The organism is Methylomonas sp. LW13 (assembly GCF_016865255.1).
Lineage (GTDB): Bacteria > Pseudomonadota > Gammaproteobacteria > Methylococcales > Methylomonadaceae > Methylomonas.
On sequence record NZ_CP033381.1, the window covers coordinates 1,902,406 to 1,960,076 of the forward strand.

Consider the following 57,671-nt stretch of genomic DNA (forward strand, 5'->3'; position numbering starts at 1 on the left):
CGCAACGGCGAAGGCAAATCCACTTTAATGAAAATTATCGCCGGCGATATTCATGCCGATCATGGCGAAATCTGGAAACAGCCGGAATTGCGTTTAGCCTGGCTGGAGCAATCGCCCAATCTGGACGAAAACGACACAATCTACGAAGCCGTCGCTGGTGGACTTGGCGAATTGGGCCGGGTGATCGCCCGTTACCATGAATTATTGAGCCATATGGATGGCAGCGAGCAATCCCTGCAAGCCCTGGGCGATGTGCAACATAAGCTGGAAGCCGACAATGGCTGGGAGTTTCAAACCCGCGTCGAAGCGGTATTGAGCAAACTGCAATTGCCGGCGGACGTGCTGGTCGGCAGTTTGTCCGGCGGCTGGAAACGTCGAGTCGCACTAGCGCGCGCTTTGGTCATCGAGCCGGAAGTGTTGTTGCTGGACGAGCCGACCAACCATTTGGATTTTGAAAGTATCACCTGGCTGGAAGAGCAAATCCTGGCCTTCCAGGGTGCGGTGATGTTTGTCACCCATGACCGGGCATTTTTACAAAAACTGGCGACGCGGATTATCGATCTGGATCGCGGGCAATTGACTTCCTGGGCCGGTAATTATCAAGACTATTTGACTCGCAAGGCGGCTGCTTTGGAAGACGAAGCCAATCAAAACGCCGAGTTCGACAAGAAGTTGGCCAAGGAAGAAGTCTGGATTCGCCAGGGCGTCAAAGCCAGACGGACACGTAACGAAGGGCGAGTCCGAGCGTTGAAGAAATTGCGCGCCGAGCGTTCCGAACGGCGCAATACTCAAGGCACCGCCAAGCTTAGTTTGAATAAAGGCGAAGCCTCCGGCAAGAAAGTGGTCGAAGCCATCGATGTCAATTTTCAATATCAGGACAAACCCATCATCAAGGATTTTTCGCTGCGCATCGAACGCGGCGACAAGATCGGTTTGATCGGCAACAACGGCGCCGGCAAATCCACTTTGCTGAAGTTGCTGCTCGGCCAATTACAACCGACCACCGGTAGCATCGAGCTGGGCACCAATCTGCAAATCGCTTACTTCGACCAATTGCGCGAACAGCTTGATCCGGAAATCTCGGTGGCTGACAGCGTGCTGGACGGCGGCGAGTTTGTCGATACGCCGGACGGCAAACGCCACGTCATGTCTTACCTGGCCGACTTTTTATTCGCGCCGGCCCGCGCCCGTTCGCCGGTGAAAAGCCTGTCCGGCGGCGAGAAAAATCGGTTGCTGCTGGCGCGCCTGTTTACCAAGACCGCCAATCTGATCGTGATGGACGAACCCACCAATGATTTGGATTTGGAAACCCTGGAGATTCTGGAAGAAAAACTGGTCGAGTACCAAGGCACTTTATTGCTGGTCAGTCATGACCGGGAGTTCTTGGATAATGTCGTCACCAGCGTACTGGTGTTCGAAGGCGAGGGCAGGGTGGAAGAATACATCGGCGGGTATGCCGATTGGTTTGCCCTGATGGAGCAGAACAAAAAAGCCGAAGCGGTAAAGATTGCCGAACAAGCGGTGAAAAAAGAGAAGCCCAAAACCGCGCCGGCCAAGAAACTTAGCTTTAAAGAACAGCGGGAACTCGAGCAACTGCCGGCGCTGATCGAACAACTGGAAACATTGCAAACCCAGCTGACAGCGGAAATGAACGAAGCCGGTTTTTATAAACAAAGTCCCGATGCGGTGGCGGCCAAACTGGCGCAATTGCAAACCGCCGAGGCCGATCTAAGTCAGGCCTATCAGCGTTGGGACGAATTGGAAGCCCTGCAGGGTTGAGCAGGTTGCTGTTTAGGGCAACAGTTCGCTATTCAGCAGCGCCACCAGCGTATTGGGCTGGCCTTGTAAAAATTTGATAATCTCCATGCGGGCCACGTCTGCGGGAATGTTTCGGGCTTGCATGGCCCGCAGTATCGTCTCAAAAGCCAGACGACGCTGCAGGCCATCCTCGTTTTGGTCGCGCCGACAGCCGAATTCATCCATCAGCGTAGAGCCGCAGCGGCAGTTTCTGAATACTTCCACTAGAATTAAGCCATCGTCCTCAATAGCCGACCGTAACGATGAACGGCCATGGGGCATGTCTTGGGTTTCGATGAAAAACTGCTCGGCCGAGATATACACGTAACCGCAACTGCGACAGGTTTTCGGAAACGTTGAATCCAGCAAGGCTTGTAAACCGTCGAAATCTTGAATATCCATAGCAATAAACCTGAGCCTTGAAATAACCGACAGCGTAAATGCATTGTGCCATAATGCCAACGGTCGGTAATCAGACTTGACCCTCCTGAGAATGGATCGCGGATGAGTATTTTAACGTGGAACGACCAACTATTGGTTGGTATAGAGAGTGTGGATAATCAGCATCGGCACCTGGTCGCGCTGATTAATCGCCTGGATGAACTAAACGCTTTGGGCGCGGACCTGCAAACCGTGCTGGAAACCGTCAAGCAGTTGGTCGAGTATACCGTCGAGCACTTCCAACACGAAGAGCAACTGATGATGGAGGCAGGCTTCAATCCGCGGATGCAGGACCAGCATTGCCAGCAACATCAAGAATTTATCGATAAAATGCAGCAAGTGCATGTCGAGGCGCAATCCGATGTTTCGGTCATTTCCAAGGATCTGTTGGATTTTTTGGTGGATTGGCTTTGCCACCATATTTTAAAAACCGACAAGTTGATGGCGATCAGCCTTAATCAGGGCATCGACGCCGAGCAAGTCAGTATCGATAAGGATGAACATGTCGATATTTTGCACAGCAATTTGTATTCGGCCTTGCGGGAAAGCGAAGAGCGTTTCAAGGAACTTGCCGACCATCTCCCGGCCCTGATCTGGATCACCAACGCCAAAAACCTGCCGATTTTCTGCAATCGTTTCTGGTTTAAAACCTTTCGCATCGAACGCGGTTTCGTCGACCGCCGGCAATGGCTGAACACGATACACCCCGACGATAGGGACAAGGTGGTGCAGACCTATCAGCAAGCCGCGCAGGAATTAACCAAGTTCAAGATTCAGTACCGGCTGTGTACCGAGGATGCCAAGGAAACCTGGATTCTGGAAACCGCCGTGCCCAGGATGCGCAAGAACGGTAAATTTGCCGGCTTGATGGGCTGCGGGATGGACATCAGCACCCAAAAGCAGGCGGAAACCGCTTTGCTGAAACTGAACCAACAACTGGAAGAACGGGTTCGCGAGCGCACCCAAGCGCTGACAGAAGCGAATCAGACGCTGCAGATGGAAAAAAACCAGCAAACCCTGCTCAATCAGAAACTCCAGGAAACTCAGGCCCATCTGGTGCAATCGGAAAAAATGGCCTCGATCGGCCAATTGGCCGCCGGGGTGGCGCACGAGATCAATAATCCGCTCGGTTATATTTATTCCAACCTCAACAGCCTGAAACAATACATACAAGAACTCATCAAGGCCGCCGAATTGGCTGAGCGTCTGGCCGGGCAACTGGCGGATAATCACCCGGACGTGCAAGCTTTTAAACAGTTTAAAAATACGGTCGATCTGGATTTTCTGAAAGATGACGCCGCCGACCTGGTGGAAGAGTCTCTGGAAGGTGCGACTCGCGCGAAGAAAATCGTCCAGGATTTACGCGATTTTTCCCGGATCGATAAGCAGGGCCGGGAGATGTTCGATTTGGAAGCCGGGATTGATGCCACCTTGAATATCGTCAACAACGAACTGAAATACAAGGCCGAAGTGGTGAAGGAATACGGCGGTATCAAACCTTTCGAATGCGTTGGCGCGCAGTTGAATCAGGTATTCATGAATCTATTGGTCAACGCCGCGCAAGCCATTGAAGATTTCGGCAAAATCACGGTGCGTACCGGTTATCAGGATGCCGATTGGGTTTGGGTGGACGTGGAGGATAACGGCCAAGGTATGAGCGAGGCAACCCGAATGCGGATATTCGATCCGTTTTTTACCACCAAGCCGGTCGGTAAAGGTACCGGCCTGGGCTTGTCGCTATCTTACAAAATCATCCAGGACCATCATGGTCGTATCGAGATAGATTCGGAAATAGGCCGAGGAACTCGGTTCCGGATTTATTTGCCGACTCGTACCCCTGTCAGTTAACGATTATCGCAGCCGCGCCATGACCGAGCTATCCCCAGACCCCAAAACCGTTGCCAATTTATTATTCGTCGATGACGAACCCAATGTCTTAAAGGCCCTGCGACGCCTGTTTCGCGGTGCGGAATATCAAGTCTATATGGCGGAGAGCGGCGCCGACGGCCTGGAGATTTTGGCGCAACAGCCTATCGATCTGATTATCTCCGACATGCGTATGCCGCAGATGGATGGGGCCGAGTTTCTCACCCGGGCGGCTGAACGTTGGCCGAATATCGTGAGAATTTTACTGACCGGCTATGCCGACATTGAATCGACCATCGCCGCCGTCAACAAAGGCAAGATCTACAGTTATTGCAGCAAGCCTTGGGAAGACAACGAACTGAAAATTCTGGTGAACAACGCGCTGGAACAAAAGCGCCTGCGCGACGAACGTCGGCAGCTGTTCGATATTATCAACCGGCAAAATCAGGAGCTGAAAGAGCTGAACGCCGGTTTGGAAGACAAGGTCGAAAAACGCACCGAGCAGTTGAGAAAGTCCTTGCAGATGATCGATCAAGCCCACGATGCCTTGAAAAAACAGTATGCCGATTCGGTTAAGGTGTTCGCCAAAACCATTGAAATGCGGCCGGGTATCAAAAGCGGACATGCCAAATATGTGGCGGAAAATGCCAGGGAAGTCGGGCGGCGGCTGGGCATGGACGCCGCGGAGCTGAAGGATTTGGTTTATGCCGGCCTGTTGCTGCAAATCGGCAAAATGAGTTTGCCGGACAGTTTGCTGACCCAGGCTTTGTTAAGCATGAACAGCCAGCAACGCAAGCGCTACTTAAATCACGCTTTGGAAGGGCAAACGCTATTAAAAGGCCTGGAACCCTTGCATAACGCCGCCGAGCTCATCGCCGCCCAATACGAGCATTTCGACGGTTCCGGCCAACCTTTGGGTTGGGCGGGCGCGGAGATACCCTTGGGTACCAGGATATTGACTCTGGTGCGTGACTATATCAATTATCTGGACGGCTCGATCACCGGCACCGCGATGACAACCGAGCAAGTGAAAGAGCGGCTGCTGAGCAAAAAAGCCAAGGACTACGACCCACGGGTGGTTGATACCTTTCTGGCGCTGCTCGCCGAATCGGAAACTGTCGACGAACGGCCGATTATCGAAATTTCCTGGACCCAGTTGCAAGCAGGCATGGAAGCCGCCGAGATTATTTGTAACGACGTGTTGTATTTAAAGAATCAGATTCTCAACGAAAAAAACGTCGAAGACATTTTGGAACTCAGGAAGCAAAAGAAAAATCTGATTTTGCGGGTGAGAATGGGCAGTGAGCGACAACGCGGTTGAATAAGCCGGAACGGTGGAAACCCTTTTAGACAGGCAGGTAAATATGAGTAAAAAGCACCCACCAAAGTCCGACAAACAGGTCTACAAAGATACCTTGCAGCAATTGCAGGTGGAACTGGTCAAGTTGCAGAACCATATCATCAAGCATGGCGACAAAATTCTGATCATCCTGGAAGGCCGCGATGCCGGCGGTAAAGACGGCACCATCAAGCGCATCATTCAACATCTTAGTCCTCGGGAAATCCGGGTGGTGGCACTGGGTAAACCGTCCGACCGCGATCTCAGCACCTGGTATTTTCAACGCTACACCCACCATTTGCCGGCCGCCCAGGAAATGGTGTTATTCAATCGCAGTTGGTACAACCGGGCCGGCGTGGAGCGGGTGATGGGATTTTGCAACGATGACGAATACCACGAGTTCATCGAGATCGTCTCGCATTACGAACAGTTGCTGGTGCGCTCCGGCATCAAACTGCTGAAATACTATCTGGACATCAGCAAAGCCGAACAAAAAGAACGCTTAAAACAACGCCAAAAAGATCCGCTGAAACAATGGAAAATCAGCCCCATCGACAAGGAAGCCCAAAAACACTGGCAGCAATACAGCGAAGCCCGCAATATCATGTTTGCCAGAACCCACCATTTATCCGCGCCCTGGACTGTCGTTAGATCCGACGATAAACAAGCCGCACGGATCAATATCATCAAGGATTTATTGTTTCGTTTGGACTACAAAGGCAAGGACGAATCGCTGGTCTTGCCGGACGCGAACATCGTGTTTAATTACGAGGAAAGTTATTTGCATAATGGGATGATTGCGCCGTGATGCGCTTGATGGTCGGGATTTGGGTGAGGTAATGAAAAGCAGGGTGGGTACGGTTTTTGTGCCCACGTGGAATTAAAACAATCGCGTGATAATGGTGGGCAGAAAAGCGTTGCCCACCCTTGTATGATGAATTTTAACAACCGATAGCCCAGAAAAACCGATTAAGCTGTGATTGTTCATTGGGAGGCCGTCCCACCCTGAGGACTGGTGGTTTACCAGAGCCTGTCGTGTAGATTGGCCCCCGCCCTATTCACCCATACCGTGGAGTATCCGAGGCTTAGAGCCTGCATACACAAGGAAGGTAGGTGCATGTGCAGGGTCGGGAACCGGTGAATAGTGTACTTCCCTTTAACTGTATTCAAAAACGATTATGACGAACCACCCGCTCAACACCACCGCTGAATCTATCCCTCGCCTGTTTGCCGGCGTGGATGTGGGCGCCGATGAATTGGTGCTGGTGATCCGCAAGAACGGCAAGCCGTTCGATCCGCAAAAATATGCTAATACTCGTAGCGACCGTGCGCGTCTGGTGAATAAGTTGATCAAATTACCCGGCATCAAGGTCTGTCTGGAAGCCACCGGTATTTACCATTTCGATCTTGCTATTGCGCTACACGACGTCGGTGTACCTGTGATGGTGGTCAATCCCAAGGCTTCGCATCACTTCGCTAAGGTATTGATGAAAAACAGTAAAACCGACGCCGTCGATGCCAACACCTTGGCCGAATATGTCGAGCGCATGGATTTCGTCGCCTGGACTCGTCCTTCGAATCAAGCGCTGGCTTTGCGCGGCTATGCTCGCCGTATCGACGCGCTAACCGGTCAGAAGGCCGCCGCGAAAAATCATCTACATGCGCTGAGTGCGACCGAGGAAACGCCGAAGGCCCTACTACGCGATGCCAAATTGGCGATTAGTCAGCTGGAAAAACGCATCGATACGTTGGCTGGCGAGGCGCTGGCGTTGATCGACCAGCATCCGGAACTGCAACGAATATTCGACCTGTTGACCGGCATCAAAGGCATTGCCCAAACCAGCGCCATTGCCTTGATGGGCGAACTACTGCTATTGCCGCCCAACCTGTCGCATCGCGAATGGGTCAAGTTTGCCGGACTCGATCCCAAGGCCTTTGAGTCGGGCAAAAGCGTACACAAGAAAATGCGGTTATCCAAGGCCGGTAACCGGCATATTCGTTCGGCGTTGTATATGCCGGCCTTGAGTGCCAAACAGCACGATCCGCATGTGCGAGCGTATTTCCAGCATTTGATCGACAACGGCAAGAAACCTTTGCAAGCCGTCTGCGCCGTCATGCGTAAATTACTGCATGCGATCCATGGCATGTTGAAGCACGATCAGCCGTTCGATAACACGCGGTTTTATGCCATCCCTGAATCCATCATCGCCGAGTAAAAGATGATGAAATTTGTTGCTTTTGAACAGAGTATCTACGTTACTGATTTTAAAAATGGGAAACATTACATGTCATCAATTGTAGGGCATGCTTTGATCAATTCAGCCATTTTTGGCAGAAAGCACGAAATTAAATCTGGCGGCGCTGCATTTATGTGTATGTTTTTTATCGGACTGGGTATAAGTCCAGATATGGATTACTTGGTTTATTGGGTATTTGACTATCAAATAGAGCCAAGAGTAACGCATTCAATATTATTTTTTTTCGTCATTGGTTTGATTGCCTCATGTGCCAAGAAATTTGTATTAAAAAATACTTTTATCTCGGTTTCTCATGGGTTGTTTTATATGGCGAGCTTTTCTCACTTGATATTGGATTTACTGGTGGGCGTTCATCCTATGCCGCTGTTTTGGCCAATAAATTCAAATTTAATAAAGTTACCTTTTGGTATTTTGCCAAGCGCAGGGCATATCGATATAAAAAACATTTATCTTTGGCGTAATATCCTCATTGAGTTAGTGATTTTAATGCCTGTTTCTATGTTAATTTCATGTAAATTGAAAGCGATATTGTTTCAAAGATATAAAGCGATGCGTTATGTGTTTTATATTACCCTGGTTGTCGGTATGTTCGTTGGGTTTAGTCTTAAACGATAAACACAAGTTATTTATATGTTTTGAACCCGATAAGGTGCGCTAATAGCCCGCACAGGGTGTATTAGCGTAAGCGCAATGCACCGAATGATTTATGACCAACATACGGCGCAATACGGCTATGCCTATTGATGACTTATTGTCGTAATTCCTCGTGAGCACAAAAACTGTGTTCATCCTGACTTATTTCATAAGTTTTTTAGTTTAAAGGAGATAATAAGTGCCATTCAACTTTCGAAAAAATTACGCTGAGAAATTGCAGGTTTCTTCAAATATTTTCAATAAAAGAGGGGTTTATGAATTATTTCAATAATATTTTATTATCGACAACTATATTAATTATGTCTACATTAGTAAGCTTTCAAGCAAGCGCAGCTTTAGCTCAATATAGCTATACTGGGAATTTATTCGACAGTTTTTCTGTTGAGGGTGTGTCAGCTCCCTATAATGTTGATCGATCTCGCCTTTCCCGTGTAAGGATCGACTTTGCAATCGAAGATTCCCTCGTGCCTAAGAATACTAGTTTTTACTCGGAAATTGACCTGACAAAAAAAGACTCTTCACCATTTGCGAGTTTTTATATTAGTGACGGATATACCAATATCGATCATTATCAGATAGATCCTTACCGTATGATTAAATCTGTAAGTATTATGTTTGATACCGATTCTGAAGGAAATGTAGATGGACGTTGGCGTATAGTTGCCAGGTCTGGTTATTACACTTTTTATGATCAGGTATATTCAAGCATACAGAGTGCTTTCAATAACCCCTCCAGCCCTGACTATGAAGGTGTAATTTATACGGACGACTTCTATGGTTTCCCCCCTGGGTCTGAATATATACATGCAAGTTTGTCAGCGCTTGTCTCAAATGGGCCGGGTTCTTGGACGCGCACGCTAATGCCAGTTAGCAATGTGCCGCTCCCTAATGGGATGTTGCTATTTTTGTCCGCGCTATGTTGCCTATGTTTTCGGTTTTCACAAAGCTTGGTTCACCCTCTACCAAATTGAGAGAGGCAACGATACTTGCTTCGTCGCTTCTGCGGCATCAAAAAGCGATAATAATCAAGCTAACAAGGCGCAATAACCAATGGGCTTGCGCCTTATGATTTAGCGGCGCAATACGGCTAAGCCTATTGATACCCTAGACTTCCAACATTTGACGTGACCGGAGCAACAGCTGATAAGCGCTGCCGCTCCGGTGGTTTGCAAAGAAAGGTTTACTTAGCCGGTTCCCCCCCGCGTTTCGCTACGGTTGTCATTACTGGCTCCGGTTATCACTTTTCAGATAACTAGTTTTAGCCCATGCCGGGCACACAACGATGCGCCTCCTTAAGTCGGCAGCATCCTATCGGCGCACCTTATCGGGTTGAGATTGATATGAATTTGAATAGTTTGAAAATACGGCGCAATGCCTGATGGTTATTGCGCCTTGCCCACCCTACGTTATTAAAAAAATGGCAAAAAGAGCGAGGAAAAAATTTTAAACATATTAAGTTTTTAGGTTAGCGCCCAAAACCATATTTCTTTGCAGTTAAAGTAACAGTGAGAATTGCATAGCTGGATATTATTGCTTGTTTCAATCAGGTCAATGTGCCCCCATCATATCCGGTAATTTTCCAAAAAAATATGAGGCCTCGTTTATTTGTAAGTAACGTTTTAGTTTTTGCAGGATCAATAACTTCTGGTCTGCCGAAAATGTGAGATAACATTAACTGATCCGCTAATAACTTTGCACCTGGTTCAATCTTTTTGCCTTTTAAAGATCCTGCTTTTATCGGTAATCGTCCCGTGAAGGAAACGGCAGAATGAAGAAGTGCAATACTCATTCGAGTAGCGCAAGTGTTAGCATAACCAGCATTCTGGGCTAATAACCGCGTACGGCGCATTAGCGTAAGCGCAATGCGCCGAATGATTTAATACCAACATGCGCTACGCCTATTGACGTACCGCATTGAGTAAAAAATCACAGGGGGTTGTTGACTTGGAACAGAGTACTACGGGGTTGAGAGATATACAGGAGATTCCTCGAAAATATAGGAAAGCGGGATAAATGGTAAGCCTGTAGCTGCGCCACACGCCATAGCAGGTAATAAGTAGCTGTTATTGATAGCGGAACGGTACGTTTCAGTTCGTTTCCCAAGTTTACCTATGTACACGGCGTCAAACGTAGCCCGCGTAGGGCGCAATAACCAACGGGCATTGCGCCGCATTGAAGGCACATAATCGATAATAAACAAATGGATTACCTGCGAACCTGGCACCCAGTCGGAGCCTATTTTTTTACTATCAATTTGTTACAAAGAAAAGATAACGATTTGTTGATACGACATATTCAATCTTTACGGGAATCGGTCAAAACGGTGAAAGCTCATCACTCGTTCAAAATTCACGGTTGGGTGGTATTACCTGAGCACATGCATTGCTTGATAGAACTGCCGGAAAACGATATTGACTATGCTACTCGAATACGTTTGATAAAAATTGGATTTTCCAAAGCCATACCGAAAACCGAGCGCAGATCGAGCGTGAGAATCAAGCGGGGAGAACGTGGTATTTGGCAAAGGCGTTATTGGGAGCATCTGATACGGGATGAAGCAGATTTTCAAGCGCACATGAATTATATTCATTACAACCCGGTGAAACATGGATGGGTAAAGCACGTAAAAGATTGGCCATACTCGACCTTTCACCGATGGGTTGAGCAGTGCGCTTATCCTTTGAATTGGGCAGGAATTGACGGAGATTTATATGAGTTTGAGTGATCGAAAAATAATACGGCGCAATGCCCGTTGGTTATTGCGCCTTACGGCCTTGCTAGGTTCAGATGAGTAATGATTACTTTTAAGTGTCTGAAAAGTTGGCTTCATGGCTTTTCTCTACAAGGAAATGATTTTTTTAGTGATTCTTCAATTACCACGGATGCTCGACGTTCCAATTGAGTGGGTTCAAGTTTTTTCATATGTTCAAATATAAATTCATTTAATGTGGCAGTTTTTAGCGTCTTGAAGCCACACCACACCCTTCCTTCCGTGGCGTCCAAAACGCCAAGCAAATAAAGCCTAGCCGCTTTTCGAGTATTGCTATCTGAGCTTACAAACTCATCAAGAAATATTTTTGCCTGTAAATCTACGCTGTCTTCGTTTATTTTAGGGGTATTAGCATTCGCATATGCGCATTCACATAGGACGATTGTACTCATGATAAGTGCGCAGCTGATTTTTGTTAGTTTGGTTAAAAATTTCATCATAAAATTTCAATAATTTTGATTATGTCTGACACACAAAAGACCGTAAGGCGCAATAACCAACGAGCATTACGCCGATTTGATCAACCTGCCACTGATATTAAACGAATAGATTACCAGTCCGCGTAGATTTAAGGCCAACATGCGGCGCAATACGGCTACGCCTATTGACGCCCTACATTTCCAACACTAGATAGGGCCGAAGCAACAGCTGATAAGGGCCGCCGCTCCGGTGGTTTGCAACGACAGGTTTACTTAGCAGGTTCCGCAGGTTTAGCCGGGGCTGCTGCCGGAGCAGGCGCATCAACTTTAGCTGGCGCCGCTTTTTCCTCAATCTGGGCCGCTTGTTCCGTTTCTTGCTTGGGTCCGATATAGCCTTTATGCCAGGCGTAGGCCGCGCCGGCCAACCCAATAAGGTGCGCACATAGGATGCTGCCGACGTTAGGAGGCGCATTGATCGAGTAGCCAAAAGTCATGACCGAATATCGACGTTTTTATATACCCAAAGCCTTGTGGTTTTTCACCGTCAATCTTGCGGAACGCAAGAACAATTGATTATTGATTGAGCAAATTGACGTATTAAGCCAAGCCTTTCGGTATGTAAAAACCCGAAAACCATTTTATATGAATGCCGTGGTGATCATGCCCGATCATTTGCATTGCATTTGGACATTGCCGGCAGATGATGGCGATTATTCAATGCGCTGGAATTTATTGAAAGGGTGTTTTTCCAGAAAAATATCAACCGGTGAGCGGGTTTCAAAAAGTCGTCAAAAACGGCGTGAACGCGGTATTCGGCAGCGACGGTTTTGGGCGCATTTAATCGAAGACCAAGATGCTTTAAATCGGCATATCGATTATATCCATTGGAATCCGGTGAAGCATGGATATGTGAAACGGGTGATGGATTTACCCATAGGGCATAACGGCCGTATTCCAGTTTTCATCAATTTGTGAAACGTGGAGTTTATTCAAATAATTGGGGAAGTAATGAGCAATATGAAATTCAAGGTGTCGAGTAACGCGAGCGATGCGCCTCCTGACGTCGGCAGCATCCTATGGGCTATCTTCGCACCGATTAGCGTAAGCACAATGCACCGAATGATTTAATACCAACATGCGCTACGCCTATTGACGTACCGCATTGAGTAAAAAATCACAGGGGGTTGTTGACTTGGAGCAGAGTACTACGGGGTTGAGAGATATACAGGAGATTCCTCGAAAATATAGGAAAGCGGGATAAATGGTAAGCCTGTAGCTGCGCCACACGCCATAGCAGGTAATAAGTAGCTGTTATTGATAGCGGAACGGTACGTTTCAGTTCGTTTCCCAAGTTTACCTATGTACACGGCGTCAAACGTAGTAGCCAGCAAAATAAACGGTGTGCCACAAATAGCGTTTCCAACGAAAGTGGGAGCTGCAACGATGCCGTTTCTATTGTACAAATTCGATATGTCTTTTATCGGGTTGTCGTCATGAATTCCTGATCGCGAAGCGCAGCCTATAAGAGCAAAGTTCAAACAAAATAGGATTAGCTGAGTTTTCATGACGGCCCAACAAATGATTTTAAGCCCGCGTACGGGGGATTATCGTTAGCGCAATGCGCCGAATGATTTAAGGTCAATATGCGGCGCAATACGGCTACGCCTATTGACGCCCTACATTTCCAACATTAGACGGGACCGGAGCAACAGCTGATAAGCGCAGCCGCTCCGGTGGTTTGCAACGACAGGTTTACTTAGCCGGCTCCGCAGGCTTGGCTGGAGCTCCGGCCGGTGCCTCCGCTTTAGCCTGCGCCGCTTTTTCCTCAACCTGGGCCGCTTGTTCCGGTTCTTGCTTCGGCCCTATATAGCCTTTATGCCAGGCGTAGGCCGCGCCGGCCAGCAGGATCAGCAAAAACATGTAGCTTTTCCAATGGCTTTGCTTTTCGCCGAATGGATCGACCATTTGCATTTCCGCGTCTTTCGGTAATTTGGCGACACCGGTCAACAAGCGGCCGAACGGGATGTTGATAAAGGCTTTCGCATTCACCGCCCAGCCGCAGGCGTCCAGAACCGGTGCCAGATTGCGTTGGCGTAGTTTCAAATAAGCGATAAACATGGATGGGCCGGAAATCGCCAGCATCACGCCGATGATGGCCAGCGGCATTTGCCACCAAACCAAGCCCATGAAGCTGCTCATCACCGTGGCCAGCGCAGTACCGATCGCGCCGATTGCCAAGCCGATGGCGGCGAAAATCCCGGCGAATTTGCCGACGTCGAACGGGGCCGGCGGTTCCTTGCCTTGTCCGGCATTCGCGCCGGCTTCGGAAATGCCTTTAAACGTATTTTCGTGGGCCGCTTTGTCGCGGGCCGACGCGCTTTTTTCCAATTGCTCGTTAATCATCCGCGCGACACGTTTATAAGGCGCCCAGAATGCTTCTTTGATGCTGATCGGGTTTTCGATGATTTTGACGATGGTCGCATCCCAGTCCAAGCCATTGCGGTCGTAAAACACGCCGTTGCGGCCGACGCGCAAATTGTCGCTGTCGCCGCCGGTAAAGGCCGCGGCAATGGTCAGGGTTTCGTTGCTGCCTTGGCGGCGGCAGACGCAATAGGCTAGAAAGATTTTGCTCAGTTCCGCCAACTTGCTATGGCTGTCCACGTCATCCACTTTCACGCACAATTGGCAGCTTCTGCCGTCCAGATATAAGGTACCGGCTTGGAAAATAGCGTGCGGTTCCGGGCTGTAAAAATCGCGAAACGACACGAAGTTGTTTAATAAGGTGTACAGATCGCGGTAGTAATGCAGCAAGCGCACGACAGAATCGATGGCTTTGGCGTGCGGTTCCAAAGCCAAATCCTGTTCGACCAAGCCGGTCAATTTGGCTTGCGTATCGCTTTGCAACAGCGTTTTGATGCGCTCCAGCCCCAAGCCTTCCACGGCATTGGCAGGTTTTTTCTGCAACCAAGCCTGGTAATCGGCAAATTGGCCGACCACGCTTTGCCATTGTGCGTCGGACAAGCTATCTAAAGTGCCCAGCAGCGGTGTCAGCACCTGGGTTTTTAACTGGTCTATCGCCGCCCGCCAGGCCGGATTCAAACCGGTGGTCAATGGCAAATTGCCGCCAGCGACGATGGCAGCCAGCGGCAATTTAGCCAGCTCTTCGCTGCCGGCGGATAAATCGATGCCGGCCAGTTGCTCGTAGCGGCTGTCGGCTGGGTTCAACAACTCGGTCGCGCCGGTGTCGAATTCCGCCAATTGGCAGCGGGTAAAAAAGTCGTCGATTTTGGGTTTTACTTGCGCCAGCAAGGCCGCCGCCGCTTCGGTGTCGGCGATTTGATTGCGAATCCGCACGGCTTCGGCGTCGCTCTGTTGCCACCAATCGAAGTATGCGCCGGCGTCTTTAAAAAACTGTTCGATTTTTTCCAGATTAATGCCCGGCTCGCCGCTGCGGTCCTGAATTTCGCCCAAGCAGGCGATGATGTCGGTGATGGCTTGCTGGCCGGCCTCATCGCCGGCGGCTTTAACCGGAATAATGCCGTCGCCGTTAAATTGGGTGTTGGCGAAAATCTTGGTCATATCGGCCAGATCATCGGCGGTGATTTCGGTCGCATCCGCCTTGCCCAGATTTTTTAAGATCTCGACGGCGGAAGCCAGTAGCTGTTGACCTTCTTCATCTTGATCGTTAATCGCCGCCAGCGGCAGTGTGGTGTTTTGTTGGATCAAATCGGCCGGGTTTTTCAGTACCTTGCTCACCCAACGCACCGCTTCGATGACCTCGTTCGCTCTGATGCGGCCGTCGTTATCGGTATCCAGCAACGCCAATGTTTGGTTGTCGAAGAACAAGCCGTGGGTCGGGCAACTCAGCGCCGCCCATAATTTCTGATCCAGTTCCGGTAGTCCGATTAAATCGCTACCGCGCTGCAATTCAACCTGATCGAAACCGCCGAGTCGGGCAAACCGCCATTTTTCGGCAACATTGCGGCTGGATATGGGCGTCATGGTGTGTCTCCTGTGTTGAGTAGTTTTTGTTATGTCTATCACGAAATTTCGTTAGTTTTACAGACTTGGGTCGCCTGACGCAACTTGCTTTATTGGGTTGCAGGCCGGGCAGGAGACTTGCAATAACTCGCCGCTATGTCTATGCCTTAAAGGCCGGGCGCGGCCGTCCAATTGATTCATGTCTTGGTAAAGCCGGTTTTCGTGATGAATCACTTCGCGTTCGTGCTCGAAAGGGTAAAGGGTTTGGGTCATGCCGCCGCCGTCTATGAAATGCTGGCTGTCCAGCAACATCAATTTGGCATGCAGCAACTCGTGCAGTAAGGCGTCGGCGGGCGAGATGCTACAGGCGGGTGTACTGTCGCAGCCCGGTTCGTTCAGCAATTGCGCACCCAAGCGGGTGTCGAAATAAATCGTCACGCTATCCACACCAAATTCGTTGCCAAAAGCCTGGGTTTGCCAGGTATTTTGCCGGTATTTGAGTACGAGTTTTTGACCACGCAGTTCGTTAAGCAAATTCACTGCTTGCGGGTAGTGTGAAAAGTAGTCGGCCATCACCGCCAGATCCGCGCGGATACTAGAGGGATCGGCGGACTCGGCCTGGTAGATGGTGCTTAGAAAATTGGCAATTTCCGTTTTCGCCAGCGCATCGCTGTTCAGCGTGGCCTGCTTTTGACTGTAGGCCGCCATCACTTCCGCTGCGTTGGGCGGTTTACGCAGACGCAAGCGTACCGTCGCGGCGCCGTCTGGATCTACCGATAGCTTGGCCTGCATGCTGTTGACCGGTTCGGCTAGTTGGCTGGCGACGGCCTGCACGGCATTGACCGGCTGCAAATCGTTGGCGCTTACGATGCGCGAAGAGCCCAGCATGCCTATGCAAAAACTCAACACCAGACTGACTTCGCGGCGGCGGTTATGCAAGATAGCGCTATCGTCGCGCTGCCGGCTGTCTTCTTTAAGATAGATGTCGTAGCGCCGGGCGATGGCTGCCAATTCGGCATAAGCTGAGGCGGCGTCGCGGCTCAGGCCGGCTTGGCACACCAAGGCCGGTTTGCCGCCGATTAAGCAGGGATGCAGAAAGTTGCGATCCGCCGGCTGTTGCAAATACCAGCGATTTAAATCGCCGGCTAATTTGTCGATTCCCTCGATGCGGCTCGCCTCGCCGCCAAAGGCCTGTGCCAGGGTTGATAATCCATTCATGTGCTTAGTTGATATGGTTGGGTTCGGTTTTCCGACCGACTTTATCAGCGCTTTGGGGCCGTCGGCAAGTCAACCGCCGGCGCGGATGGGGCGCTATTGGCCGGGTCGGCTTTGTCATAAAACAGTCATGTTTTCCCAGCATAATTCATCCATGATGAAATTTGCGGGATATTCAAGATTTGCTTTCGCTTGGAAATCAGCGGCGTGTGGATTGGGCGGCGGCGCTTCTTTGCCATGGCTTGCCACAGCGCTGGCTACGGTTTATTTGCTTGCGGTGTTGTATGCCAATCTGCCCGATGCGTTGGCCGATGTCGACCAGATGCCGGCAGAGTCCGCAGCGCCCATCTCACCCGAAATGGTCACGCAAAATCCGCCCATGGATTTGTCGGAAATCGGCACTTGGCATTTGTTCGGGCAAAGCCCGAATAGCGTGTCTGGTGATGGCGCCGTTGCGGAGACGCAATCGCAACTCAAACTGCTGGGTATCCTGTTTTTATCCAAGAATCCGGAAAATGCCAGCGGCATCATCCAAACCGACGACGGCCAGCAAAAGAAATATAGGCTGGGCGATGAACTGCCCGGCGGCGCGGTGTTGCATTCTGTCGAAGCCGACCGGGTGTTGCTGAAGCGTGGCGAACGCCGGGAATCCCTGTTATTAAAAAAAGATAGCGTCCACGCGCCAACCGCCGCCGAATAATCCCTCCCTTGTAAACTGCAAATGAAAACACGCTTGTTGATCGGCTTGCTGCTGGCCATATTCTGCCCGATGGTACTGGCGGAAAAAGACGAATTCTCGCTGAATCTGAAAGATGTCGATATTCGCGCGCTGATCGAAACGGTTGCCGATGTCACCGGTAAAAACTTTATTATCGACCCGCGCATTACCGGCAATATATCGGTGGTGACTTCCACGCCCATGAAGTCCGCGCAAGTCTACGATGTATTCCTGTCCATACTAAAGGTGCACGGCTACTCGGCGATTCCGAACGGCAATGTGGTTAAGATTATTCCCAACGTCACCGCCAAGCAGGACGGCGAGGAAAGCGAGTTGCGCGGTAATCCGCAAAACGGCGACGAGCAACTGACCCGGGTGTTGCAGGTGCATCACGTCGATGCGGCGCAACTGGTGCAAACCTTGTTACCCTTGATGCCGCAATACGCCTTTATCGGTGCGGTGCCGGAAAGTAACACCGTCATCCTGTCCGATACCGCCGCGAATGTTAAGCGCTTGGCGGCGATGATCAAGCAAATCGATAAAAGCGATTTACAAAACATTGAAATTATCAATCTGCGCCATGCCAACGCCGCCGATTTGATACTGCCGCTGAATACGCTGATTACCAGCAATAATGCCGGAAAAACCACGGCTGTCCCGCCGCCCATGGTGGCCGACGAACGCTCCAATTCCATTATTCTGGGCGGCGACCCGGAGATGCGCTTGCAGATGCGGGCCTTGATCGCCAATCTGGATACGCCGATGGAAAAAGCCGGCAATACCGAAGTAATTTATATGCGTTACGCGGTAGCCAAGGAATTGGTGGAAACGCTGACCGGGGTGGGATCTTTAAAAGACGAAAAAGCCGATCAAGCCAAAACCAAAGCCACCACCGCCAAGGACTTTGATATTCGCGCGGACGAAGCCGCCAATGCGCTGATTATCACAGCGCCGCACGATTTAATGTTGACCTTGAAATCGGTGGTCCGGCAGCTGGATGTGCGCCGCGCGCAAGTGCATATCGAAGCGATCATCGCTGAAGTCAGCTACGACAAATCGCAAAATATCGGCGTCGAATGGCAAACCAAGGACGATGGCAGCGTGTTTGCAGCCAGCAGAAAAGGCGAAGGCAACTCTTTGAATCTTTCGCAATTCATTACCTCCGCCGGCAAGGGCCTAAGCATCGGTTACTTGGCCGGCAGCGAACTAAAAGCCTTGCTGACCGCCTTTGCCAGCGATACCGATGTCAATGTGTTATCCACACCATCGTTGGTGACGATGGATAATGAAGAAGCCAGCATGATAGTCGGCCGCAACATCCCATTAACCACAGGCCAATACACGCCGTCGGTCGGAGGCAGCCTGAGCACCCCGTTTCAGACTATCCAGCGCGAAGACATCGGTATCAAACTCAAAGTCTTGCCGCAGATCAACGAAGGTAACGCGGTTAAATTGAAAGTCGCGCAAGAGGTTTCCAGCGTCGTGCAAGGCACGACCGGGGCCGACTTACAAACCAATAAACGCAAGATCGAAACCAGCGTATTGGTTGATGACGGTAAGGTATTGGTATTGGGCGGCTTGATCGAAGACGACATCACCGAAACCGTGGATAAGGTGCCGCTGTTGGGCGATATTCCTTACCTGGGCTATTTGTTCCAAACCAATTCCACGACCATCACCAAAAAGAATCTGATGGTGTTTTTGCGCCCGCAAATCATCCGGGACGCGGGTAAATCCAGCGGTTTGACCCACGACAAATACAACTACATTCGCGACAAGCAGCAAGAGTTTAACGAGGACGGCGTGCTGTTGATGCCGGAGCAGAAACAGCCTCTGCTGGATAACTTAGCGGACGACAATGCGGCTGCGCAAGATAACGGGGAGGCCAGTCGCAATGGCAGCCGCTGAACCAACAGCGCCAGCCCCGACAGATAACAGGCTGCCGTCTTACGGTTTTGCCAAACGTCACGGCGTGCTCGTTGCCGAATATTCGGCGCAGCAGGCGCGTATCGTCTATCAACCAAAAGCTACGGTAACGGCTTTGCTGGAAACCCGGCGCTTCGTGGCTAGACCGGCCAGTTTCGAAGCGGTCGGCGCGGAAGAGTTCGAGCGCTTGCTGCAAGCGGTTTACGAACACAAAACCGGCCATGCGCAACAGATGGTCGACGATATGCAGGACAACCTGGATTTGTCCGAGATGGCCCAACATCTGCCAAAGCCGGAAGACTTACTGGAAAGTGAGGACGAAGCGCCGATCATTCGTTTGATCAACGCGCTGCTCACCGAAGCCATCAAGGAAAACGCCTCGGACATTCATATCGAATCCTACGAAAAACGCATGGTAGTGCGGTTTCGGGTGGACGGCACCTTGCGGGAAATTATCGAGCCGCAGCGCGAGTTCGCGCCCATGGTGATTTCCCGGCTTAAAGTCATGGCCAAGCTGGACATCGCCGAAAAACGCTTGCCGCAGGATGGCCGTATCTCCTTGAATATCGGCGGCCGCACTGTGGATGTGCGAGTCTCGACTTTGCCTTCCGGCCACGGCGAACGGGTGGTGCTGCGCTTGCTGGACAAGCAGGCCAACCAATTAAGCCTGAAGCAAGTCGGCATGTCGGATTACGAGCTGAACAGCATTCAGCAGATGATTGCCAGGCCGCACGGCATCATTCTGGTGACCGGGCCTACCGGATCCGGGAAAACTACCAGTTTGTACGCGGTGGTCAATCAATTGAATCAACGCAGTCGTAACATTCTCACCGTCGAAGACCCCATCGAATATTACCTGGACGGTGTCGGCCAGACCCAGGTGAATGCCAAGGTGGACATGACCTTTGCCAAGGGCTTGCGGGCGATTTTGCGGCAGGATCCGGATATTGTGATGGTCGGCGAGATTCGCGACCGGGAAACCGCCGAGATTGCGGTGCAGGCCAGCTTGACCGGCCACTTGGTGCTATCGACACTGCATACCAACACCGCCGTCGGCGCAATTACCCGGCTGCGCGATATGGGTATAGAGCCATTCTTGTTGGCCTCCAGTTTGGTCGGCGTGATAGCCCAGCGGTTGGTGCGCAAACTGTGTCCGCATTGTAAAAAACCGGAACAGGTGCCGGTACAGGATTTAGCCAAGCTGGGTTATCGCAGCGAAACCGGCGGGCATGTTACTGTTTATCAAGCCCAAGGCTGCCCGCAGTGCCATAACCACGGTTACAAGGGCCGGGCTGGTATTTTTGAAATGATCATGCTGGATAGCACGATGCAACAACTGATCCATGATGGCGCTGGCGACCTGGAACTGGAACGCCATGCCCGACTGACCTCACGCAGTATTCAACAAAGCGCGCTGGAAAAAGTGCTGAACGGCGACACCAGCATCGACGAAGCCATTCGCATTACCTTAAAGGATTAACAGGGCATGGCGGTCTTCGAATATCAAGCGCTGAATGGCAAGGGCAAGTCGGTTAAAGGCACACTTGAGAGCGACACGATCAAAACCGCGCGCCAACAATTGAAGGCCAATGAGTTAACGCTGCTGGACATTCAGGAAATTCATAAAAAAGAACGCAGCGGTCAGTCGCCCTTATTGGCGCAAAACATCGGCATGCGCGCGCTGGCGCACATCACCCGGCAGTTAGCCGCGCTATTGAAGTCCGGCTTGGCGATAGACGAAGCGCTGGGCATTATTGCCCGGCAACTAGAATCGGCGCGGGCCAGACGGATATTGCTGGCGATCAGAAGCCGAATTCTAGAGGGGCAAAGTCTGGCCGTGGCTTGCCAGGCCTTTCCCAGTACCTTTCCACCTTTGTACCGCGCCACTATTGAAGCGGGTGAATCCTCGGGCAAGCTGGATCAAGTCCTGGAAAAGCTGGCTGATTATCTTAGCGATAAAGGCCAACTGCATCGCAAGTTACAGATGGCGATGATTTATCCGGTGTTGTTGTCGTCGGTGTCCGTATTGGTGGTCATCGGCCTGTTGGCGTATGTGGTGCCGGAAATCACCGGCGTGTTCGACAAAATGGGCCACGAGCTGCCGGCTATTACCCAGGCCTTAATTAGTTGCAGCGATTTTTTGCAGAGCAACGGCTTGCTGTTGCTGGTCATCGCGGTGGGCTTGTCTGTGGCGGCGAAGCTGATTTTGCGCCGGGAGCGGCCGCGCATGCTGTTTCACCGTTGGCTATTAACCATGCCGATTACCGCCCGCTTTTCCAAGGGCTTAAACACTGCCCGCTTTACCCGTACGTTGGCGATTTTGACCAATAGCGGCGTGGAGTTGCTGGAAGCCTTGAAAATCTCCAGCCAGGTGTTGGCGAACGAGGCGATGCGGCAGGCGGTGGCGCATACCGCGATTCGCGTGCGGGAAGGGCAGAGTTTGAACAAGGCGCTGGAAGCCAGCGGTTTCTTCCCGCCGGTGACGATACATCTGGTGGCCAGTGGCGAGGCCAGCGGCCAATTACCGCGCATGCTGGAAAGCGCCGCCGACGATCAGGAACGTGATATTCAGGCGCTCACCGAACTGACCATGGGCTTGTTCGAGCCGGCCTTGATTTTGTTCATGGGTCTGGTGGTGCTAACCATCGTGCTGGCCATTCTGTTACCGATATTTGAAATGAACCAATTGATTAGATAGCGGTTTTGTCATACGCCTGTCACGTTGGCTTTCTAATCTTCTCCCCGTTGTCCCGCAGGCCGGGACCTGTTTAAACCAATCCGACTTTAAACCCTTATGAGCAATAAAAAACAGCAAGGCTTTACCCTGATCGAAGTGATGATCGTGGTGGTGATTTTGGGCATCTTGGCGTCCATCGTCGTCCCAAAAATCATGGGCAGACCAGACGAAGCCCGTGCCACGCGCACCTTGCAAGACATCAGAGCCATCAGCGCCGCGCTGGATTTATACAGACTGGATAACTTCAGCTACCCCACCACCGACCAAGGCCTGGAAGCTTTGGTACATAAACCCGCTAATCTGCCGGCCGGCGCGCATTGGAAGCAGGGCGGCTATCTGGATCAACTGCCGGTCGACGCATGGGGCAAAGCGTATTTTTATATGCAGCCCGGCGCGCACGGCGAATTTGATTTGTATTCCTTCGGCGCCGACGGCGTGGAAGGCGGCAGCGAAGCCGGCGCGGACATCACCAATTGGGCGCAAAAATAAGGCCAAATTCCGGCTTGAGCGCGCGTGGTTTTACGCTGATAGAACTGTTAATTGCGATGGTTTTAATCGGCTTGATGAGCAGCATGGCGATGCTGGCGATGGGCAATGCCGATCATAGTAAGCAGCAACAATTGGAAGTTGATCGGCTGGCAAAATTGCTGGCGCTGGCCGAGCAGGAAGCGATGATACGCGGCGAAAGCATAGGTCTGGAGTTGGTCGGCCAAGGGTATAGGTTTCTCTCGCCTACCCAAAGCAAGTGGCAGCCGGAGAATAATGATGCGCTATTCAGACAGAGGAATTTGCCAACAGGCATGACCTTGGCTTTAAGCTTGGACGAAAAGCCGGTGTATCTGAATCAACGGTTCGGCGGCAAAGTTCATCCGGAACCGCAGATTGTCTTTACCCCGGACGGGGCCTCTGCGGTGTTTCAAATTGCGTTGGATTTAGCAAAAAGCGATCTCCGGTTTTGGCTGAGTAATACGGCGGATGGGGGCTTGGCAATTTCCAGCGTCGCCATTAAGCCATGAAATACCCCGGCAACGGCGGTTTCACTCTATTGGAAGTGCTGATTGCGCTGGCGCTGTTAGCCATTCTGATGGCCGGCTTGATCAAAATTACCGCCGACAATACCAAGAACCTTTGGTATCTGGAAAACAAAACTATAGCCGCGACGATAGCCGCTAATCGTGCGGTGCAATTGCGCCTGGATACCGAAAAGCCGGAGAACCAGGACGGGTGGGAAACCATGGCCGGGCGGCGCTGGTATTGGCAGGCCAAGCGCGGTGTGACGCCGAGTCTCGGCGGCACGCTTTGGGATTACCGGATAGAAGTGTTTTTGGAAGGGGATAAATCGCCGTACGCCGGTTTGCTTAGTTATGTTCCGGCCAGCCATGAACAATAGCGCCAGTCGCGGTTTTACCTTGCTGGAAGTCCTGATCGCGATGGCCGTGTTCGCGATCATGGCGGCCATGGCCTACGCCGGCTTGAGCGCGGTGTTGGATGCCAGAGCGGGCACGGAAAAACGCTCGGACAGCATCGCCGCGTTGCAGCAAACCCTGTATTTGCTTAACGAAGATTTAGCCCAGGCTTTGCCACGCTCGATTCGGGACGAATTGGGTAGCGAACAGCCGGCTTTTTCCGGTGGGAATGGTGAAGAATTATTGACTTTAACCCGCAGCGTGCCGGAATGGTCGGCGTTGTCGATGCGAAGTGATCTGCAGCGTGTCAGTTATCGACTGGAAAACGGCAGTTTGTACAGGCAGGTCTGGATCGTGTTGGACCGTACCCAGCAGACGCAATTTCGTCGGAAAAAATTGCTGAATGTTAGTGCGCTTGAACTGCGCTTTTACGGCAGCGAATGGACGACGCATTGGCCGGCGGAAGGCACCGGCTTACCCAAAGCGGTGGAAGCTAATTTTAACCTGGCCGGCTTGGGCGACATGCGCCGGCTGTTTCTGGTGCGGTAATGAAGATGCTAGATCAGGCGCAGCGCGGCATAGCGTTGATCACGGTGATGCTGATACTGGCTATCGCTACGGTCGCGGTCGTGTCCATGTCCAGCGCGCGGCAGCTGGATATACGCCGCACCGAAAATCAGTTGCGTAGCATGCAAGCCTGGGAATATGCGTATGGCCTGGAAAGCTGGGCTGTTGGCCGGCTGGCGGCCGATGCCAAAGTGGGTGATGTCGATGGTTTGGATGACACCTGGTCCGAACCGCTGGCAAGGACAACTGTGGCCGGCGGTACGATGCAAGCGAAGCTTGATGACTTGCAAGGCCGGATCAATCTGAACAACTTATTGGTCGAGGGCAAAGTATCCGCGCCCGATGTGAAACGTCTGGAGCGCTTACTGGCGGTACTGAAACTGAAAACCGAATTGGCGCAGGCAATCGTGGATTGGATAGACGCGGATATGGACGCTAGCTATCCGCACGGTGCGGAAGACGAAACCTATACTCGATCCAAGCCGGCCTACCGCGCCGCGAACCGGCAATTTGCAGATGTTAGCGAGTTGCTGTTGGTAAAAGGCATGACGCGCGAGATTTATTCGAAATTATTGCCGTATGTGTATGTGGTGGAAGGCTACGCGCCGCTGAATATCAATACCGCCAGCGCCATGGTGCTGCGCTGTTTGGCGGACGACATCAGCGCCGATCGGGCCGCGTCCATGTTCAGGGCCAGAGGCAAGCCTTTCGCAAAAGTCGCCGAATTTTTAAAGGACGAAGCGGTTGCCGATGCCGGCATCGGTAAATACGGCTTGGGTGTCAGTTCGCAAAATTTTTTATTACAAGGGCAAATTGATATGGGCAAAACCCATTTGCAGTTTCAGTCGCAATTGCAACGCGATAGTGGTGGCGCGCAAGTGGTGAAGCGCCAGCGCCAGGGCTTGGCGCATGGCTGAGAAACTGCTGGTCAGATTCGGCGCCGAATCGGCCGATAAACTGGAATGGTTGAATCTTGCCGAGCCTGATAGCCAGCCGGCATCCGGCACGATGGCCGAGTTAACAGCGGCTGCGCAGGGTAAGTCTGTGCTGCTGTTATTGCCGGCTGCCTCGGTGTTGTTATTGCAAATCGAGCTGGCGGTTAAAACCACCGCGCAACTGAAAAAAGCCTTGCCGTTTGCCTTGGAAGATTTACTGGCCGAGGACGTGGAAAATTATCATCTGGTTTGGTTAAAGCAGGACCGGGATAAACTCGCCGTGGCGGCGATTACGCACGAAACATTAGCGGCGCTGCTTACACCGTTTCAGGAAGCCGGTTTGCAGCTGGATGGTGCGTATCCGGAAACCTTATGTCTGCCGTATCAGCCCGGACCAGCGACTTTGTTGCTCGACGACAGCAACGCCATTCTGCGCAGCGCTGCCTATTTGGGCGGTGGTGTGGATGCGCTGTTTCTGCCGCAGCTGTTGGAAAAAGTCCGTGCCGAAGGTGCTGATTTTCAGACTTTGCTGCTATGCAAAGGCAGCGAAGACAGCAAGCTGCCGGACGGTTTGGCTATTACCGGTATGGACACGGTCATCAAAGCACCTTTGTCATTCATGGCGAGTGCCGTCGAATTATTGCCTGTAGAGCTGAATTTGTTGAGCGGTGCCTATGCTGTCAGCAGCCGAAAGGTAGGCCGCTGGCAACAGTGGCTGCCGGCGGCCATTATTCTGGCGGTGGCCTTGGCGGTGCAGAGCTACGCCTTATTGCACACCTACTGGCAACAGCAAGCCGAGCTGAGCGAGTTGGAAGCAAAAACCCAAGCGCTGTTCAAACAAAGCTTTCCCGAAGTGAAACGTATCGTTAATGTCAAAGCCCAAGCCGAGCAACAACTGGCGCTGCTCAGAAAACAACACGACGTCGTCGGTAGCGGTTTCATGCGCTTGCTTTACCGGTCTGGCTTGGTATTGAAAGACACGCCCGCCGTGCACCTGAAAAAGCTCAATTTCCTGAACGGCGGTTTGCAGTTGCATGTGGTTGCCGATGACATCGGCCAGCTGGAGCAATTCAAACAACAACTGCAAAGCAGCATGCTGGTGAAACTTCAATCCGCCGATAGCGGCGCAAACGGCGTGGAGGCGCAACTTGAGATTCGCGAAAAATGACTTAACCCAGCGTTTTGCTGAACTATCACCCAGAGAGCGAGTGCTGGGGCTGGGCGGTTTATTGGTCGTACTGGTGTATGGCGCATACCTGCTGTTTTACCAACCGATGGCGGAGCAGAGCCGCTTGCTGACGCTAAAAATCCAGGCGCAACAGCAAATCTATAGCTATTTACAACAAGTCGGCAACGAAGCGGCGGCTTTGCGGCAACAAGCCGCGGTTGATACGCCGGCAGTGGATGGCGGTAATCAATCGCCGCTGGCGTTAGTCGATTTCAGCAGCCAACAGCTGGATATAAAACCGGCGATCAAACATCTGTCACCGGAAGGCGAGGACAAAGTCAGCGTCTGGCTGGAAAATCTGGCCTTCGACCGACTGATGTCATGGCTGACAATTTTGGAAACCAAACACCGCTTGCAAGTGCTGCAAATCGATGTGGAAAAACCGGCCGATGCGGACGGTATCGTTAACGCCAAAGTCTTGTTGGGCGTTGTTTAGCCCGCCTTCATATTAGCCTGGCCTTTAACGTCCGTCGCTCCCGCGCAGGCGGGAGCCCAGTGTTCCCAATCGATTGGTGAAGCGGTCGCAAGGCGTTTGCTTGTCGGGGAATGCCGTGTTCAGCGCACGCAGAGTTCGAAGCTTGCCATCCATGGCACCGGACGCCCTTAACCCGGCGGCATGACGGACTTTTTGGATTTAACTAACTTGCTCAATAGCCAGCAAGGCCCTTGCCGTCGAGAGCTAGCGGCCACTAATACCTAGGCTACACCGAAAATAGCTTTATTTGATTCCCGCATCCCAAGCTTCTCCCGGAGGGAGAAGGGGTTTCTTCCTTAACTGAATCGCACTGATGCGACCCCCGCAAATAGAATCTTAGATTTTATCGCGCCCTACCGCGCCCGGGCATCCGCTGAATTTTCGTGTTAGCGGCCGGTTTTGTAATACAGGTGTATTACATGTCACGTTAATTTAACAATGCTGTAACCGAAACGCCGCTATTGCTCTGGAATAATTCGCGCCAAGTTGAGGGGTTGAGGAACGGCCGTTCAGCAAAGATTCGGGAGCAACTAGGGAACACGGACGGCACGAACAAGGAGCGGCGAAGGAAGAGGATAGGGAGGAGGCTAGGCGGAACATGGTCGCGGGGGCAACAAAGCGGCGCTGTCAGGATGTTAGATGGTGTCGAGTGCAATCTAAAGCGTGTAAAAGCCAAACTCGTTGTGAAGCGGGGACGGAAAGTCACGGGTCTTGCAGGTCAAGACGGCTGGGCTGTCACCTTATGTCATTAATCGAAATTTAAACATGAGGTTTTAAAAATGAAATTGTCTAAAAAATTGTTGGCAGTTGCAGTATTGGCAGCGGCCGCTTCAGGCGCCGCGGAAGCGCGTATCCAAGCTATCGGCGATGCAACAGCAGACGGTAGTGAGTTTTTGTTTAACCTGGTTAACTACACAGCACAAAACTCTTACACGCTGGATTTGGGCATCACTGTTGAACAATTTTTGGCTAACCCCAGCCAACCATTGTCATTCACACTGAGCGACAACAACTTCCAATCGTTCGCTGCTGCTTACACTGCCGGCAACAACGTTACTTGGGGTGTTTCGGGTGGACATGGATTACTGAACGACCCTTCAGATACTGCTAAGTATGGTTTCTATACAACTTCAGTAGTTCCTGCACCTGCTGCTTTCGATACCAACGCAGCAGACATTAGCAACAGCATGAGTAAATGGAATGATTTGGTCAGCTATATCCAAACTCAAGATGCTAATGCCAACAACCTGAGCACCTTCAAAACAGTCGGCCAACAAGGCTACACTGCTGTTTACGGTAATGATTTGCAAACCGCATTGCCATTTACCGGGCAAGGCCAATTGGGCACCGCTTTGGCCTTTGTTCATGAAAAAGTCAATGATAGCGACTTCGACACTGGCGAATTAGTCACTTTTCCAGGTACATGGAATTTTGCAATCAACGGCAATGTCGGTTCATTGACCTACACCGCTGCACCTGCTGCTGTGCCGCTGCCAGCCGCAGTTTGGATGTTCGGCGCCGGTCTGATGGGTGTACTGCGCGCCACTCGCCGTAAATCGCTGGCGGTTTAATCCCGCAAACGTCTTGAGCCGGCCGGATTCTGTTTTGCTGGTTCCCCCTTCAGGAACGGGTCGGCTCAAACTTTAAATTCAATCAATTGAGAGATATACAATGAAAAAGCAATTATTGTCTGCTGCTATCGCAGTGGCTTCTCTGGCAGGTTTCTCGCAAGGTGCATCCGCACATGCGCCTAGCGTCACGCCGGATATCGAAATCTTCATGTCCGGCGCTAGCGCGCAAGACAAAGCCCTTGCGGCATTGTTCGTTAATTTGTGCGATGCCGGTACTTTGGATGTATTTAAAGACAACGGTACAGCGGGTTCCGAAGGTAAAAACCATAGTGCTTATTTCTGCACACTGAACTCTACTAACGTACCCGGCCTGACCGTCAACGGTTCTGCGGCAACCACGGCTAAAGTACTGTTCCACAAACGTTCTGCCGGCGGTTCTGCGCAAGGCGTTAACCCGCTGATCGACGGCGTGGCGATTGCGGCAATGCGTATCGACAACGGTAACTGCACGCAACAAGGCGCGACCAACACTTGGTTTTGCAACGCCAGCGGCGCTAACCTGACCAACGTGCTGTCCGATGCCGGTATTTCCGATGTCGAGCCAAAATTGTTTGTTGGCCCAAACAAACCTTCAAACGCTTCTGCGGTTGATCCAGTGGCTGCCGACGCGGCTCTGAACGTGGTGCCTGCGGCGGCCTTGGTATTTGGTGTGCCGGTTTCCGATAACTTGTACGTGGCTTTGCAAAGAGCGCAAAACCTGTTGGCCGGTTTTGGCGGCAGCTGCGCACCGGGCGATTACACCGAAGCCTGTATGCCTAGCTTGAGCAAACAACAAGTGGCTGAATTGATCTCCGGTCAAATCAAAAGATGGTCCGAGTTTAAAGTAAACGGCACGGCCTTAACCAGCTTGACTGCCGGTTTGACTTACACCGATTCCGACGGCACTGTCAGAAACGTTACCCCTAACGATACTAAAGTGCACTTTTGCAAACGTATCGACGGTTCCGGTACCGGCGCACAACAATACGTCAAATTCCTGAACAACCCTTGCAGTACTGCCGGTTTGTCACCTGATTGGACGGGTTCTAATTTAGCGGGTCCTGTTAAGCATGAAGTTAGCGGTTCCGGTGATATGGAGTTGTGTCTGGAAGACTTTGCCGACGGCGAAGCGGTGGCTAAACAAATCACTACGACTAATCCAGACGTGTTCAACACCGCAGTTAACACTGCCGGTAACAGAGGCTGGGCCATCGGTCACCAAAGCTTGGAAAACAATGCCACGCACGCCAAGCATTACCGCTTTATCAAAGTGGACGGTGTAGCACCGACTCTGGAACAAGCCTTCAGAGGCAAGTATATGGATTGGGTTGAGCAAACCTTCCAATGGCGTAAAGGTATCAGCGCGGATAAATCTACCGTCATCGCTAAAATCGCTGCCGACGCGGCTTCACCAACCATTCTGGCTACCGAGTTGAACATTGGTTTTGTTCACCCATTCGGTCAATCAGGTTATCTGGCTATCGGTAACGGCAACAACTTCACCGACACCTTGAACGTCAATGCACCTGTTATGCCTTACTCGCATGCTGCCTCAGGTTCTTTGAGCAACTGCCAAGTGCCGGTTATCAAATCATCTACCAACACCAGCAAGCCGATGTAATCAGCATGTAACAAACCTTTAGTGTAATAGCTGGAGGTTCGCGCAAGGATGCGCATTGAATACAAACAGCCTTCGCTTGCGGAGGCTGTCTTTTTTTGCGATGGGTGAAATGAAACAACATTTGTTTTTAGGCTCGGTCCGGTTCGGGCTCGCGGCTGTGTTGCTGATGGCCAGCGCGCTTGGCCAGGCGGAAGAAACCGGCAATCAATTCGATTTACTGGAGCTGCGGATGAAGGGCAGCACCTTATTGGACCGGAAACTGGTTGAACGCACGGTTTACCGGTTTTTGGGGCCGAAAAAAACCATCGATACCGTCGAGGAAGCCCGTGCCGCACTGGAAGAGCTTTATCGTAGTAAAGGTTATCAAACCGTCTCCGTGGATATTCCCGAACAGAACGTGGTCGGCGGCGTCGTGTATTTACAGGTGACGGAAGGTAAGGTGTCGCGCTTGCGGGTTACCGATTCCCGTTATTTCTCGTTGGGGGCCATTAAAGCCAAAGTACCTGAGCTGGCAGAGGGTAATGTTCCCAATCTACAAAAAATGCAGGAGCAATTGACCACGTTGGCCGGCGAGAGCCAGGATAGAACCGTGGTGCCGGTGTTGCGCGCCGGTGAAACGCCGGGCACGCTGGAAGTGGATCTAAAGGTGAAAGACGAACTGCCTTTGCACGGCAAGGTGGAAGTGAATTCCCACAATACGCAAAACACCAGCCGCTTACGGACCTTGGTATCGCTGCGTTACGACAATCTCTGGCAAAAATTTCACAGCGCTTCGTTTATGTATCAAACCTCGCCGGAAAATCCGGACGAAGTGGAGGTTTTGGTGGGCAGTTATGTGCTGCCGGTCATTGATGACGATAAGCGCCTGGCCTTATACGCGGTCAGTTCATCGTCAACGTCGCAAATTGCCAGCGCTGGCGCCTTATCGGTGATTGGTAGCGGTGATATTTACGGCGCGCGTTTTGTGTCGCCGCTGAAGACCCTAAATAATTACACCCACACTGCGACGCTAGGCGTTGATTACAAAGACTTTAAGGAAGATTTGAATTTATTAGGTTCGGATACCTTAAAAACCCCTATCAGTTATCTGCCGTTCATGGCCCAGTACAGCGGCAATTACCGCGATGCCGAGTCTTTGCTGTCGTTCAATGTGGGCGTTAATTTTGCGATACGCGGCTTGGGCAGTGATGAGCAGCAGTTTGCCGACAAGCGCTTTTTAGCCCGATCCAATTTTATCTATCTGAGCGGCGGTATGGATTACCGGCATGACTTGCCATGGGGTATGGAAGTGGCGGCGCGCATGTCCGGACAGATCACCGATTCGCCGTTGATCAGTAACGAGCAGTTTTCTATGGGTGGCTATCAAACCGTGCGCGGTTATTTGGAAACTAATGCGCTGTCGGATGACGGGGTGACCGCCTCGCTGGAATGGTATAGCCCCCGGCTGGTGCCGGACGAATGGGACGAGTTCGACAAAATGCGGGCGCTGGTGTTTGTCGATGCCGGGAAAGGCTGGATTGTCGATGCCTTGCCGGGTAATGCTAACGAAATGGCGCTGGCCAGCACCGGCGTGGGTTTACGTTTCGATATGTTTAAACATGTGCAAGGCGAGTTTGATTTTGGCATTCCGCTTCTGGACCAAGGCACTGTCCGGCGCGGCGAGAATAGGGTGGACTTTAGGATTGCTACCCAATTTTAGGGCGCGGCGGCGGAATGGTTGCGGAAGACGGGAGCGAATTAACTGGTGTCTTTGGGTTATTCGCTCCTGTCTTAATTATTCAGTCAAAACAGCGTTAATGAATCGTAGGCTGGATAAGCGAAGCGCATCCGGCAATCGTGGTGGATGCGCAAGGCTTATCCACCCTACGCGGACCCTTAAGAATTAACGGTATTGCCTCCGGGCAAGGCGTGTTTACGACAGCCTGCTGAGGGAAAAGGCACTATCAGTGGCTCTCTAGAGGGCCTCTAAAAAACTCGTCATTCTCGCGTATGCGGGAGCCGCAGACTGCGCAGCGAATCCAGGTTGTGGATTTCCCTGGGCAGCCGCTTTTGCGGGCAATACGATTATTTTAGATTATAGGTTTCGCCTAATAATATTACATATTTATTACAAATCTATTTCATGTAATAAATATGTAATATTTTATATTGCCTTGATACTACTTTTGTACAGTTATTATGCAATGGTTTTAAATTAGTATTTATTCAGCATTTTATGCTTATTAAGGTAGTTAAAAGTTATTTTTATAATTTTTACCATTTTATTTAAATATTGCTAAACCCGTTGCGAGGCGGGGGCGGAAAGCCGCGGGTCTTGTCAGTCAAGACAGCCGGGTTGCCAACTGATTTTATTCGGTTGTTTCTTGGATTGGCACAGGCGAAATTATGACTAATAGACAACAGCATCAGCATGGCGACGCGGTATTTTTCAGATTAAATCCTATTGCGGCTTGCGTAAAGTCGGCAGTCGCGGGCAGTATGCTCATCGCTTTCGTCTCGCCGGTCTGCGCCGAGTTACCGGTGCCCAGCGCGGTTTGGGCCAGCATGGGCGGCGCCAGTCGTTCCGTCATCGGCAATAATATGACCATTAATCAGGAAACCGACCGGGTTATTCTGAATTGGGATAAATTCAACGTCAGTGCCGAGAGTTCCGTCGAGTTTAAACAGCCCAGCGCCAGCGCCATCGCCCTAAACAAAATCGTCGATCCCAGTAAAAATCCCAGCCAGATTTTGGGTTCGGTAACCGCTAACGGCCAGATATATTTGGTCAATAAAAACGGTTTCGTGTTCGGTAGGGATTCCGTGGTCAATGCCCGCGGTTTGGTGGCTTCGACGATGGATGTCAGTTTCGAAAAAACCTTTGATAAAGAAACCATAGGCACTGTCTCCAAGGATGGTCGCGCCGCTTTTGTAGGTTCCGGCGATTATTATCAAAAAAATACCGACGGCAGTTTTAAGCTGGATGCCGACGGTCAAAAAGTCCCCATCGAAATCAAAGTGGAAAGCGGGGCGCGGATTAAGTCCGGCGAGGGCGGCCGCATCCTGGTGATTGCCCCGAGCATCATGAACAAAGGTGATGTGGAATCGCCCGGCGGCCAGGTGATCATGGCGGCGGCAACCGACAAGGTGTACTTGCAGGAAGCTCCTACCGCCGATGACAGAAGCAATAACGACGTGCGCGGCTTGCTGGTGGAAGTCGAAACCGGCGGCAAGGTGGAAAACTTGGGTAACATCGTTGCCAATCGCGGTAACGTCACCTTGATGGGTTTTGCCGTCAAACAAAGCGGCAAGGTGTCGGCAACAACCTCCACCAACGTCAACGGCACTATCCGCCTGTTGGCTAGGGAGGGTTTCACCACCAAAACCGAAGGCGGCGAGACAGTAATAGCCGCAAAGGGGACCACCCGCACGACAGATAAAGGCGATGGTTTGGGGCGTTCCGCACAAGTGACTTTGGGTGTGGGCAGCACCACAGAGATTCTGCCGGAGGTGGAATACATAGAGGAAACGCAAACTTTGGAATCCGGCGAAACCGTCAAGGTGTTGGTAGAAAAAACCGCTGTACCCGGTCAGGTGCAGCCGCAATCTCGGGTCGAGATTATGGCTGATAAGGTGCATTTACAGGCTGGGTCGGAAATCAACGCGCCTTCGGGCAAGGTATCAATTACCGCGACTAAATCGCCGTTAAATCCGGTTGCCGACAACAGCCTAAAAAACGATAGCCGGATCCTGATCGATGCCGGCGCGAAAATCGATGTGTCCGGTACCGATAAAGTCATCCGCACCATGGAAAGCAATGTCTTGGAAGTGGAGCTGCGCAACTTTGAATTGAAAGACGCGCCGTTGCAAAAAACCGGCATATTAAAAGGTAAGACCGTCCTGGTGGACATCCGAGAAGGTACGCCGCTAACCGATATTGCGCCTACCGTGGCGGGGATTGGCCGCACGGTCGCCGAAAGGATGGTTAACGGCGGCGAGATCGCGCTTAACTCCGAAGGCGATGTCATCCTGGAAAAAGGTGCGGTTCTGGACTTTTCCGGTGGCGAGATTACTTATCTGGATGGCTTTATTACCACCAGTAAGCTGCTGGCTAATGGCCGCTTGGTGGATATTAGCGAAGCCGATCCTTTGGTGCCTTACGAGGCGATTTACGGCGAGGTGGTGAAAAAATATCAAAAATGGGGCATCACCAAAGTCTGGAAAATCGACGGTCCATTCACGCTGGCGCGTTTCGAACCGGGTTATGTGGAAGGCCAGGACGCCGGCAGCCTGATGATTCGAGCCAACAACGCCATTTTAGACGGCGACCTGCTGGGTAAAACCACCAGCGGCAGGCGGCAGCGGACGCTGGCCGAGCAGGCCAAAGGCAGCCGTCTGACGGTCGATACCGCGTTTACCCTGAGTAATGCACAGGCCTTGATTTTCTCCGCTGGCGTGCAAAACAGCATTGATTTGGATATCGACGAGGTGTTCCCGGTCGGAAATGACGGCTTGGCCATGGCTTTGGCCGTGGATGCCAACAAGCTCATCGACGGCGGCGTGCATACTGCGGTGTTTAAAACCAACGGTAACATCAGCCTTGCCGAGAATGCGACTTTGCGCTTGGCGGCCGGCGGTAATCTGACGTTACAAGGCGGCGCGATTGACGTGCGCGGCAATGTCGTTGGTGCCGGCGCCACGGTAAAACTGGAAACCGCCGAAACCAACGCGCCTGGGCTGCAAGGTGAGATTAATCTGGCTTCCGGCGCCAAAATAGATTTGCGCGGGGAATGGATTAACGATTTCGCCCAGCCTGAAAATCTTGACGGCAAGACGGTGGCCATAGACGGCGGTACCTTTATAGCCAAGGCCAAGGGTAACGGCGGTGGGGTGTATTTGCGGGCCGGCAGTTTGATCGACATCAGCGCCGGGGCCTGGTTGCACGAAGACCGCAGGCTGGAAGCCGGTAAGGCGCAAAGAAACACCGGCGAGGGTGATACTTTTAAAGAGGGCGGTATTATGTTGGTCGCCGAACCTGCCATAGACAAGGCCGGCGCCAACGTGTTGCTGGATGGTGTCATGCACGCTTATGCCATGCAACAAGGCGGCGGTTTTACCGTAAAAGCCAACGCGGTAGCCATTCGCCGGGAAGAGACGCCTAGCATAGGCGATGGCGGCGTACAGCCTTTGCAAATCGCTACGACGTTTTTCGGCGAAGGCGGCTTTGCCGAGTTCGATATAGGTGCAAACCTAAACGGATTGACGGTGGACGACGGTGCCAATATCCAGCTGCGCCAACAGAACAGAGTACTAAATAACACCTATCTGGAACAGGCTAACGCCGACGGTATCGAAGCATTCTCGGATTTGACGACCTTGTTGCCGGAGCTGCGCGCACCCAGCAAATTGATCTTGCGATCCGACCATGCCGCCGGGATTAATGCCAACAGCAATTTGCTGGTGGCTGCTACCGCAACGATTAACGCCGACGATTTAAGCAGCGTTACGCTGGAGTCCGATTCGTCCCTGGTGCTGGATGGCCGGATCATCGCACATGGCGGTACCCTGGCTCTGGATATTATTCCCGATCAAAGTGAGGTCGATCCGCAGTACCAGCAGAATCAAGGCATCTGGCTGGGTAGCACTGCCCGCATCGATGTGTCCGGCGGCAGTCAAATTACCGTGGACGGCTTGGGCCGGCGTATCGGTAAGGTTTTTGACGGCGGCAAGGTGCTCGTCAATGCGCAACGCGGCTTTTTTGCCTCCCAGGCCGGCTCTTTGATCAATGTTTCCGGTAGCCAAGACATCCTGGATTTACCGGTTAATAGTCCCGCCGCGATAGGCGCGAGTTTTGCCGCCACGCTAGTAGGTTCGCACGCCGGCAGCATCAATATCACCGCCGCCGAAGGCGCGTTCCTGGACGGCGATATGCAAGCCGCCGGCGGCGTTGCGCCCGGCACCTCCGGCGGCAAACTGTCGGTGTTTCTTAACGTAGACAATCGTGCCGATCCGGATGTAGAAAACTCAATCTTTCCGCGCGCGCCGCGCATTTTGAAAATCTCCCAGGAACGCAATGTACCGTTTTCCGCCGTTTTTTCTAAACCCGGCGATTCATTACCCAAGAAAGATTCGCCCGGTGATCGGCTGACCGGCATTGGCTATCTGGCTGCCGAGCAGATTAGCGAGGGCGGTTTTAGCTCTCTGGATCTGGCCGTATCCGGAGAGAAGGGTGAGATTCGGTTTACGGGCGATGTCGATCTGCAACTGAATAACGCTATTGCTTTGGATGCAGTCAATTTCGGTTGGGAGCGGAACACCGCCGCCGATACCGGTAATGTGCAAGTCAGCGCTACCACCGCGACTTTGGGGTCGGATAGCTATCGCGCACCGCTAGTAAAAACCAGCAACGGCGATGGCAGATTGGCGGTTAATGCCGATTTAATCGATTTGGTCGGTGGTTCGGTAACGACCGGTTTTAATACGGTTGATCTCGCCGCCGACGGTGATATTCGCCTGAAAGGTATAAGGATTGATAGTAAGGAATTGGATTTTGTCGGCGAGTTTAAAACCTTTTCCAAGCTTAATTTAACTGCGGCGCAGGTTTATCCCACCTCCTTGACCGAGTTTACCTTGGCGGTCGCCGGCGATCCGAACGGCACGGTGACTTTCAACAAAAGCGGTCATGCAACGCCGGTGCTGTCTGCCTTGGGCAGTTTGACCGTGCAGGGTCCGAATATCGTCCAAAACGGCGTGCTCACCGCGCCATTGGGCGAGATCGTTTTGGAGGCGACAAAATCGGTGACCTTCGGAGCCGACAGCGTTACGTCGGTCTCGGCCAAGGGGCAAATCATCCCGCTGGGCGTCACCCAAGGCGGCCTGGAATGGCTGCTGCCCTTGGCCGGCACTGGCAACAACCTGAACGTGGTTAACCCCGATCTGAAACCGGCAGAAACGGATAAAAAGCGGGTGTTTGAAAGCCCCGAGAAGAAAATAACCGTTAAGGCCACGCAAATCCTTCGGGAAGACGGTGCTTTGGTGGATTTATCCGGCGGCGGCGATTTATTGGGCTTCGAATTTATTCCCGGTGATGGCGGTTCGGTAGATGTTCTTGATACTGATCAGCGCTTTGCGGTCGTGCCGGGTATGTCCGGTTATTCGCCGTTCGACCCCAAATCGTTTCCCGAATCAGGTTTGAAGACTGGCGACAGCATTTACATCGGTGCCGGTAGCGGCCTTGCCGCCGGCTACTACGCCTTACTGCCGGCTCGTTACGCCTTATTGCCGGATGCATTTTTGGTGTCGCCGGTCGCCGGCAGCGCCAATGCCATTCCCGGCACCAGTAGAACCCGGGTCGATGGCGCTGCTGTCGTTACCGGCTACCGCAGCGTTGCCGGAACAGACATCCGCGATCAGTATTGGTCGGAGTATGTGGTCGAAGCCGGCAGCATTGCTAAAACCCGCAGCGAATACAACATCAGCTCGGCCAACCAATTTTTCGCGGATAGAGCGGTAAATAAAGAACTGGCGATTCCGCGTCTGCCGCAAGATGCCGGGCAATTGGTGCTAAACGCCAAAACCCGTCTGGAGCTACCCACCGTGGTGGCCGATGTAGTCGAGGGCGGACGTGGCGGCTTGGTCGACATCGTGGCGGATAAATTGGCCTTGGGCACAACCGCCGCAACCGACGATGTTGAATTGTTGGTTAGCGACCTGGATAAGTTTAGAGTGGATAGCTTGTTGCTCGGGGCGGTGAGAAGCTTTGACGCCGCGACCGGCCACACCAAGCTGGATGTTATTGCCAAGTCAGTGACGCTAGCCCAAAACACGACCTTGAAAGCGCCGGAGGCCTTGCTGGCCGCCAGCGAAACCGTCACGCTTGAACAGGGTGCCAAAATCGAAGCCAGCGGCGCGGTTGCGGATACCGATGGCGATACGGTGCTGGAGCTGAACGGCGACGGCGCCTTACTGCGCGCATCGGCGGGCAAACAGGCAACGATCAACCGAACCGGCGCCAAGGGCTTGAAAGGCGATCTAAACATAAGTGCCGGCGCGGTCATTTCGGCCGGCGCGGGTTCGGTGGCGCTGGACTCGACACGGCGGACCAAAATGGCAGGCGAATTGAATCTGGCCGGCGGTTCCTTGTATCTGGGCGCGGAGACCATCAACCTCGGCGAGACCGCCGGTGTAGTGAACGGCCTGTCGCTGGATAATACTCAGCTCGCACACTTGACTGTTAATCAACTGGTGTTGAGCAGCCGGGGTATGGTCAATTTGTACGGTGAGTTATTGCAAACCGATGCCCTTGGTCAGCCTTTTCAGTTCGGCGATTTACGCATTGATGCCTTGGGTCTGGCCGGTAAAGCCAATGTCGGGAAAACCCTATCTTTGAATGCGAAAACCTTGAGTCTTGCCAATAGCAAGTCTACGGGCAGTGTTTTGGCGGGCGACGGCAGCGGGGTATTGAATATCAATGTGCAACAGCTGCTGCTGGACCAAGGTAAATTCCAGCTGTCGGGATTTGCCGCAGTGAATGTTAATGCCGGCGAGCGTATGTTGGGCAAAGGTGACAGCACCTTAACCGCATTGGCCGACTTGAGCGTGAACACGCCGTTTGTCAGTGCCGAGAACGGCGCTAAAACCATCATCAGTGCCAGCGGTCATAACTTGTCGCTCACGGGTGGCAGCCAGGTGCTAACCGCTTCTACCCAAGGCATAGCTGCGCATTTACTGTTGGAAGCCGATAGCATTGGTTTGAACACGGCTTTGTTGTATCAAACCGGTAACGTGTCCATGAACGCTTTGCTGGGTAATGTGACCTTAGGCGGGAATGCTTTGATTGATGTATCCGGTGCCGTGGCGTATGCGGGTTTAAGCAAACCGGTGAATCTGTCCGGCGGCAAAATCAGTTTGAGTTCTCAACATGGCAATGTCAGCGCCGAAGCAGGCAGTAAGCTACTGCTAAACGCCAGTAACGCCGAGATACTGGCCGGATTGTTGTCCGCGCAAGCCGGCACCGGCCAGGTGCAATTCAACGGTTTTATCGATGCTCATGGCGTCGGTAAGGCCAACGGTGGCCGGGTCGCCGTTGATACCGGCAGTTTGAGTGCGGGCGGCTTTAGTGCTTTAAATGCGGTGTTTACCGCCGCTGGTTTTAGCGGCGCTGTCGAACTGAGAACCCGCAGCGGCGACATTGTGGTTGAGGCTGGGCAAACTGTGAGTGCTAATGCGATCAATCTGAGCGCCGACACCGGCAGTATCAGCATTGCCGGCACCTTGGATGCTGCGGGTGCGAATGGCGGTTCGGTGACTTTGGCGGCGGAAGATCTGCTGACGCTGAATAGCTCGGCGCTGATTCTAGCGAACGCGCAAGCGGCGAACGGCAACGGCGGCAAGGTGAGTTTGTCGTCTATCGATGCGTCCGCCGATGGCGCCGGCATTGACATCCAGCCCGGCGCGCGCATCAACGTTGCAGCGGCTGGAGCCGGCGTAGCGGGCGAGGTGTATTTACGTGCCGACCGCGACGATACCGACGGCGACGGTCTGGCGGACATTAACGTCAAGCCCATTGCCGCAGGCACTATCGTTGGCGATAGCGACGTCACCGTTGAAGGCGCGCGTATTTATCACAACAGCCGTATCGCCTCCGCCGAACAGCAGGCGATGCATAACGATAATCTGGCTTATATGGCCGATTTGGCAGCGGCTAATGTGGCTAACAGCCGCTTTGGCGCCGGTTTTACCATCATCCCCGGCGTGGAAGTTCGCAGTAGCGGCAATTTGACCATCGCCGAAACCTGGGATTTGGGAAAACTCGATAGCGGAGAAGCCTGGCGTTATGGCGCCAATAACGATCTGGTTGGGGTGTTAACGCTTAGAGCGAAAGGCAATTTGTTAATCAATGCCAATTTGAGCGACGGCTTTTCCACCGGGGTTTTGAATTCCGCCAATTTTGGAGCTATCAACGTCAGCGATTATTTGCAAACCGGAGCTTCGTGGAGTTACCAACTGATCGGCGGCGCCGATTTGGGTTCCGCCGATGCAATGACTGTGCTGGCCTCTGCCAGTCTGTTGACCAGCGCCGGCAGCGGCGACGTCAGTTTCGCCAATGATGTCAGCGTGCGGACCGGCACCGGCGATATTGATATTCGCGCGGCGCGTGACTTGGTTTACGGTAATCAAAACTCGGCGATCTACACGGCGGGCCGGGCGGATGTGGATGATGCCAAACGCTGGGGTAGCGGCGGACCGGATTTGGCCGCATTGTTCTACGCAGAATATCCTTTGGACGGCGGCGACATTAGTATTCAGGTCGGGCGGGATATAGACGCCAAACCTAGTGCGCAGTTGCTCAGCGATGCGTTGGTACGTACCGGCGATTGGTCCAACAGCAATCAGCACAGTACGGAATTCAACTCGGAACGTCCGACAGCCTGGGGCGTGGCCTTGGGTATCAGCGACTCAAGTGGCTTTTCTCGTCAGCATCAGCAAAGCGTAACCGCTTTCGGCGGCGGTAATGTCCGCATCAGCGCGGGCGGAAATGTTGAAGACTTGTCGGTGATGATACCTACCACCGGTAAACAGGTAGGCGAGCGGGACACACCGGTGGCGGACGCCACTGTTATCACGTTCAAAACCAATGTGGTGGAAGTGAACGGCGGCGGCAATCTGCAATTGCAGGCGGGTGGCGATATCGCCGGCGGCGTGTTTTATGTGGATGGCGGGGCGGCGGATATTTATGCGCACGGCTCTTTGAAAGCCGGTACCAACAAGGGTTTGAATCCGATATTGGCTTTGGGCGATGCGCAGTTTAATGTCGTTGCCGGCAAGTCCTTGGCCCTGGAAGCGATTGTCGATCCGATGTTCGTGACCTTGCCGGATTCGGTTGATTTGATCAATGCTTCATCGAATCGGTTTTTCCGCTACAGCACCGATAGCAATGTGACATTGACCACGCTCTCCGGCGACCTTGGCCTGGAAAACGACATCGCCAGTTTGAAGAAGGCCACCAATACCAATATCTCCGAAGGCTTTTTGGTTTATCCCGCCGGCCTGCATGCTTACGCACTGAACGGCAATATTGCCGTTGACAAGAGCTTCACATTGTACCCATCGGCGCAGGGTGACTTGGAGTTATTTGCGGCTGAGAATTTAACCGGTAAGGGTAATCCGCGGATTATTTTGAGCGATGCGGAACCTGCGGCATTACCTAGCGCCGCATTGCCCTTCGTCGGGTCTTCCTTAACCGACTTGGACAACGTGCTAAAGGTTCTGGATATTCAGCAACCGCAATCGCCCACCGCGATACATGCCAGCACGCCGTTGCACGCCAATGACCCGAATCCGGTGTTGATCAGTACCGGCAGCGGCAACATCGGCCGTATCGACGATGACATCGTATTCGTATTGGCCAAGCCCGCCGAGGTCAGCGCCGGTAAGGATATTGTCCGCGCCACGTTTAATATTCAACATAACAATGCCGACGCGGTCAGTATCTTTAATGCCGGCCGGGATATTCGTTACACGATCAATATTCACCCCGATACCGGCAATATCATCGAAGCCGATCAAGGCATAGACGTGGCCGGTCCCGGACAATTAACCGCGCTGGCGGGCCGGGATGTGAATTTGGGATCGTCCATAGGCATTACATCTTCGGGCGATCAATCCAACGCCGCGCTGGCGGATGACGGTGCCAACATTACCGTGATTGCCGGTTTGGCTGGCGGTGCACTGAACAGCAACGGCTTTGCCGAAGGGTTTATGCTCAACTCGGGTAAATACGTCCTGGAAAATCAGCGTTACCTGAATTTGTTCGTGCAGGAAATGCGCAGCATCACCGGCGACTCTTCGTTAAGCGTCGATGCGGCCAAACTGGCATTTAACGGGCTTTCCACGGTGGATAAGGCCCGGTTAGACAGCAAACTGTTAAGCGTCGTGCAATCGGTGTTTTTGCAGGAGGTAAAAGCCAATGCCAGCACGCTGGCCAAAGCCACCACCAAACAGGCGCAGGATCTGGCCGAGCTAAAATTGCTGGCTACCATCGAGTCGCTGTTCCCCGGTACCACCTTATTGGCAGGCAATAGCGATTACCGCATTGATGCTGCGAACGGCATTGTAGTTAACGCCGATACCAGCGCCAGTAATATCTTGAATAGTTTGAATGCCGCGCTGCAGCAAAAAATTGAGGCAGAGTTGGCACGGCAGGGTAAAACCTTTGCCAGCGCTAGCGACCGCGAGAAAGACGATGCCCGCGAACTGGTCAGGCCCAAGCTGGGCAACATATCGCTGTTCTTGAGTTCGATACAAACCAAGGACGGCGGCGATGCCAATCTGTTTACTCCCAACGGCGGCATTACCGTAGGCTTGGCGACCGCTGATATTGGTTTGGCAAAGGAAGACGATGAGTTGGGCGTGATCGTAAAAAAACAGGGCGAGGCTAATCTGCTGGCCCGCAACGACATCGATGTGAACATCCAGCGCGTGGTGACTTTGGGTAACGGCAATATTACCGGCGGTTCGACTGAAGGCGATGTCGATGCCGGTCGGAGTGCGCAAACCGCGTTGGCGGCTCCACCCCTTAAAGTCAGTTACGACGCGGCGGGGATGCCGGTACTGGAAGTATCGCCGGTGTTGCAGGGCGGCGGTATCAGAACGGTAGGAGCAGGCGACGTGTTGTTGTTTGCGCCGCGCGGCATCATCGATGCCGGTGAGGCGGGTATTAGAGGCAATAACATCACGCTGGCGGCCACCGCCATTGTGGGCGCGGATAATATTGATGTTGGTGGTTCTGCCGTGGGCGTGCCGGTCGCCGCGACCGGTAGCATCGCCGCCGGTTTGACCGGTGTCAGCAATGTGGCGGCCGCGGTCGGCAAATCGCTGGATAGTACCGGCAACGTTGGCAAGGATGCAGCCGAAAAACTGGCTAAGGCAGCGGCCAACACCTTGGGTATCTTGAGTGTGGATATTCTGGGTTTTGGTGAATAGCCGGCTGTCTTGCCATTCAGGCTGACAATGGCTGAATTGCCCGTGTTCGCAGCGGGCAGTGGGCGTGTCGGCCTGCGCTAAATCGGTCGGATTAATACTATTTTTTCCCGTTTTTTCGATTCTTTCCCGCCCGTCATAATCATGTAAAAAAACGTTGGGATAATCCAGTTTATGTTTTGATTTGAGAGTGATCATGAAACGGATTGTGTTTTTAGTAGCGGCCCTGTTGGCGATGCCCGGACTGGCGCAAGCTTGGTGGAACGACGATTGGGGTTATAGAAAGAAAATAACCATAGACGCCCAGCAATTGCAGCAGGGCGGCGTGACGCCGGTAGCGGAAGGCTTGGTGCTGGTGCGTTTGCATACCGGCAATTTCAGCTTCTTCGCCGATTTGGGCGAAAACGGCAAAGATTTACGCTTCATGGCCGGCGACGACAAAACGCCGCTGAAGTTTTACATAGAGAAAATCGATACGGTCAACGAAATGGCTTTGATTTGGGTGAAATTGCCCAAGGACATTGCTACGGCCGATGAGCCGATGTTCTGGATGTATTACGGCAACCCCAAGGCTGTGGATGCTCAGGAATCTGCGGGGATATTCGATGTGGCTCAGGCTGTCGCCTATCACTTCGAAGCCGGTCCGGTTAAAGACGCTACGGCCTATGCCAATCAACCGGCCACCGCTACCCAAACCGTTGTGGAAGGTGGAGCCATTGGCGAAGCGGGCGGTTTTAACGGTAGTCAATCGATACGCATTGCGGCAACCCCCGCGATTCAGATGGCCGTCGAATTTGGCTGGACCGTTTCGGCATGGGTCAAAATTGATCAAGCCCAAACCGACGGGGTGATATTCGCGCGGGATGGGCTGATTTTATCTGTTAGAGGTCAAACCCCGGTTTTGGAGGTTAATCGCAAGCAGTTGGTCAGTTCCGCCGATCTGAATTTGGCCACTTGGCAATACTTATCGGTCGCCGGTAACAAGGACGGTTTTACCTTGTATGTGGACGGTAAACCGGTGGGCATCCTGCCGGCCAGCGTGCCTTCGCTGTTGGGTGATATGAGCATAGGCGCGGCAGTGGATGGTTCGCGTGGCTTGGTCGGTGCCGTTGATGAATTTGGTATTGCGAAGGTCGCTCGCGATCAGAATTACCTGCAATTCGCGGCAATGATGCAAGGCCAGTCGTCGGCGTTGTTGAACTACGGCGAAGACAGCACGCCCGACAGCGAAGAGGGCGGCGAATCCTATTTGATGTCTACGCTGGATAACGTCACCGTGGACGGCTGGGTCATCATCGGGATTCTGGGGGTGATGTTTATCGTCAGTACCTTGGTGATCGTCAGTAAGGCGATTGTGTTGAACCGTACCCGCAGTGAGAACAAGAAATTCGAAGAGGCTTTCAGCCAACTGGGCGCCAAAAATATCAGCAATCTGGATCACCAGGACGAAGACGGTCAGGAAGATTATGACGAATCGCCGTTGTTGCTGTCCTTGACCGGCAATCATGCGGCGTTTGCGGGTTCATCGATCTACCGGATTTACCACGTCGGCGTGCAGGAAATGAATAAACGTCTGGCGAAAAGCGTGGGCGCTGAGGCGGCCGACCAGGGCTTGTCCGCCCAGGCTTTGAATGCGGTAAAGGCCTCAATGGACGGCGTGTTGGTGCGGGAACTGCAAAAACTCAACTCGCAAATGGTGTTGTTGACCATCGCGATTTCCGGTGGACCGTTCCTGGGGCTGCTCGGCACCGTGGTCGGGGTCATGATCACGTTCGCGGCGATTGCCGCCAGCGGCGAAGTCAACGTCAACGCTATTGCGCCCGGTATCGCCGCGGCTTTGGCGGCGACCGTTGCCGGCTTGGGCGTGGCGATACCGGCGCTGTTTGCCTACAACTATCTGGGCAGCATGATCAAGGCCGTGACCGCCGACATGCACGTGTTCGTCGATGAATTTGTCGCCAAACTGGCCGAGCAGCATAGCTAATTAAACTTCGTAGGGTACGCAATGCGTACCTTGCCAAAGTCTGCCGGTATGCGTTGCGTACCCTACGAAAACCCGAGAATATTCAATGAAAGTTCAAGAAGAAAACGCAGCGTACGACGAAATCAACGTCACGCCTATGCTGGATTTGGCTTATGTGTTGCTGGTGGTGTTTATTCTGATGACCACGGCAGCCGTGCAAGGCGTGCAGGTCAATCTGCCCAAGGCCAGCAATACGCCCAGTTTGGCCAAGCCACAAACCAAAGCCATCACGGTGACCGCCGACGGCACACTGTTTCTGGATACATTTCCGGTGACGATGGAGCAGCTGGAATCGACACTGATGCAATACAAGGCCGCCAATCCGGAATTGCCGGTGGTGGTTAAAGGGGACTCCACTGTCCAGTATCAAAGCGTCGTCGATATTTTGGCTTTGCTTGGCAAACTGGAAATCACCCAGGTCGGTCTGGTTACCCAAAATCTGACCAAATAAAGCCTTGCGACATGTCAAAGAAGAAACATTGGCGGGTTTATATTCCAATGCTCATCGCTGCCGTAATCGCCGCTATCGCGATTTTTTACGTCGTTAAAATCATTATGGAGTTCGTCGACAAAAAGCCGGCGAAAAACGAGAAAAAAATTCAGCCGGTGACCTTATTTAAACCGCCGCCCCCTCCGCCGCCACCGCCGAAAGTCGAGAAGCCGCCCGAGCCGGAGATCAAGGAAAAAATTAAGGAACCCGATCCGGAACCCGAGCCCGAACCGGAACCCGAGCCAGAACAAGCGCCGCCGCGCGATCTGGGTCTGGATGCCGAGGGTACGGCCGGATCGGACGGTTTTGGTCTGGCGGCCCGCAAGGGCGGCACCGGCCTGTTCGGCGGTGGGACCGGTAACCCGTTTGCCTGGTACGGCGGTTTGGTCAAGAACGGCATTCTGAACATTCTCAGCAGCCATGAAGAATTGCGCCGCAAGGGCTATACCGCCATCGTCAAGGTCTGGCTGAAAGCCGACGGCTCGGTGGAGCGAGTCGAATTGGCCAAGGGCAGCAACGATGCGGACATCGACGAATTGCTCAGCCGTTTATTAAACAAATTCGACCGAGTCGCGGAAGCACCGCCACCGGGTATGCAGCAACCGATCAAGTTAAAAATTTCATCACGTATTTAAGTATCCACAGGTAAAACAATGGCGAATAAGAAACAGCTGATGGCCTTAGCGCTATCGGGGCTGATCGGCACCGTGCAGGCCGGAGAAAAGGAAGAGTTGCTGAAACTGCGCAATACCACCACCAATTTGATCAAGCAATTGGTCAAACAAGGGGTGATTACCGACAAGGCTGCCAACGAGATGATCAAACAAGCCGAAGTCGAAGCCGGCCAGCAAGTGGCCGAAGCCAAGGCCGCCGGTGCCAAGGAAGCCGTGCCGGCCGATGAAGTGCGGGTGGCTTATGTGCCGGACTTCGTCAAAGACGAGATTCGTCAGCAAGTGCGCAGTGAGCTGCGCGAAGAAGTGGTCGGCGATGTGATGCAAAAGGCCAAGAACGAACAGTGGGGCTTGCCTAATGCGTTGCCGGAGTGGACCAGGCGTTTCAAGCTGTCCGGCGATATTCGTTTACGTTCTCAGCATGAGATGATGGCCAAGGAAAACATCGCCAATTCTTATATTGACTGGCAGGCGGTTAACGAAAGAGGCGGTCTGAACGCGGCGGGTGTGGATCAATTCTTGAATACGACTACCGACAGACAGCATTTTCGCGAGCGCTTGCGCTTGGGCATTGATGCAACGATTACCGATGGTATGAAAGCCGGTGTGCGTTTGGCGACGGGTAATCAACGTGACCCGGTATCTACCAACCAGTCTTTGGGCTTTACCGGACAAAAATACGATTTCACCGTGGACCGGGCCTATCTGCAGTACGATGCGATTGACGACAATAAATTCAAATGGCTGACCTTGTCCGGCGGCCGGATCAAGAACCCCTGGTATACCGGCGGCGGTGAGTTTACCGGCGGTAGCGAATTGGTGTGGGATACGGATTTATCTTTCGAAGGTTTTGCCGGCACCGTGCGCCACCGTTTGGGCGGATCGGACAGCTTGATGGCTAACGACGACCACACCCATTCCGTTTTTGCGACAGCCGGGGCGTTTCCATTACAAGAATCGGCGCTGAGCAGCGATAAATGGTTGTTCGGCGGTCAAGTCGGCGTGGATTGGGGCTTTGTCAATCAAGATAATTTAAAGGCCGCGTTGGCTTATTTCGATTACGTCAACGTCGAGGCTAAGCAAAATACCAGCGTTTTAGGCACTTGCGATCTCAATACGCGCGGCAACACTGCTTCGCGTCCGGAATTCATGCAGGGCGGCAATACCTTGGCGTCGATTTGCCGAGAAGGCACGGGGGCTTTGGCTTCCAATCCGGGCATGGTCGGTTTGGCGTCTGATTACAATATCGTCAACGCCAATGTTTCGTATGAAATGACTTTGTTTGCCCCTTACCATCTGCGCTTGAGCGGCGACTACGCTAAAAACGTCGGCTTTAATAAAGCTGCGGTCAGCCGGATGCTGAACGGTACGGTGGTTGAGGGTAAAACCAACGCCTGGCAGTTTAGGGCGGATTTCGGTTGGCCAAGAGCCGAAGTGGCCGGTCATTGGAATGTGTTTGCTGCCTATAAGTACGTGGAGCGCGATGCGGTATTGGATGCATTCACCGATTCTGATTTCCACCTCGGCGGTACCAACAGTAAGGGCTGGTTCATCGGCGGTAACTATGGCTTGATGAAAAACGTTTGGTTGACCGGCCGCTGGTTGAGTGCCGATATCATCACGGGACCCCCTCTTGGTATCGATGTGTTGCAGATCGACGTCAATACGCAATTCTAGGTAGGTTGCCGATGAATATATTTCCGAAAGTGGCCGTATTGTTTGTGCTTATTGGCAGTAGCTGGTCCACCAGTCAGGCCGCGCCGCGTGAGGCTGCCAAGAACGATGGCGCTGTTTTAAAGCTGCAAGCGATGGTTAAAAGCCTGACTGCCGAACGCGATGCGGCAAAGGCCGAATCGGCCAAGTTAGCCGAGGAGTTACAGGAGCTTGAGCAGTTGAAAAAAGCCCATTCGGCGGCAGTGGCGGCCAAGGAGCAAATCAGCAGCGAGTTATCCGCGCAGCGAAATGCCAATGGTGAGGTGCGCGAGCGTTTGGAGAAAAGCAATGCCAGACTCTCCGACGTGATGGAAAAGCATAAGGAATTGAGTCAGGCTAAAGCCGATTTGCAAGCGCAATTAACGGCATTAACTGCCAAGCAGCAAGCAACCGAGCAGCAATTGGGGGTTTGCGATATTCATAATGTGAAACTTTACGAGGCCGCCAAGGAATTGCTGGAACGCTACGAAAACAAAGGCGCACTGGCTAGTGTGTTGCAGAATGAAGCCTTGCTGCAATTCAACAGTGTGGAAATGGAAACTATCGTCCAGGAATATGAGGACAAGTTGAACGCCGGTAAATATCAAAAACAATCTGCTGCGGATAGCGGCACAGCGCCGGCTGGCGTCCAATAGTTTCTCTACTCAGGTGCGGCAACATGCCGCACCTCGACCCTAGCTGATTTACCGAAAGCCTTAAGGCTTGGTCGCGTAAATAAGTTAAAATCCCAAAAAGCGGCGCTCCATCATGGCGGCTACATAATCAAATGCACGAATTATCGAGAGACTAATGACAACGAAACAAAATTTTTTAAAAAATCTAGGCATTGTTGTGTTATCGACCGGCTTGGTGGCCTGTAACGGCGCCGATGAACGGAAAGCGAAATACATGGAAGAAGGCAAACAGCTATATCAAGCGGGTGATTATGAGAAAGCGTTGCTTGCCTATAAAAACGTGCTGCAAATCGATCCCAAGGACTGGGAAACTCACTTCCAGATTGCGGAAGCCCTGAGTAAACAAGGCAAAATCGAAAATGCCTTTAAGGAATACAGTACCGTGGTTGCCGGCAATGAAAATCATGTGATGGCGCGGGTGCGGGTTGGTCAGCTGCTGTTATTAAATCGCGCGGTAGACGATGCGGAAAAAATGGTCGGCGAAGCTTTAGCGAAGGAACCGGACAATGTTGAGGCTTTGGTGTTGTTCGCCGGCGTACAAGCAGCCAAAAATAACAGCGATGGCGCGATTATGACGGTGGAGCGCGCCTTGAAAAACAGTCCGGACGATGTGCCGGCGACCTTGATGATGGCCTCGATTAAAGCGCGTTTAGATAAAGTAGGCGAAGCGATTGCTTTGTTGAAGCAAACTATTGAAAAGAAGCCGGATAATGTGGCGTTGCGCAGCATGCTGGCCGGTTTGTACGCTAAAAACAATCAGATTGCCGATTCAGAGGCCATGTTGTTGGAAATTGTCAAACTGGAGCCGCAGCAATTACAGCATTACCGTACGTTAGCCTTGTTCCAAGTCGGTACCAAACAAGTCGATAAAGCCGAAGCGACTTTACGCGATGCGGTTAGCAAATTGCCGGACAACGATACCGCCAAAACTTATTTGGTCGACTTCCTGTTGGAAAAGCGCAGTCCGGAAGTGGCGATTGCAGAGCTGCTACCGATGATAGAGCAAAAGCCGCAAGCGTATGAGTTGAAATTCAAACTGGCGAATATCCAGCTTGCCCAAAAGCAAGTCGATAAGGCCGAAGCGACTATGAAAGAAGTCGTCGATCAGGATAAATTGGGACCCAGCGGCATCACCGCACGAAATAAATTAGCGGCTTTGTATGCAATGACCAAGCGCGGCGACGAGGCTAAGGCCTTGATCAAGGAAGTGTTGGATAACAATCCGCGCGATGCCGAGGCTTTGACGCTGCGCGGTCAGTTTGCTTTGGGTGAAAACAAAATTCCCGACGCAATTGCCGATTTTCGCTCGGTATTGGTTGATCAACCCAACAATATCGGTGTGTTGAAAATGCTGGCCGCAGCACATCTGCGCAATAACGAAGAAGAACTGGCCAGAGAAAATATGGAAAAAGTGGTGGCCGTCGCACCGGGCGATGAGACCGCCCGGCTGGATTTGGTTGGCTTGCATATGAAAGCGGGGCACCAAGATCAAGCCAAGCAGCAGCTTGAAGCACTGATGAAAGCCAATCCGAAAAGTCTGAAAGGCTTGGAGGCGCTGTTTAAAATGGAGTTGTCGCAAAAGCATTGGGATAAAGCGCAAGAGATTGCCAAACAGGTGCAACAGTTATCCGATAAAGACGCCACCGGCTTTTACATGTCCGGCTTGGGCTATCAGGCGGAAGGCAAGCTGGAAGCCAGCACCGAAGCCTTTCAACAGGCCTTGGCGCGTAAGCCGGATGCGATTGAGCCTTTGACCGAGATGGTCAAAAGCTATTTGGTATTGAAGCAGTCGGATAAGGCTATCGGTAAATTGCAGCAAGTCATTAAACAGCAGCCCGATCATTTCGTTGCTTACAATTTGCTGGGTGGTGCTTATCTGAACGAACAGAAATTTGCCGAAGCAAAAACAGCTTACACAAAGGCTTTGAATATCAAACCGGAGTGGTATAGCCCTTATCGGAACTTGGCCTTGATCGAGTTGGCACAAAAAAACCAGGCCGAGGCCATCAATATCTACAAAAAAGGGATTGAAAAAACTAAAGGGGCATTGGAGCTGGTCGACGACTTGGCGCGTTTGTATCATCGTGACGGTCAGCATGAGAAGGTGCTGGCGCTTTACGAAGAATCTTACAAACTGCATCCGGATTCGGTGGTGGCGGTTAACAATCTGGCCAGTTACTTGTCGGATTTTTCCGCCGGTCCGGATAGTTTGGAACGGGCAGCCAAATTGGCCGAACCTTTATTGCAAACCAATAATCCCAATATGATGGATACGGTTGCTTGGGTGGCCTATAAACAAAGCAATTACGATAAGGCTAAAGAGATATTGTTGAAGGTGATTGAACGCGATCCGCAATCGCCGATCAGTAATTATCATTTGGGTATGGTGTATTTCAAGCAAAACGATCCGGTTAAAGCCCGCGAATATTTGCAAAAAGCGGTCGATAAAAAAGTGGAGTTCGATGGCTTGAATGAAGCGAAGGATGTTTTGAGTAAACTCTGATAGGAAATGTAGGGACGTGGCTACCGCAGGTAGCCACGTCAGACCGGCTTAAACCCCGGTATAGCCGATTTTAATGTCGGTGGCTTTATTGAATACTGTCCCCAGTACGTTGGTGTCTTTTAACAAAGAGGCCGCGTGCTTCAATTGATCCGTCTTGGTATGCCCCTCGTCGATCACCAACAACACGCAATCCACATAAGGCGAAAAACCCAGTGTATCATCGTGCGACAGGATCGGCGGCATATCGAAAATAATGATACGCGATGGGTAACGGCTTTTCAGTTCGTTAACCAGTCGTACCATTTTCGGTGAGCGCAACATCTCAGTTGAGTTGAATAAAGGTTTGCCGGCCGGCAGCACTACCAGACGCTCGATGCCCGGATTAATCAGCATGGAGCTTAACTCGGTGTCGTTCAACAAATAATCGCTAAGACCTGCGCCCGGCTGAATGCCGAATAATTGATTAATGCTGGGATTTTGGAAATTGGCATCCACCAGCAGGGCTGTGCGGTCAAGTTCCATCGCCATGCTGATGGCTAAATTTGCGGCTGTTAAGCTATTGCCGGTACCTTCGCTGGGGCTGGTGATAGCCATGGTTTTCCATTCCATCGCATCCATTTGCTGCAAGCAGCGGGTGCGTAGCATGCGGTAGGATTCCAGCCATTTTCCAGGTAACGCTGCGGAAATAATCCGGTTTTGCTTCAGTAAGTTTTGATCCGGAGTGTGCACCCGCGTTTTGGTGTAAGCGATGCTGACTTTGTCGCCGGGTTGATTGGCTAATCCGGCTGCGGCTGGATTACTTTTTTCCACGAGGTTTTCAATGGGGTTCATGAATTTTCCCTTAAATGATTAATTGCCCACGACACGTAGTAATTTGTACCAAAATACATCTAGCGGCATGACGATAAAATGAAATGCGATGACAGCCAGAACGCCGGCTATTGCCATGCCTATCAACAACAGCCGTCTTTCGTTTCTATGTGCTTGATGTTCCCTCTGGCTTTCGAAATAAGGTATCGACGCCAAAGGTTCCACACCCAGAATCGCCGCGACCGCTTTTGGGCTATTAACGGTCGAGTCCAGCATTTCGGTCAATGCCACCGCCCCTAAGCCGCTCGCCACCGCCAACACCATGCCCAGTACCATAATCGCAATTCGATTCGGGCTAACCGGTTGTAATGGTTCTTGGGGGGGGTCGATTAAAGTAAAACGCTCGCCTTTTCTTTCCATTTCCAATTGCTGCGAGATTTGCGCTTCCATTTCTCGCGCACTCACTTCACGGTAGCGCAGATTGGTATTGTCCAGATCCTGGATCAAATCCATGTATTCTTTTTCAACCAATGGCGATTGGCGTAGGCTTGAGCGTAACTCTTCCATTTTGCTCTGTACGCGACTACGTGTGAAATTCAACGATTCGATTTCGGTATTCACTGAAGCTAGTTGCGATTTCAAGGTGATATAGGCCGGGTTATCCGGTTGAATACTGGCATTGCTGTAGTCGCTTTGTTTCGCGCTAGCCAGGCTTTGTTGCAAGGCGCTGATTTGTTTTTGCAGTTTCACCACGTCAGGGTGTTTGTCCGAATACTGTTTCAACAACAAGGCCAATTCTGCTTTTCTGTCGGTTAGTTCGCCGTTCATCGCATTCAGATCGGTGTTGGAGCCGATTTCTTTTTGCAATGAGTCGATTTCCCGTTTGATTTTAATCACATCGGGATGGTTCGCAGAATGGTTGGATAACACCGATGGATATTGCGATTGTAGTTCCTTCAAACGGTCTTTCATATCGAACACCCGATTGCCCACGGCGTTGGTAGCCATGGTGTTGGGATCGATTTGCGCCAGTTCGCCTTCAAGGTAATAACGCCTATCTTGCAGCGTTCGTTCTTGGCTATCCAATTGCAATAACTGATTGCTCAAGGAGGTCAGTTCTTGCTGATTCATGGCACTGATTTGCGGCAGTTGGTTCAGGTTCTTTTCCTTGAACGTAGCTAAGTTTTGTTGAATTTCCTGGATTTTGGCTTTCAGGCGCTTTGATTCCTCACTCAAAAACAATGCTGCATTTTCCGCAGATTCGGTGCGTGACTTGATGTTTTCTTTCAGGAACAAGGAAGTCAATTCGTTAGCGACTTTTTGCGCGAGCGCGGGTGATTTATCGTCAAATGTTAGCGTAAAGGCTATCGTAGCTTGTTGGGCAGGGCCGCTTTTGTTATTGGCGACGTCGGCACTGATGGTTTCGACTTTGATGCTTTTACGCATTTTTTCCAGAATGACTTCTTCCGGCTTTTTTTGCCGTTCCTCGGCATAGAGATCGTATTTCTTGATGATTTCCGTCAAATTCGGTCGGGTCATGATCCGTTGGCTGATCATCTGAATCCGCTGGTCGGCGAAGGTGGTCACTGTGGAATGCACCAGTTCGGCGGGGATTTCTTGCGCCTCGATCAGAATGGTGGAAGTAGAGCGGTAAACTGCCGGTAACAGCACTGCCAAAACGATGCTGATCAGCGCAATGATTAGAAACGGAATAACTAAAAACCGTCTACGTCGTTTGATGATTTTTAGATAGTCCTTGATGTCGATGGCTTGATTTTCCACGCTATTTCACCTGACGATTGATTTGCGGTTGATAAGAGAATTGTAGTTGTACGCTGTCGCCGGTGATGGTCTGGTTGTTTGATTCATACACTTGCTGGCGATAGCTATAAGACAGATCCAAATTGATTTCCGGCGTCCAGCGCCATTGAACATTCGGTGATAGGGTAATAAATGTGCGGTTATTGCTTCTGCTGGTATCGTTACTAAATGTGGATATCGATTCAGATAGCAAGTAATTGGCGTTGATACCGGTGGATAAGCGCTCCGTGAGATTGTATCGGCCTCGGGCTGAAAAGGTGGTTGAGGTTTGTTGCTGACCGGTGCTGGCCGGGTTGAGCTGTTGTCCGGCACTTAAGCTGAAGTCACCCCAGTCGCTTTTACGAGCCAAGCTTGCCGAAAATACGTTGCCTATGGTGTTTTTGGATAAGGAAGACCGACTATTAAGCTCTGGCGCAGGGTTTGACGAGCTGGTGAATTGAGTGCTGTCAGTTGTTGTGTCGCGAATCCCAGCTGAAAATGCTAATTGGGTCTGCTCGTCAAATAGATATTGCACACCCGCCTGGTAAGTGAACGTAGTCGATTTTTGGCTGAAACCTGTTGTTATTGGCGCGGTTTGATAAAATCGCAATGGTACAGGAAAAGGAAAAGGATTGAAAAGACCGATTCCTGGACTCTCGTTTGCCGATTCATACACCGAATACGCACCTGTCAGGTTAAATGACAAGCGTTCGGTGTAGGCATGGCTGGCCGTTGCCGAATATTGCTGGAAACTATAATCCGAGTAATTAATGTTATTTATCAGGTTTTGCGCTCTGTCAAACGCCACATCCTGGTAGCTATAACCCAATTGTAGAGAGCTTTTCTCGTTCAAGTTATAAGTGACAGTTGGGGAGACTGATTTGGTGTTCCGTGGTACGAGAAGTTGCACGCCACCTGCTTCGTTGATCTGTGTTGGGTCGATTACTGTAGGGTCAAGTTGGTTATTAATCGAGGATTCTTCCGCATAGCTTGCTGCTAGATCGGTTTTTAAACGCTCGCCCTGATATTTGTGGCTGAGGTTGACTAGTTTTTCGGAAAAATCCAGCGCCGAGTCGCTACTGTAAATCAACTCATTCCACTTAAAACGGGTATTCAATTCGTTGTCGTCGGCAAGATAGCCGAACATCACACCTGGAGAAAGGGTGCTGATAAAATTGCTATGCTTTGGATGAATCTGCATGCGTACATTATCGTCAAAGCGCTCCTTAAAGCTAAACTCCGGTTTGAACAGCAAATCCAGCGCATAGCCATCGGTGCTGAATAAAACCAACGCAGGTAGCAAAAAATCCGTTTTTATCTTCATAGATAGTGCTTCTATCTAATTCCGCTTAGGGTACGGTAACCGTGTCTCCCGGTTCCAGCAGGATGTTTTGTTCCAGGTCTTCGCCATCAATCACATCGCTGTAGTCGAAAGGAAACACTTTAACTTGATCGCCGGTGCGGCGAATAATGCTAATCGAACCTTCCTTGGCAAACACGGTCAGGCCGCCGGCCAGACTCAGGGCTTGCAGCACATCGAGGCGTCTGCCGGAAAACACTTGTCCGGGCTTATTGACTTTACCGATCACAAAGATCGAGTTGCCCTGGTTGTTGAGTAATTTAACCGAAATCGAGGGGTCGGATATGTAATCGGCCAATCGGCTGGTCAAATTGTCTTTCAGTTCGGTAATGGTTTTACCGGCAGCACCGACGGTGCCGATCAAGGGGAAAATAATCGTGCCGTCCGGGGAAATCAGGATTTGCAATTGTTGTAAGCCTTCTTCTTTCCAGACTGTGATTTCCAATGCATCACCAGGCGATAGTTGGTAAGCCGCATAATTGGTCTGCTCTATAGTCACCGTAGGTGCAGGGCTGATTGTAGTGTTGTTAATGGGCTCTATTGGCGGTGCAGGTGGGATCGGGGTTTCCGGTTCTGCCAGGGCAGTGGAGGAGCAAAGCAGACAAAACGAGAAAAGAGTAATTATCTGTTTCAAAATGTATTCCTTTATGATGTTATTGAGGTTGCAAACCGCACTTTTCGAGCCAAACGCCAAAGTAAGGCGGGATTTTAGTAACGGAATATAACAAGAATAAGACGATCCCAAACGCAGTCTTAGGTGAGAAACACCTAGACATTTCATGCGATTATAACCGGGAATGACTGTGTTTTGTTCGAATCAAACAGTAAATTAACCAAAAATTAATAAAACTTCGGGAGTAAGGCAGTGACAGTGAACGATTTTTTACAACGTGTTAAGTCCGGGCAAGCGGTCGAATTTCAGGAAGTCATTGCGCTCATTGCCGAGCATTATCAATACCAACCCACCGAATTTAGTAACGGCTTGCAACAGCCTCTGGTAAACGAAGCGGGTCGTAATGAGGGCTCTTGCAAGATTTTTGCATTCGCCAAATTGCATAAACTGACTGTCGAACAAACTCTGGCGCTCTTCGGTGATTATTATCGCCAAGATGTATTGGGTAACCCGTCCGGCGACGATCATCAAAATATCAGACACTTTATGCGTGATGGTTGGGAAGGCATTGTTTTTAAAGGCGAGGCCTTGCAAGCCCAATAATTGCCGTGCAAATCGATGTACTGCTGATCGGTCAGGGTTTGGCTGGCAGTTTATTGGCTTGGGAGTTATTGCAGCGGCCAATGCGAATCTTGGTGGTGGACGACGGCGCGGAGAACGCCTCGCAAGTCGCAGCCGGTTTAATCAATCCAGTGACCGGGCAGCGCTTGGTAAAGCAGGTGGATGTGGAAAACCTGCTGCCGGTCGCAATGCATGCTTATCGGCAACTTGAGAGACAGTTTGGACAAGCCTTCTATCAGCAAATGCCAATGCTGAAAATTTTGCGCACCGCCAAAGAGCTTGAAATTGCCGAACGCCGTTTGAGTCAGGCGGATTATCGTGACTATTTGTCGGAGTTGGCGGCGGCCTCCAAGGGAATTAACGCGCCTTACGGTGTGTTGCAACAAGGCCAGACCGGCTATTTGCGGACCGAGGCTTTGCTGAGTCGGTTGCGTGATTTTTTACGGAACAAGCACTGTTATCGGCGACACACTCTGCAATACGCAGAAATTAATCTCGAGCCGGCGCTGCGTTGGCAGGAAATATATCCGCGGCATATTGTTTTCTGCGAGGGTTATCAGGCGCTTACCAATCCATGGTTTAAGTATTTACCGTTTCAATTGGCAAAAGGTGAAATACTGGGTTGCGAAAGTAGGCAAGATATTCCAAAACAGATTTTGAATTACGGGCATTGGCTGATTCCATTGGAGTCCGGGCGCTTTAAGACCGGTGCGACTTTCGAAACAGATCAAGTAGATCATGTGCCGACCGAAGCAGCGAAAACCGCTTTATTGGCGAGCTTACGTGCGGTCTGCCCACAACAACAAAACCTTAATGTTTATCAGCATCGCGCCGGAATCCGGCCGGCTACACGCGATAAACAGCCGTTTATCGGCACGCATCCCAAATATCCGCAACTGCATATTTTCAATGGCTTTGGCGCCAAGGGCAGCTTGGCGATTCCCTGGTACGCTGCCCGGTTTGCCGATTACTTGCAACAGTACGCCGGTTTGCCGCCCGTTTGTGATATACGCCGCTATGACAAAACCTATATCCCTGCTTGAAACTGCCCATCATATTGTTGGTTCTTACCTAGATCCGGGTGACGTGGCGGTCGACGCGACAGTGGGTAACGGTCACGATACCGTGTTTCTGGCGCAGAGCGTTGGGGCGAGTGGTCATGTATTCGGATTTGATATTCAGCGGCAAGCGCTGATCAACAGTTTTCAGCGTTTACTTCAGCTCGATTTGCAGCGCCGGGTGATACTGCGTCTCGCCAGCCATGCCGATATGCTGTTGCATGTTCCTGAGCAGTGGCGTGGCCGGGTGAGAGCAGTGATGTTCAATCTGGGTTATTTACCCGGCGCCGACAAAACCGTGATTACCCAAATCGATTCGACGCTGGCCGCCTTAAATGCCGCGTCTGGCTTGTTGGCGCCGCGCGCCGTTATCACGGTATTGGCGTATCCGGGTCATGCCGGCGGTGATCTG

42 protein-coding genes, 1 pseudogene and 2 riboswitches (2 of these 45 only partly in view) are annotated in these 57,671 nt (G+C 51.9%); of the genes and pseudogenes, 33 read left to right on the forward strand and 10 right to left on the reverse strand.

Going from position 1 to position 57,671, the window contains the following annotated elements; translation table 11 throughout:
* Positions 1–1,779, forward strand: partial view of an ATP-binding cassette domain-containing protein gene (locus tag JL719_RS08605; RefSeq protein ID WP_033157452.1) — the 3' portion only. It extends 108 nt beyond the left edge of the window; the window shows 1,779 of its 1,887 coding nt (coding positions 109–1,887); its start codon lies off the left edge, out of view; it ends in the stop codon at positions 1,777–1,779.
* 12 nt (positions 1,780–1,791) lie between these two features.
* On the opposite strand, the gene JL719_RS08610 is transcribed toward JL719_RS08605, so the two are convergent.
* Complete coding sequence (locus tag JL719_RS08610; protein ID WP_033157453.1) at positions 1,792–2,199, reverse strand: hypothetical protein; 408 nt, start codon at positions 2,197–2,199, stop codon at positions 1,792–1,794.
* Positions 2,200–2,301: 102 nt separating this feature from the next.
* Here JL719_RS08610 and JL719_RS08615 point away from each other — a divergent pair, with 102 nt between their 5' ends.
* The 6 genes from JL719_RS08615 (at position 2,302) to JL719_RS08640 (ending at position 9,326) form a co-directional block, all read left to right on the forward strand.
* Positions 2,302–4,086 (forward strand): bacteriohemerythrin, encoded by a 1,785-nt coding sequence (locus JL719_RS08615; protein WP_033157454.1) that lies wholly within the window; start codon positions 2,302–2,304, stop codon positions 4,084–4,086.
* A gap of 19 nt (positions 4,087–4,105) precedes the next feature.
* A complete protein-coding gene (gene nosR / locus JL719_RS08620; protein ID WP_033157455.1) occupies positions 4,106–5,425 on the forward strand; it encodes a response regulator c-di-GMP phosphodiesterase, NosR family in 1,320 nt (439 codons plus the stop codon).
* Between the two features lie 43 nt (positions 5,426–5,468).
* On the forward strand, positions 5,469–6,251 hold the full coding sequence (ppk2, locus tag JL719_RS08625) for a polyphosphate kinase 2 (RefSeq protein ID WP_033157456.1): 783 nt from the start codon (positions 5,469–5,471) through the stop codon (positions 6,249–6,251).
* Positions 6,252–6,621: 370 nt separating this feature from the next.
* Positions 6,622–7,659, forward strand: a complete 1,038-nt coding sequence (locus JL719_RS08630; RefSeq protein WP_129871317.1) for an IS110 family RNA-guided transposase — start codon at positions 6,622–6,624, stop codon at positions 7,657–7,659.
* 3 nt (positions 7,660–7,662) lie between these two features.
* Positions 7,663–8,316, forward strand: a complete 654-nt coding sequence (locus JL719_RS08635; protein ID WP_033159036.1) for a metal-dependent hydrolase — start codon at positions 7,663–7,665, stop codon at positions 8,314–8,316.
* A gap of 293 nt (positions 8,317–8,609) precedes the next feature.
* The gene (locus JL719_RS08640; RefSeq protein ID WP_129871373.1) at positions 8,610–9,326 is read left to right on the forward strand and encodes a hypothetical protein; all 717 of its coding nucleotides are present in this window, start codon (positions 8,610–8,612) and stop codon (positions 9,324–9,326) included.
* 572 nt (positions 9,327–9,898) lie between these two features.
* On the opposite strand, the gene JL719_RS08645 is transcribed toward JL719_RS08640, so the two are convergent.
* On the reverse strand, positions 9,899–10,204 hold the full coding sequence (locus JL719_RS08645) for a T6SS effector amidase Tae4 family protein (RefSeq protein ID WP_225893066.1): 306 nt from the start codon (positions 10,202–10,204) through the stop codon (positions 9,899–9,901).
* Positions 10,205–10,555: 351 nt separating this feature from the next.
* On the opposite strand from JL719_RS08645, the gene JL719_RS08650 reads away from it, so the two are divergent.
* Complete coding sequence (locus tag JL719_RS08650; RefSeq protein WP_033159035.1) at positions 10,556–11,080, forward strand: REP-associated tyrosine transposase; 525 nt, start codon at positions 10,556–10,558, stop codon at positions 11,078–11,080.
* 101 nt (positions 11,081–11,181) lie between these two features.
* On the opposite strand, the gene JL719_RS08655 is transcribed toward JL719_RS08650, so the two are convergent.
* Together JL719_RS08655 and JL719_RS08660 are read right to left on the reverse strand one after the other, a co-directional pair.
* A complete protein-coding gene (locus JL719_RS08655; RefSeq protein ID WP_033159034.1) occupies positions 11,182–11,565 on the reverse strand; it encodes a Rap1a/Tai family immunity protein in 384 nt (127 codons plus the stop codon).
* A 248-nt stretch (positions 11,566–11,813) separates the two neighbouring features.
* Positions 11,814–12,038 (reverse strand): hypothetical protein, encoded by a 225-nt coding sequence (locus JL719_RS08660; RefSeq protein ID WP_033159033.1) that lies wholly within the window; start codon positions 12,036–12,038, stop codon positions 11,814–11,816.
* Between JL719_RS08660 and JL719_RS08665 the strand changes: the two are divergent.
* Positions 12,037–12,584: pseudogene (locus JL719_RS08665) on the forward strand (REP-associated tyrosine transposase). The gene JL719_RS08660 and the pseudogene JL719_RS08665 sit on opposite strands and share 2 nt — an antisense overlap.
* Positions 12,585–13,296: 712 nt before the next feature.
* On the opposite strand, the gene JL719_RS08670 reads toward JL719_RS08665, so the two are convergent.
* Positions 13,297–15,546: a hypothetical protein gene (locus JL719_RS08670; protein ID WP_033159032.1), complete on the reverse strand. Its 2,250-nt coding sequence runs from the start codon at positions 15,544–15,546 to the stop codon at positions 13,297–13,299.
* A gap of 57 nt (positions 15,547–15,603) precedes the next feature.
* The gene (locus tag JL719_RS08675; RefSeq protein WP_033159031.1) at positions 15,604–16,743 is read right to left on the reverse strand and encodes a hypothetical protein; all 1,140 of its coding nucleotides are present in this window, start codon (positions 16,741–16,743) and stop codon (positions 15,604–15,606) included.
* Positions 16,744–16,894: 151 nt separating this feature from the next.
* Here JL719_RS08675 and JL719_RS08680 point away from each other — a divergent pair, with 151 nt between their 5' ends.
* The 21 genes from JL719_RS08680 to JL719_RS08780 all read left to right on the forward strand — a co-directional run bounded on the left by JL719_RS08680 (position 16,895) and on the right by JL719_RS08780 (position 50,997).
* On the forward strand, positions 16,895–17,440 hold the full coding sequence (locus JL719_RS08680; protein ID WP_165385939.1) for a type II secretion system protein N: 546 nt from the start codon (positions 16,895–16,897) through the stop codon (positions 17,438–17,440).
* 21 nt (positions 17,441–17,461) lie between these two features.
* Positions 17,462–19,366, forward strand: coding sequence for a type II secretion system secretin GspD (gspD, locus tag JL719_RS08685; protein ID WP_033159029.1), 1,905 nt, complete (start codon positions 17,462–17,464; stop codon positions 19,364–19,366).
* On the forward strand, positions 19,353–20,864 hold the full coding sequence (gene gspE / locus JL719_RS08690) for a type II secretion system ATPase GspE (protein ID WP_033159028.1): 1,512 nt from the start codon (positions 19,353–19,355) through the stop codon (positions 20,862–20,864). The genes gspD and gspE overlap by 14 nt, the downstream gene beginning before the upstream one ends.
* Before the next feature lie 6 nt (positions 20,865–20,870).
* Positions 20,871–22,082 (forward strand): type II secretion system inner membrane protein GspF, encoded by a 1,212-nt coding sequence (gene gspF / locus JL719_RS08695; RefSeq protein WP_033159027.1) that lies wholly within the window; start codon positions 20,871–20,873, stop codon positions 22,080–22,082.
* A gap of 96 nt (positions 22,083–22,178) precedes the next feature.
* On the forward strand, positions 22,179–22,610 hold the full coding sequence (gene gspG / locus JL719_RS08700) for a type II secretion system major pseudopilin GspG (RefSeq protein ID WP_033159026.1): 432 nt from the start codon (positions 22,179–22,181) through the stop codon (positions 22,608–22,610).
* On the forward strand, positions 22,595–23,137 hold the full coding sequence (gene gspH, locus JL719_RS08705; RefSeq protein ID WP_129871374.1) for a type II secretion system minor pseudopilin GspH: 543 nt from the start codon (positions 22,595–22,597) through the stop codon (positions 23,135–23,137). Before gspG ends, gspH begins: the two co-directional genes overlap by 16 nt.
* Positions 23,134–23,511, forward strand: a complete 378-nt coding sequence (gene gspI, locus JL719_RS08710) for a type II secretion system minor pseudopilin GspI (RefSeq protein ID WP_033159024.1) — start codon at positions 23,134–23,136, stop codon at positions 23,509–23,511. Before gspH ends, gspI begins: the two co-directional genes overlap by 4 nt.
* A complete protein-coding gene (gspJ, locus tag JL719_RS08715) occupies positions 23,501–24,076 on the forward strand; it encodes a type II secretion system minor pseudopilin GspJ (RefSeq protein ID WP_033159023.1) in 576 nt (191 codons plus the stop codon). The genes gspI and gspJ overlap by 11 nt, the downstream gene beginning before the upstream one ends.
* Complete coding sequence (gene gspK, locus JL719_RS08720) at positions 24,076–25,011, forward strand: type II secretion system minor pseudopilin GspK (protein WP_033159022.1); 936 nt, start codon at positions 24,076–24,078, stop codon at positions 25,009–25,011. Before gspJ ends, gspK begins: the two co-directional genes overlap by 1 nt.
* A complete protein-coding gene (gene gspL / locus JL719_RS08725; RefSeq protein WP_033159021.1) occupies positions 25,004–26,197 on the forward strand; it encodes a type II secretion system protein GspL in 1,194 nt (397 codons plus the stop codon). The genes gspK and gspL overlap by 8 nt, the downstream gene beginning before the upstream one ends.
* A complete protein-coding gene (locus JL719_RS08730) occupies positions 26,178–26,693 on the forward strand; it encodes a type II secretion system protein M (protein WP_165385940.1) in 516 nt (171 codons plus the stop codon). Before gspL ends, JL719_RS08730 begins: the two co-directional genes overlap by 20 nt.
* A 700-nt stretch (positions 26,694–27,393) precedes the next feature.
* A riboswitch (cyclic di-GMP riboswitch) is annotated at positions 27,394–27,472 on the forward strand.
* A 39-nt stretch (positions 27,473–27,511) separates the two neighbouring features.
* Positions 27,512–28,303, forward strand: coding sequence for a hypothetical protein (locus tag JL719_RS08735; protein WP_033159019.1), 792 nt, complete (start codon positions 27,512–27,514; stop codon positions 28,301–28,303).
* A 100-nt stretch (positions 28,304–28,403) separates the two neighbouring features.
* Complete coding sequence (locus JL719_RS08740; protein WP_033159018.1) at positions 28,404–29,963, forward strand: hypothetical protein; 1,560 nt, start codon at positions 28,404–28,406, stop codon at positions 29,961–29,963.
* Between the two features lie 109 nt (positions 29,964–30,072).
* The gene (locus JL719_RS08745) at positions 30,073–31,662 is read left to right on the forward strand and encodes a ShlB/FhaC/HecB family hemolysin secretion/activation protein (protein WP_225893068.1); all 1,590 of its coding nucleotides are present in this window, start codon (positions 30,073–30,075) and stop codon (positions 31,660–31,662) included.
* Between the two features lie 565 nt (positions 31,663–32,227).
* Positions 32,228–32,306, forward strand: a riboswitch (cyclic di-GMP riboswitch).
* A gap of 42 nt (positions 32,307–32,348) precedes the next feature.
* The gene (locus tag JL719_RS08750) at positions 32,349–42,926 is read left to right on the forward strand and encodes a filamentous hemagglutinin family protein (protein ID WP_033159016.1); all 10,578 of its coding nucleotides are present in this window, start codon (positions 32,349–32,351) and stop codon (positions 42,924–42,926) included.
* A gap of 193 nt (positions 42,927–43,119) precedes the next feature.
* Complete coding sequence (locus tag JL719_RS08755) at positions 43,120–44,907, forward strand: DUF2341 domain-containing protein (RefSeq protein ID WP_033159015.1); 1,788 nt, start codon at positions 43,120–43,122, stop codon at positions 44,905–44,907.
* Positions 44,908–44,992: 85 nt separating this feature from the next.
* The gene (locus JL719_RS08760; RefSeq protein ID WP_033159014.1) at positions 44,993–45,397 is read left to right on the forward strand and encodes an ExbD/TolR family protein; all 405 of its coding nucleotides are present in this window, start codon (positions 44,993–44,995) and stop codon (positions 45,395–45,397) included.
* An 11-nt stretch (positions 45,398–45,408) separates the two neighbouring features.
* Complete coding sequence (locus JL719_RS08765) at positions 45,409–46,071, forward strand: energy transducer TonB (protein WP_033159013.1); 663 nt, start codon at positions 45,409–45,411, stop codon at positions 46,069–46,071.
* Between the two features lie 18 nt (positions 46,072–46,089).
* Positions 46,090–47,784 (forward strand): putative porin, encoded by a 1,695-nt coding sequence (locus JL719_RS08770; protein ID WP_033159012.1) that lies wholly within the window; start codon positions 46,090–46,092, stop codon positions 47,782–47,784.
* Between the two features lie 11 nt (positions 47,785–47,795).
* Entirely contained in the window at positions 47,796–48,455 is a 660-nt protein-coding gene (locus JL719_RS08775; protein WP_033159011.1) for a hypothetical protein, read from the forward strand.
* A gap of 154 nt (positions 48,456–48,609) precedes the next feature.
* Positions 48,610–50,997 (forward strand): tetratricopeptide repeat protein, encoded by a 2,388-nt coding sequence (locus tag JL719_RS08780; RefSeq protein ID WP_033159010.1) that lies wholly within the window; start codon positions 48,610–48,612, stop codon positions 50,995–50,997.
* Between the two features lie 48 nt (positions 50,998–51,045).
* Here JL719_RS08780 and JL719_RS08785 read toward each other — a convergent pair whose 3' ends face one another.
* From JL719_RS08785 to JL719_RS08800, 4 genes are read right to left on the reverse strand one after another with little or no spacing between them, the layout of a single operon-like run.
* Positions 51,046–51,828, reverse strand: coding sequence for a CpsD/CapB family tyrosine-protein kinase (locus tag JL719_RS08785; RefSeq protein ID WP_033159009.1), 783 nt, complete (start codon positions 51,826–51,828; stop codon positions 51,046–51,048).
* A gap of 18 nt (positions 51,829–51,846) precedes the next feature.
* Positions 51,847–53,589, reverse strand: a complete 1,743-nt coding sequence (locus tag JL719_RS08790) for an LPS biosynthesis protein (RefSeq protein ID WP_033159008.1) — start codon at positions 53,587–53,589, stop codon at positions 51,847–51,849.
* Between the two features lies 1 nt (position 53,590).
* Positions 53,591–54,931 (reverse strand): porin family protein, encoded by a 1,341-nt coding sequence (locus JL719_RS08795; protein ID WP_033159007.1) that lies wholly within the window; start codon positions 54,929–54,931, stop codon positions 53,591–53,593.
* Positions 54,932–54,956: 25 nt separating this feature from the next.
* Entirely contained in the window at positions 54,957–55,466 is a 510-nt protein-coding gene (locus JL719_RS08800; RefSeq protein WP_033159006.1) for a polysaccharide biosynthesis/export family protein, read from the reverse strand.
* Positions 55,467–55,832: 366 nt separating this feature from the next.
* Between JL719_RS08800 and JL719_RS08805 the strand changes: the two genes are divergently transcribed.
* The 3 genes in view from JL719_RS08805 to mnmM are tightly spaced (at most 5 nt apart) and all read left to right on the forward strand, a layout consistent with a single transcriptional unit that may run on beyond the window.
* The gene (locus JL719_RS08805) at positions 55,833–56,183 is read left to right on the forward strand and encodes a HopJ type III effector protein (protein ID WP_033159004.1); all 351 of its coding nucleotides are present in this window, start codon (positions 55,833–55,835) and stop codon (positions 56,181–56,183) included.
* 5 nt (positions 56,184–56,188) lie between these two features.
* Positions 56,189–57,244 (forward strand): NAD(P)/FAD-dependent oxidoreductase, encoded by a 1,056-nt coding sequence (locus JL719_RS08810; RefSeq protein WP_033159003.1) that lies wholly within the window; start codon positions 56,189–56,191, stop codon positions 57,242–57,244.
* Positions 57,219–57,671, forward strand: the 5' portion of a protein-coding gene (mnmM, locus tag JL719_RS08815; RefSeq protein WP_033159002.1) for a tRNA 5-(aminomethyl)-2-thiouridylate-methyltransferase MnmM. 135 nt of this gene lie beyond the right edge of the window; the window shows 453 of its 588 coding nt (coding positions 1–453); the start codon lies at positions 57,219–57,221; its stop codon lies beyond the right edge, outside the window. Before JL719_RS08810 ends, mnmM begins: the two co-directional genes overlap by 26 nt.

What these genes read in the sequence shown, in the direction of transcription:
- gspF (WP_033159027.1), top strand. Translation starts at nt 20,871, where the DNA reads ATGGCGGTCTTCGAATATCAAGCGCTGAATGGCAAGGGCAAGTCGGTT.
- JL719_RS08660 (WP_033159033.1), bottom strand. Translation starts at nt 12,038, where the DNA reads ATGACTTTTGGCTACTCGATCAATGCGCCTCCTAACGTCGGCAGCATC.
- gspG (WP_033159026.1), top strand. Translation starts at nt 22,179, where the DNA reads ATGAGCAATAAAAAACAGCAAGGCTTTACCCTGATCGAAGTGATGATC.
- JL719_RS08670 (WP_033159032.1), bottom strand. Translation starts at nt 15,546, where the DNA reads ATGACGCCCATATCCAGCCGCAATGTTGCCGAAAAATGGCGGTTTGCC.
- JL719_RS08610 (WP_033157453.1), bottom strand. Translation starts at nt 2,199, where the DNA reads ATGGATATTCAAGATTTCGACGGTTTACAAGCCTTGCTGGATTCAACG.
- gspE (WP_033159028.1), top strand. Translation starts at nt 19,353, where the DNA reads ATGGCAGCCGCTGAACCAACAGCGCCAGCCCCGACAGATAACAGGCTG.
- JL719_RS08735 (WP_033159019.1), top strand. Translation starts at nt 27,512, where the DNA reads ATGAAATTGTCTAAAAAATTGTTGGCAGTTGCAGTATTGGCAGCGGCC.
- gspD (WP_033159029.1), top strand. Translation starts at nt 17,462, where the DNA reads ATGAAAACACGCTTGTTGATCGGCTTGCTGCTGGCCATATTCTGCCCG.
- JL719_RS08675 (WP_033159031.1), bottom strand. Translation starts at nt 16,743, where the DNA reads ATGAATGGATTATCAACCCTGGCACAGGCCTTTGGCGGCGAGGCGAGC.
- JL719_RS08765 (WP_033159013.1), top strand. Translation starts at nt 45,409, where the DNA reads ATGTCAAAGAAGAAACATTGGCGGGTTTATATTCCAATGCTCATCGCT.
- JL719_RS08740 (WP_033159018.1), top strand. Translation starts at nt 28,404, where the DNA reads ATGAAAAAGCAATTATTGTCTGCTGCTATCGCAGTGGCTTCTCTGGCA.
- JL719_RS08645 (WP_225893066.1), bottom strand. Translation starts at nt 10,204, where the DNA reads ATGCGCCGTACGCGGTTATTAGCCCAGAATGCTGGTTATGCTAACACT.
- JL719_RS08775 (WP_033159011.1), top strand. Translation starts at nt 47,796, where the DNA reads ATGAATATATTTCCGAAAGTGGCCGTATTGTTTGTGCTTATTGGCAGT.
- JL719_RS08780 (WP_033159010.1), top strand. Translation starts at nt 48,610, where the DNA reads ATGACAACGAAACAAAATTTTTTAAAAAATCTAGGCATTGTTGTGTTA.
- JL719_RS08795 (WP_033159007.1), bottom strand. Translation starts at nt 54,931, where the DNA reads ATGAAGATAAAAACGGATTTTTTGCTACCTGCGTTGGTTTTATTCAGC.
- JL719_RS08750 (WP_033159016.1), top strand. Translation starts at nt 32,349, where the DNA reads ATGACTAATAGACAACAGCATCAGCATGGCGACGCGGTATTTTTCAGA.
- JL719_RS08755 (WP_033159015.1), top strand. Translation starts at nt 43,120, where the DNA reads ATGAAACGGATTGTGTTTTTAGTAGCGGCCCTGTTGGCGATGCCCGGA.
- gspK (WP_033159022.1), top strand. Translation starts at nt 24,076, where the DNA reads ATGAAGATGCTAGATCAGGCGCAGCGCGGCATAGCGTTGATCACGGTG.
- ppk2 (WP_033157456.1), top strand. Translation starts at nt 5,469, where the DNA reads ATGAGTAAAAAGCACCCACCAAAGTCCGACAAACAGGTCTACAAAGAT.
- JL719_RS08630 (WP_129871317.1), top strand. Translation starts at nt 6,622, where the DNA reads ATGACGAACCACCCGCTCAACACCACCGCTGAATCTATCCCTCGCCTG.
- JL719_RS08635 (WP_033159036.1), top strand. Translation starts at nt 7,663, where the DNA reads ATGATGAAATTTGTTGCTTTTGAACAGAGTATCTACGTTACTGATTTT.
- gspL (WP_033159021.1), top strand. Translation starts at nt 25,004, where the DNA reads ATGGCTGAGAAACTGCTGGTCAGATTCGGCGCCGAATCGGCCGATAAA.
- JL719_RS08760 (WP_033159014.1), top strand. Translation starts at nt 44,993, where the DNA reads ATGAAAGTTCAAGAAGAAAACGCAGCGTACGACGAAATCAACGTCACG.
- JL719_RS08785 (WP_033159009.1), bottom strand. Translation starts at nt 51,828, where the DNA reads ATGAACCCCATTGAAAACCTCGTGGAAAAAAGTAATCCAGCCGCAGCC.
- JL719_RS08770 (WP_033159012.1), top strand. Translation starts at nt 46,090, where the DNA reads ATGGCGAATAAGAAACAGCTGATGGCCTTAGCGCTATCGGGGCTGATC.
- nosR (WP_033157455.1), top strand. Translation starts at nt 4,106, where the DNA reads ATGACCGAGCTATCCCCAGACCCCAAAACCGTTGCCAATTTATTATTC.
- gspI (WP_033159024.1), top strand. Translation starts at nt 23,134, where the DNA reads ATGAAATACCCCGGCAACGGCGGTTTCACTCTATTGGAAGTGCTGATT.
- JL719_RS08650 (WP_033159035.1), top strand. Translation starts at nt 10,556, where the DNA reads ATGGATTACCTGCGAACCTGGCACCCAGTCGGAGCCTATTTTTTTACT.
- JL719_RS08745 (WP_225893068.1), top strand. Translation starts at nt 30,073, where the DNA reads ATGAAACAACATTTGTTTTTAGGCTCGGTCCGGTTCGGGCTCGCGGCT.
- JL719_RS08615 (WP_033157454.1), top strand. Translation starts at nt 2,302, where the DNA reads ATGAGTATTTTAACGTGGAACGACCAACTATTGGTTGGTATAGAGAGT.
- gspJ (WP_033159023.1), top strand. Translation starts at nt 23,501, where the DNA reads ATGAACAATAGCGCCAGTCGCGGTTTTACCTTGCTGGAAGTCCTGATC.
- JL719_RS08655 (WP_033159034.1), bottom strand. Translation starts at nt 11,565, where the DNA reads ATGATGAAATTTTTAACCAAACTAACAAAAATCAGCTGCGCACTTATC.
- JL719_RS08640 (WP_129871373.1), top strand. Translation starts at nt 8,610, where the DNA reads ATGAATTATTTCAATAATATTTTATTATCGACAACTATATTAATTATG.
- JL719_RS08680 (WP_165385939.1), top strand. Translation starts at nt 16,895, where the DNA reads ATGATGAAATTTGCGGGATATTCAAGATTTGCTTTCGCTTGGAAATCA.